The 49,819-nt window shown below is 50.5% G+C and carries 52 protein-coding genes, 2 tRNA genes and 1 pseudogene; 32 read left to right on the top strand and 23 right to left on the bottom strand.

Annotated elements, in window-relative coordinates; all coding sequences use genetic code 11:
- Positions 1–56 precede the first annotated feature (56 nt).
- The 3 genes from NNO02_RS08730 (at position 57) to NNO02_RS08740 (ending at position 2,704) form a co-directional block, all read left to right on the top strand.
- Complete coding sequence (locus tag NNO02_RS08730; protein WP_271454592.1) at positions 57–1,244, top strand: MFS transporter; 1,188 nt, start codon at positions 57–59, stop codon at positions 1,242–1,244.
- A 149-nt stretch (positions 1,245–1,393) separates the two neighbouring features.
- Positions 1,394–1,603, top strand: a complete 210-nt coding sequence (locus NNO02_RS08735) for a 4-oxalocrotonate tautomerase family protein (protein WP_271454593.1) — start codon at positions 1,394–1,396, stop codon at positions 1,601–1,603.
- Positions 1,604–1,678: 75 nt separating this feature from the next.
- The gene (locus NNO02_RS08740; protein WP_271454594.1) at positions 1,679–2,704 is read left to right on the top strand and encodes an AbrB family transcriptional regulator; all 1,026 of its coding nucleotides are present in this window, start codon (positions 1,679–1,681) and stop codon (positions 2,702–2,704) included.
- A 108-nt stretch (positions 2,705–2,812) separates the two neighbouring features.
- Here NNO02_RS08740 and NNO02_RS08745 read toward each other — a convergent pair.
- The 3 genes from NNO02_RS08745 to NNO02_RS23850 all read right to left on the bottom strand — a co-directional run bounded on the left by NNO02_RS08745 (position 2,813) and on the right by NNO02_RS23850 (position 4,629).
- Positions 2,813–2,888: transfer RNA gene (locus NNO02_RS08745), tRNA-Asn, on the bottom strand.
- A gap of 99 nt (positions 2,889–2,987) precedes the next feature.
- A complete protein-coding gene (locus NNO02_RS08750; protein ID WP_333908926.1) occupies positions 2,988–4,475 on the bottom strand; it encodes an EmmdR/YeeO family multidrug/toxin efflux MATE transporter in 1,488 nt (495 codons plus the stop codon).
- Positions 4,476–4,521: 46 nt separating this feature from the next.
- Positions 4,522–4,629 (bottom strand): DUF5951 family protein, encoded by a 108-nt coding sequence (locus tag NNO02_RS23850; protein WP_353655416.1) that lies wholly within the window; start codon positions 4,627–4,629, stop codon positions 4,522–4,524.
- 6 nt (positions 4,630–4,635) lie between these two features.
- On the opposite strand from NNO02_RS23850, the gene NNO02_RS08755 reads away from it, so the two are divergent.
- Positions 4,636–4,711, top strand: a tRNA-Asn gene (locus NNO02_RS08755).
- A 104-nt stretch (positions 4,712–4,815) separates the two neighbouring features.
- Here the strand turns inward: NNO02_RS08755 and fhuE are convergent.
- Positions 4,816–7,002, bottom strand: a complete 2,187-nt coding sequence (gene fhuE / locus NNO02_RS08760; RefSeq protein ID WP_271448927.1) for a ferric-rhodotorulic acid/ferric-coprogen receptor FhuE — start codon at positions 7,000–7,002, stop codon at positions 4,816–4,818.
- Between the two features lie 348 nt (positions 7,003–7,350).
- On the opposite strand from fhuE, the gene hinT reads away from it, so the two are divergent.
- The 8 genes from hinT to NNO02_RS08800 all read left to right on the top strand — a co-directional run bounded on the left by hinT (position 7,351) and on the right by NNO02_RS08800 (position 14,129).
- Positions 7,351–7,710 (top strand): purine nucleoside phosphoramidase, encoded by a 360-nt coding sequence (hinT, locus tag NNO02_RS08765; protein WP_005121105.1) that lies wholly within the window; start codon positions 7,351–7,353, stop codon positions 7,708–7,710.
- A gap of 2 nt (positions 7,711–7,712) precedes the next feature.
- A complete protein-coding gene (locus tag NNO02_RS08770) occupies positions 7,713–8,087 on the top strand; it encodes a YcfL family protein (RefSeq protein WP_137382959.1) in 375 nt (124 codons plus the stop codon).
- Between the two features lie 22 nt (positions 8,088–8,109).
- A complete protein-coding gene (gene lpoB / locus NNO02_RS08775; RefSeq protein ID WP_048212601.1) occupies positions 8,110–8,742 on the top strand; it encodes a penicillin-binding protein activator LpoB in 633 nt (210 codons plus the stop codon).
- A complete protein-coding gene (gene thiK / locus NNO02_RS08780) occupies positions 8,723–9,547 on the top strand; it encodes a thiamine kinase (protein ID WP_271454596.1) in 825 nt (274 codons plus the stop codon). Before lpoB ends, thiK begins: the two co-directional genes overlap by 20 nt.
- 10 nt (positions 9,548–9,557) lie before the next feature.
- On the top strand, positions 9,558–10,583 hold the full coding sequence (gene nagZ / locus NNO02_RS08785) for a beta-N-acetylhexosaminidase (RefSeq protein WP_271454597.1): 1,026 nt from the start codon (positions 9,558–9,560) through the stop codon (positions 10,581–10,583).
- A 21-nt stretch (positions 10,584–10,604) separates the two neighbouring features.
- Positions 10,605–11,147 carry an alpha/beta hydrolase YcfP gene (ycfP, locus tag NNO02_RS08790; protein WP_061067733.1) on the top strand — a complete coding sequence of 181 codons (543 nt, stop codon included), beginning with the start codon at positions 10,605–10,607 and terminating at the stop codon, positions 11,145–11,147.
- Positions 11,148–12,116: 969 nt separating this feature from the next.
- Entirely contained in the window at positions 12,117–13,421 is a 1,305-nt protein-coding gene (gene ndh / locus NNO02_RS08795; protein ID WP_271440880.1) for an NADH-quinone dehydrogenase, read from the top strand.
- A 168-nt stretch (positions 13,422–13,589) separates the two neighbouring features.
- On the top strand, positions 13,590–14,129 hold the full coding sequence (locus NNO02_RS08800; RefSeq protein ID WP_048211960.1) for a glycine zipper 2TM domain-containing protein: 540 nt from the start codon (positions 13,590–13,592) through the stop codon (positions 14,127–14,129).
- Positions 14,130–14,185: 56 nt separating this feature from the next.
- Here NNO02_RS08800 and NNO02_RS08805 read toward each other — a convergent pair whose 3' ends face one another.
- On the bottom strand, positions 14,186–16,366 hold the full coding sequence (locus NNO02_RS08805; RefSeq protein ID WP_271448925.1) for a TonB-dependent siderophore receptor: 2,181 nt from the start codon (positions 16,364–16,366) through the stop codon (positions 14,186–14,188).
- A gap of 254 nt (positions 16,367–16,620) precedes the next feature.
- On the bottom strand, positions 16,621–17,256 hold the full coding sequence (comR, locus tag NNO02_RS08810; RefSeq protein ID WP_271448924.1) for a TetR family copper-responsive transcriptional repressor ComR: 636 nt from the start codon (positions 17,254–17,256) through the stop codon (positions 16,621–16,623).
- Positions 17,257–17,499: 243 nt separating this feature from the next.
- On the opposite strand from comR, the gene bhsA reads away from it, so the two are divergent.
- On the top strand, positions 17,500–17,757 hold the full coding sequence (gene bhsA / locus NNO02_RS08815) for a multiple stress resistance protein BhsA (protein WP_040231961.1): 258 nt from the start codon (positions 17,500–17,502) through the stop codon (positions 17,755–17,757).
- An 84-nt stretch (positions 17,758–17,841) separates the two neighbouring features.
- Here bhsA and ldtC read toward each other — a convergent pair whose 3' ends face one another.
- From ldtC to NNO02_RS08830, 3 genes are all read right to left on the bottom strand, one after another.
- Positions 17,842–18,807 (bottom strand): L,D-transpeptidase LdtC, encoded by a 966-nt coding sequence (gene ldtC, locus NNO02_RS08820; protein WP_271440877.1) that lies wholly within the window; start codon positions 18,805–18,807, stop codon positions 17,842–17,844.
- Positions 18,808–18,955: 148 nt separating this feature from the next.
- On the bottom strand, positions 18,956–22,402 hold the full coding sequence (gene mfd, locus NNO02_RS08825) for a transcription-repair coupling factor (RefSeq protein WP_271454598.1): 3,447 nt from the start codon (positions 22,400–22,402) through the stop codon (positions 18,956–18,958).
- A gap of 119 nt (positions 22,403–22,521) precedes the next feature.
- Positions 22,522–23,586: an acyltransferase family protein gene (locus NNO02_RS08830; protein WP_271454612.1), complete on the bottom strand. Its 1,065-nt coding sequence runs from the start codon at positions 23,584–23,586 to the stop codon at positions 22,522–22,524.
- A gap of 260 nt (positions 23,587–23,846) precedes the next feature.
- Between NNO02_RS08830 and lolC the strand changes: the two genes are divergently transcribed.
- The 5 genes from lolC (at position 23,847) to cobB (ending at position 28,878) form a co-directional block, all read left to right on the top strand.
- A complete protein-coding gene (gene lolC / locus NNO02_RS08835) occupies positions 23,847–25,046 on the top strand; it encodes a lipoprotein-releasing ABC transporter permease subunit LolC (protein WP_137382949.1) in 1,200 nt (399 codons plus the stop codon).
- Complete coding sequence (lolD, locus tag NNO02_RS08840; RefSeq protein ID WP_003832278.1) at positions 25,039–25,740, top strand: lipoprotein-releasing ABC transporter ATP-binding protein LolD; 702 nt, start codon at positions 25,039–25,041, stop codon at positions 25,738–25,740. The genes lolC and lolD overlap by 8 nt, the downstream gene beginning before the upstream one ends.
- Positions 25,740–26,984, top strand: coding sequence for a lipoprotein-releasing ABC transporter permease subunit LolE (lolE, locus tag NNO02_RS08845; RefSeq protein WP_271454599.1), 1,245 nt, complete (start codon positions 25,740–25,742; stop codon positions 26,982–26,984). Before lolD ends, lolE begins: the two co-directional genes overlap by 1 nt.
- A 145-nt stretch (positions 26,985–27,129) precedes the next feature.
- The gene (gene nagK / locus NNO02_RS08850) at positions 27,130–28,041 is read left to right on the top strand and encodes an N-acetylglucosamine kinase (RefSeq protein WP_137382946.1); all 912 of its coding nucleotides are present in this window, start codon (positions 27,130–27,132) and stop codon (positions 28,039–28,041) included.
- Positions 28,042–28,056: 15 nt separating this feature from the next.
- A complete protein-coding gene (gene cobB / locus NNO02_RS08855) occupies positions 28,057–28,878 on the top strand; it encodes a Sir2 family NAD+-dependent deacetylase (RefSeq protein ID WP_040231971.1) in 822 nt (273 codons plus the stop codon).
- A 99-nt stretch (positions 28,879–28,977) separates the two neighbouring features.
- Here cobB and potD read toward each other — a convergent pair whose 3' ends face one another.
- Genes potD through potA form a run of 4 tightly spaced genes read right to left on the bottom strand, consistent with a single transcriptional unit; the run spans position 28,978 to position 32,802 of the window.
- Positions 28,978–30,024, bottom strand: coding sequence for a spermidine/putrescine ABC transporter substrate-binding protein PotD (gene potD, locus NNO02_RS08860; protein WP_005121082.1), 1,047 nt, complete (start codon positions 30,022–30,024; stop codon positions 28,978–28,980).
- Positions 30,025–30,048: 24 nt separating this feature from the next.
- Positions 30,049–30,828 (bottom strand): spermidine/putrescine ABC transporter permease PotC, encoded by a 780-nt coding sequence (potC, locus tag NNO02_RS08865; protein ID WP_003030794.1) that lies wholly within the window; start codon positions 30,826–30,828, stop codon positions 30,049–30,051.
- On the bottom strand, positions 30,825–31,682 hold the full coding sequence (gene potB / locus NNO02_RS08870) for a spermidine/putrescine ABC transporter permease PotB (protein WP_137382944.1): 858 nt from the start codon (positions 31,680–31,682) through the stop codon (positions 30,825–30,827). Before potB ends, potC begins: the two co-directional genes overlap by 4 nt.
- Positions 31,666–32,802: a spermidine/putrescine ABC transporter ATP-binding protein PotA gene (potA, locus tag NNO02_RS08875; protein ID WP_202038886.1), complete on the bottom strand. Its 1,137-nt coding sequence runs from the start codon at positions 32,800–32,802 to the stop codon at positions 31,666–31,668. Before potA ends, potB begins: the two co-directional genes overlap by 17 nt.
- Positions 32,803–33,051: 249 nt before the next feature.
- Between potA and pepT the strand changes: the two genes are divergently transcribed.
- Complete coding sequence (gene pepT / locus NNO02_RS08880; RefSeq protein ID WP_137382942.1) at positions 33,052–34,275, top strand: peptidase T; 1,224 nt, start codon at positions 33,052–33,054, stop codon at positions 34,273–34,275.
- A gap of 106 nt (positions 34,276–34,381) precedes the next feature.
- Here pepT and roxA read toward each other — a convergent pair whose 3' ends face one another.
- The 8 genes from roxA to NNO02_RS08920 all read right to left on the bottom strand — a co-directional run bounded on the left by roxA (position 34,382) and on the right by NNO02_RS08920 (position 42,073).
- The gene (roxA, locus tag NNO02_RS08885) at positions 34,382–35,503 is read right to left on the bottom strand and encodes a [50S ribosomal protein L16]-arginine 3-hydroxylase (protein ID WP_271454600.1); all 1,122 of its coding nucleotides are present in this window, start codon (positions 35,501–35,503) and stop codon (positions 34,382–34,384) included.
- A gap of 92 nt (positions 35,504–35,595) precedes the next feature.
- Positions 35,596–37,059 (bottom strand): two-component system sensor histidine kinase PhoQ, encoded by a 1,464-nt coding sequence (gene phoQ / locus NNO02_RS08890; RefSeq protein ID WP_271440871.1) that lies wholly within the window; start codon positions 37,057–37,059, stop codon positions 35,596–35,598.
- Positions 37,059–37,730, bottom strand: a complete 672-nt coding sequence (gene phoP, locus NNO02_RS08895; protein ID WP_137382962.1) for a two-component system response regulator PhoP — start codon at positions 37,728–37,730, stop codon at positions 37,059–37,061. Before phoP ends, phoQ begins: the two co-directional genes overlap by 1 nt.
- Positions 37,731–37,803: 73 nt before the next feature.
- A complete protein-coding gene (locus NNO02_RS08900; protein ID WP_271454613.1) occupies positions 37,804–39,090 on the bottom strand; it encodes a site-specific integrase in 1,287 nt (428 codons plus the stop codon).
- Positions 39,090–39,305 (bottom strand): excisionase family protein, encoded by a 216-nt coding sequence (gene xisR / locus NNO02_RS08905; RefSeq protein WP_003832298.1) that lies wholly within the window; start codon positions 39,303–39,305, stop codon positions 39,090–39,092. Before xisR ends, NNO02_RS08900 begins: the two co-directional genes overlap by 1 nt.
- Before the next feature lie 283 nt (positions 39,306–39,588).
- Positions 39,589–41,157, bottom strand: coding sequence for a hypothetical protein (locus NNO02_RS08910; RefSeq protein ID WP_271454601.1), 1,569 nt, complete (start codon positions 41,155–41,157; stop codon positions 39,589–39,591).
- Positions 41,158–41,700: 543 nt separating this feature from the next.
- Positions 41,701–41,886, bottom strand: coding sequence for a hypothetical protein (locus NNO02_RS08915; protein WP_271454602.1), 186 nt, complete (start codon positions 41,884–41,886; stop codon positions 41,701–41,703).
- Positions 41,879–42,073 (bottom strand): hypothetical protein, encoded by a 195-nt coding sequence (locus NNO02_RS08920; protein ID WP_271454603.1) that lies wholly within the window; start codon positions 42,071–42,073, stop codon positions 41,879–41,881. Before NNO02_RS08920 ends, NNO02_RS08915 begins: the two co-directional genes overlap by 8 nt.
- Positions 42,074–42,368: 295 nt before the next feature.
- Between NNO02_RS08920 and ymfI the strand changes: the two genes are divergently transcribed.
- Positions 42,369–42,710, top strand: a complete 342-nt coding sequence (gene ymfI, locus NNO02_RS08925) for a YmfI family phage protein (protein WP_087052788.1) — start codon at positions 42,369–42,371, stop codon at positions 42,708–42,710.
- Here ymfI and NNO02_RS08930 read toward each other — a convergent pair.
- Entirely contained in the window at positions 42,648–42,956 is a 309-nt protein-coding gene (locus NNO02_RS08930) for a hypothetical protein (protein WP_087052789.1), read from the bottom strand. The two genes, ymfI and NNO02_RS08930, sit on opposite strands and share 63 nt — an antisense overlap.
- A 275-nt stretch (positions 42,957–43,231) precedes the next feature.
- On the bottom strand, positions 43,232–43,648 hold the full coding sequence (locus NNO02_RS08935; RefSeq protein ID WP_181626029.1) for a helix-turn-helix domain-containing protein: 417 nt from the start codon (positions 43,646–43,648) through the stop codon (positions 43,232–43,234).
- Between the two features lie 78 nt (positions 43,649–43,726).
- On the opposite strand from NNO02_RS08935, the gene NNO02_RS08940 reads away from it, so the two are divergent.
- The 12 genes and pseudogenes from NNO02_RS08940 (at position 43,727) to NNO02_RS08995 (ending at position 49,728) form a co-directional block, all read left to right on the top strand.
- Complete coding sequence (locus NNO02_RS08940) at positions 43,727–43,951, top strand: Cro/CI family transcriptional regulator (RefSeq protein ID WP_182270006.1); 225 nt, start codon at positions 43,727–43,729, stop codon at positions 43,949–43,951.
- Positions 43,935–44,414, top strand: coding sequence for a toxin YdaT family protein (locus NNO02_RS08945; RefSeq protein ID WP_271454604.1), 480 nt, complete (start codon positions 43,935–43,937; stop codon positions 44,412–44,414). Before NNO02_RS08940 ends, NNO02_RS08945 begins: the two co-directional genes overlap by 17 nt.
- A gap of 12 nt (positions 44,415–44,426) precedes the next feature.
- A complete protein-coding gene (locus tag NNO02_RS08950; RefSeq protein ID WP_271454605.1) occupies positions 44,427–44,669 on the top strand; it encodes a DUF4222 domain-containing protein in 243 nt (80 codons plus the stop codon).
- 29 nt (positions 44,670–44,698) lie between these two features.
- Positions 44,699–45,673 (top strand): hypothetical protein, encoded by a 975-nt coding sequence (locus NNO02_RS08955; RefSeq protein WP_271454606.1) that lies wholly within the window; start codon positions 44,699–44,701, stop codon positions 45,671–45,673.
- 20 nt (positions 45,674–45,693) lie between these two features.
- Entirely contained in the window at positions 45,694–46,356 is a 663-nt protein-coding gene (locus NNO02_RS08960) for a DUF1627 domain-containing protein (protein WP_333908927.1), read from the top strand.
- Entirely contained in the window at positions 46,353–46,562 is a 210-nt protein-coding gene (locus tag NNO02_RS08965) for a hypothetical protein (RefSeq protein WP_271454607.1), read from the top strand. The genes NNO02_RS08960 and NNO02_RS08965 overlap by 4 nt, the downstream gene beginning before the upstream one ends.
- 11 nt (positions 46,563–46,573) lie before the next feature.
- Entirely contained in the window at positions 46,574–47,038 is a 465-nt protein-coding gene (locus NNO02_RS08970) for a hypothetical protein (protein WP_271454608.1), read from the top strand.
- Positions 47,035–47,550, top strand: a complete 516-nt coding sequence (locus tag NNO02_RS08975) for a DUF262 domain-containing protein (RefSeq protein WP_271454609.1) — start codon at positions 47,035–47,037, stop codon at positions 47,548–47,550. The genes NNO02_RS08970 and NNO02_RS08975 overlap by 4 nt, the downstream gene beginning before the upstream one ends.
- Positions 47,547–47,981, top strand: coding sequence for an ead/Ea22-like family protein (locus NNO02_RS08980; protein WP_271454610.1), 435 nt, complete (start codon positions 47,547–47,549; stop codon positions 47,979–47,981). Before NNO02_RS08975 ends, NNO02_RS08980 begins: the two co-directional genes overlap by 4 nt.
- Positions 47,974–48,711, top strand: coding sequence for a DNA cytosine methyltransferase (locus NNO02_RS08985; protein WP_271454611.1), 738 nt, complete (start codon positions 47,974–47,976; stop codon positions 48,709–48,711). The genes NNO02_RS08980 and NNO02_RS08985 overlap by 8 nt, the downstream gene beginning before the upstream one ends.
- A 171-nt stretch (positions 48,712–48,882) precedes the next feature.
- Positions 48,883–49,173: pseudogene (locus tag NNO02_RS08990) on the top strand (DUF550 domain-containing protein); the annotation flags it as partial.
- 168 nt (positions 49,174–49,341) lie between these two features.
- A complete protein-coding gene (locus tag NNO02_RS08995; protein ID WP_271440856.1) occupies positions 49,342–49,728 on the top strand; it encodes a hypothetical protein in 387 nt (128 codons plus the stop codon).
- Positions 49,729–49,819 lie beyond the last annotated feature (91 nt).

Genomic DNA, 49,819 nt, shown 5'->3' on the forward strand with positions numbered 1-49,819 from the left:
ATCATTTCCTTGTGTAAGATAACAATCAAACTTAATTCGTCTTTTGAGGCCAAAATATGGATCTCGATCACAGTGCTATTGGCCTCCGTCAGTTGCGTACTGCTGTATTTGGTATGATCGTCTTGACCTTAGGAATGGGCATTGGGCGCTTTTTATATACGCCTATGCTCCCGGTTATGCTTCATGAAGGACTGCTCACTTTTTCACAATTATCGATAATTGCCAGCGCCAACTACGCAGGTTACCTTGTTGGCAGCCTCCTTTTTTCTTTTGGTATTTTTAGCGCGGTCAATAAATTAAGAGTGTCGTTACTGGTCTCAGCACTACTTACCGTCATGCTGATTTTTTTGATGGCAAAAGTGACCCAGCCAGAAATTGTTTTGTTAATCAGGTTCCTCGCCGGTGTGGCAAGCGCGGGAATGATGATATTTGGTTCAATGCTGGTCCTGCAGCATACCCATAACCCTTTTGTTATCGCCTCTTTGTTTTCGGGCGTAGGAATGGGCATTTTTATCGGCAATGAATATGTCATTGCTGGCGTATCCTACGCCTTAAATTCACATGTGTTGTGGATTGGCGCAGCCATCATTTCAGCGATACTTTTCGTCATACTGACGATGCTTTTGCCGAAAGATAAACATATGATCCCCCCAGTAAAAGCTGCCGCAGGCGCGGAGTCGGATATCCAGTGGTGGAATTTAGCCTTACTGTATGGCCTGGCGGGGTTCGGTTATATCATTGTCGCCACGTATTTGCCGTTAATGGCCCGGGGTGTTGGCAACACTTTTTTAGCCGACCATATCTGGTCTATTGTCGGTCTTGCCGTTATTCCTGGCTGCTATGGCTGGCTATGGGCTGCTCGCAAATGGAATATATTATCCTGCCTGAGCGTTAACTTAAGTGTGCAAGCGATCTGCGTAGTCATGGCCATATTTATTAACTCGCCACTGCTGTTAACCATTAGCTGTATTGGATTTGGTGGCACATTTATGGGTACAAGCTCGTTAGTCATGCCGTTGGCTAGAAAAATAAGCGCACCCCAAAAGATTAATCTCCTCGGTCTTGTTACGCTGACATATGGAATAGGGCAAATCCTCGGCCCATTAGTCGTCAGTGTCTTTCAGGGTAATAAAAATGGAATGGCCTACTCCATATTGCTGGGGGCCGCCTCGTTATTTATCGCAGCAGCGATTAGTTATTTACAATACAACAAAGTTAAATATTCTGGTTATTTTGGAAAATAATGACAATAGTTATATTTTAGCTAGTGACCTTAATAGTTCTTCCGGCAGAACTCGTTTTCAAAAGCATTATGACTCTGTTCTGCTGTTTAACGTGTGTGCTGTTCTATCTGTGCGCATTTCCCATAATTATCTGGTTTGCAGGAGTTTTTATGCCCTACGTAAATATTAAGATCACCAAAGAAGGTGCTACCGATAAACAAAAGAAACAGCTGATGGAGGGTGTGACTCAGCTACTGGTAGATGTGCTACACAAAAATCCCAATACAACTATTGTGATTATTGAAGAAGTAGAAACTGATAACTGGGGGATTGGTGGCGTACCGGTGACCGAATTGCGTAAAAAAGCCTGCAAAGAGTGAATCTGATGGCGGGGAACGTGGGTTCCTCGCCTGATGTCAGCTTGTGATAGAACAATCGGCCAGGAGAGGGCGTCGATGAAAGTATTGGCAGGTATTATCCTCTGTTTTCTCGTCGGGCAGGGATTCACGTTCTGTAATGTTCCACTGGGTATGATGTTTGGTGCCCTCTTTACCGTGATTATACTTAAGCGGGTTGGGATCTTCGTAACCTCAATGCCGGGGAGTGTAACGGTTATCCAGCTTTCTCTCGGTATCTCAATCGGGATGATGTTTAGGGATTTTTCATATGGTGAACATCATCAGCTCAGTCTTTTTTTTGCTCTGTTATTACTCTGCTTATCTTTACAATTTACCTTGAGCTACTTCTGGTGTGTGCGGCGGTTGGGGTGGAGTAAGGAGGAGGCGCTTTTGGGGGCGGTGCCCGGAGCGATGGCGGCGGTACTGGCGCTAGCCTCCCATATTAAGACTCCGCCACAAAAGATTGTTATCTCGCATTCTCTGCGTCTCATTACCCTGACGTTTCTGGCCGGCTATTTCACCCGTGGCGCATCCACAGATGTTCTGGCATCGACTCCAGCCGTTTTTTTCTCCGGCCACAATCTGCTGTGGTTAGCGGGAATGGTAGTAGCAGGATATATAACGGGGAAATTCCTGGCGCGCTTACATTTTCCGGCGCCCTATATGATCACCTCGCTGATCTGCGCGGCGGCGTTGCACACTTTATCCTCGCAACCGCTCACTTTTCCCGATCTCTTTAACCAGCTTAGCATGGTGTTGATGGGGATCGTGCTGGGGCACCATTTTACGACGTTTTCTATGGCTGAATTTGGCCGTCATCTCTGGTCATCGGTTCAGCTTGTCTTGATAGGGGTAGGGGTGACGGTATTCATGGCATTTATCACCGCGCGTTTGCTGGACTATCCTTTCCCGGTGTTAATGCTCTCCTGGGTGCCTGGCAGCGTGGAATCGATGTCATTTGCAGCGCTGGCGTTAAAAGCAGACGCGAGTTTTGTTATGGCTAACCATATTATTCGTATGCTGCTGATTCATACCGTACCTGCAATGGTTCTATTTCGAAAAAGACAGATGAGAGTAGATTAACAATCTGCAGACGAAAGCCAGCCTGGCCTGATGCTTTAATATGCGCAATGAGCAGTGGCAGAAAAGCAAAAAACCCGCTTAAGTTTCCTTAAGCGGGCTTCTTAAATATGGCTCCTCTGACTGGACTCGAACCAGTGACATACGGATTAACAGTCCGCCGTTCTACCGACTGAACTACAGAGGAATCGTGTGAACGGGGCGAATATTAGCGATGCCTGTCTGCATTGTCAAAGCCTGAATAAATATTTGCGATCGTTTGCTGAAATATTCTTCATTTCGTCGCTTATTCAGACGCAGACGGTTGTTTTATACACTTTTCACGTTCAGGACGTGGGTATTTCCACAGCCAACGGCCTGTGACCATGCGCCAGTAAAATAACGCGGCCCGTACTGCCCAGTCGAAGAACATCCCCATCCAGACGCCTACGACACCCCATCCTAATACGATCCCGAGGGTGTAGCCGGCGACAACACGACAGCCCCACATCCCCAACATGGAGACCCACATAGCGAAACGGGCGTCACGTGCACCTTTAAATCCAGCAGGAAGAACCCATGATGCTGCCCATATCGGCATAAATGCCGCGTTCAGCCAAATCAGGATGACAATGACCTCTTTTACATCCTGATCGTGGGTATAAAACGAAGCCATCACGCCAGCAAACGGGGCGGTTAGCCAGGCGATGGCGGTTAATCCGATTGTGGAGAGCCAGAATACATGCCGCAGCTGGATTTCCGCTTGAGCAATCTGTCCATTTCCCAGACGTCTGCCAGTAATGATGGTAGACGCGGAACCTAAAGCGTTTCCCGGCAGGTTGATCAGTGCCGCTATCGAAAAGGCAATGAAGTTACCGGCAATGACGCTGGTACCCATACCTGAAACAAACATCTGCGTAAGTAACTTGCCACCGTTAAACAGGACGGACTCTATACTGGCAGGAATACCAATCCCCATGACCTCCCAGATGATGGCAAGATTCAGCGGTTTAAAATAGCTCTTCAGGGGAATGCGCAGCGCGGGGTTAAATCCAATCATCAGCACCCATACAATGGCGATGGCACCAATGTAACGTGAAATCGTCAACCCCAGACCTGCGCCGACGAATCCCAGCCCTTGCCAGGAAAAAATGCCGTAGATCAGGATGCTACTGATGATGATGTTCAGGATATTCATACCACCGTTAATCAATAACGGTATTTTGGTATTTCCGGCACCGCGCAGTGCGCCGCTGCCAATTAACGCAATTGCCGCAGCAGGGTAGCTAAGCACGGTTAATTCCAGATAGGTTAGCGCCAGCGCTTTTACATCAGGGGTGGCTTCTCCTGCAACGACATCAATAATCTGCTTACCGAAATAGTGAATCACCGCCGCCAGTACGACAGCAAATATCGTCATGATCACCAGTGATTGTCTGGCTGCGGCTCTGGCGCGTCGGCGATCGCGCTTTCCGAGACTAAAAGCAACCACCACCGTCGTGCCAAGGTCGATGGCGGCGAAAAATGCCATGATGACCATGTTGAAACTGTCGGCAAGCCCGACGCCTGCCATCGCTTCTTTACCCAACCAACTCACCAGGAAGGTGCTCAGTACTCCCATCAAGAGTACACAGGTGTTTTCCAGAAAAATGGGGACAGCAAGCGGGGTAATTTCGCGCCAAAAGAGAACTTTATAACGCTTGCGTTTGGCATACCAGGGCGTGCGGGATGCGACCTGGCGTAAGGCTGCGGAGACGTTCAAAGTGGACCTTAATGAAGAAAGTTGAAACCTCATTTCAAATGATGAGGGAGAATCAAAAAAGCTGCAAAGTTTTTTCCATTTAAAATGTCTGTAAATGCAACAAACTGTCGAGAGAAGCATCAATTGATCCCCAATGTAGGAATTGGGGTTTGACAAAAGTTTTTTCGCCGCTAAGATAAGCCTCCACAACGATTCCTCTGTAGTTCAGTCGGTAGAACGGCGGACTGTTAATCCGTATGTCACTGGTTCGAGTCCAGTCAGAGGAGCCATATTTAAGAAGCCTGCTTAAGGAAACTTGAGCGGGCTTTTTGCTTTTTAGCTTTTCGGTAAATCCACCTGACATGCAGGTGGATACTTTACAGACTGGGTATTATCAGAACTGGTAGCTGGCGGTGAGGCTGACGTTACGCGGCTCACCATAGACGATAGAGCCTTCGACATTGGTATCGTAGGTTTTATCGAACAGGTTGTTGATGTTGCCCTGGATGGCGAAGTTCTTCGTTACCTGGTAGCGAGTGAATAAATCCACCAGCGCGTAGCTTCCCTGTTCTGCACGGAACGTGCCGTATGGCGTCACGGTATCGCTATACACGCGATTCTGCCAGTTAACTCCACCCCCCACGGTCAGTGCCGGCAGGGCAGGCAGGTTATAACGGGTGAACAATTTTACCGTAGTACGCGGCAGGTTCGGATTGACGGCATTGCCTTCGTTGTCATCCGCAACGTACCGCGTTGCGCCGAAAGTCATCTGCCAGTTATCCGTGATCGCACCGTTTACTTCGAATTCAACGCCTTTGCTGACCGTTCCATCCATCGCTTTATAGGCGGTGTCGCCATTGCTACCGGCGATTGGTACGCCGGTTGATTGCGCCACGTTATCCTGCTCAATGCGGAATACAGCGAGGGTTGTGGTTAAACGGCTGTTCATCCAGTCTGATTTCAGACCAACCTCGTAGTTGTTGCCGGTAATCGGGGCGAGATATTTACCGGAACTGTCGCGTTTGTTTTGCGGCTGGAAGATAGAGGTATAGCTGGCGTAAGTGGACCAGTTATCATCGATGTCATAAACCAGACCCGCATAGGGCGTAGTGTGGTTTTGTTCCATGCTGTAGGTCAGGGTATCGATACGCCAGTTGGTATAGCGCGCGCCGACGATCAAATGCAATGGGTCGGCCAGCGAAATGCGTGTCGCGGCATACAGCGATTTCATGTGCGTGGTATCGTCCTGGGCCAGCGATTGTGGATTCCAGTTGGTTTCCGGGAAGTTACCGTCGTAGGTATAGAAGCTACCTATTTCGTTAGGGAATACATTTGCCCACGAGCTTTCATAACGGTTATTTTGCTTGCTGTAACTGCCGCCCAGCATCAGGTTATGCTGACGACCAAACAGGTCGTAGCCACCATCGGCAAAGAGATCGACGGCATCGACTTTACGTTTCCCGCTGTTCCAGCCTGTTCCACCAACGTAATCATAGCCCGGTCCATAGTTGCCATAGGGACCAATCAGTGTGCCGTCAGCTTTATTAACGTAAGCGTCGACGTACATCATCTTGCTGTCGAACTTGACCTCGGAGTGTGTGGCATTCAGGGTTGTTTGCCAGGTATCCGCGAAACGCTGTTTGAGTGTCACGAAGACTTTGTTGATGTCCTTGTCATTGTAGGTCCAGTCCGGCGAGGTACTGCGCGAGCGGTCGTAGTTGTTTTTGCTGCCATCGGTATTCCAGCGCGGCAAGCCGCCCCAGGTTGGACTGTTGATATCAATACGCTGGTATTCGTAACCTGCCGACAGGCTGGTGGTGTCGCCCAGATCGGCATCGACAATCCCCGAGAAAAACATTTTTTCATTGTTGTAGCGGTCAAGCCAGGAATCGTTATTTTGATAACCTGCCACGATGCGAGCGCGCACGTTGCCGTCTGCCGTCAATGGGCTTTGCAAATCCGTCACATAGCGTTGCTTATTCCAACTGCCGTATTCCGCGGAGACATTCCCCGTGAACTCGCGGCTGGTTGCATGTTTACGGATCATGTTAATCGATGCCGAAGGATTCCCCGTGCCGGTCATTAAGCCGTTTGCACCACGAACTACTTCTACACGTTCAAACAAGGCCGTGTCAGAAAGGGCATCGCCGAGGTTCCAACGGGATTCAAAATAGGTCGGGATCCCATCGACCATGTAGTTATCGATCTGGAATCCGCGAGAGAAATAGCTGCTGCGGTCAGAGTCCGCCTGGCTTTTGCTGATCCCCAGTGTGTTGTCCATCACATCGCCCAGTGTCTGGAGCTGCTGATCTTCCATACGCTGTTGGCTGACGATGCTGACGGATTGTGGGATATCGCGCTGTGTCATCTGCATTTTTGTGCCTGCGGATGTCGATTTAACGCTGTAATCTTGCTCATCACTGGATGTAGCGGAGGCTGAACCATCAACGATCACCGTCTCTTCTGCCGAGGCGGCGAGGCTGGTGCAAGGTAATAACGCCGCCGTAATACAGGCTGCCAGGAGGGATGGGACCATGGCAGAACGATGCTGTTCGTCCCTGTGGTGTGTTGTGAAAGACATCGGAAAGTCCTTGAATATTATTAATATTAAGTTCGAGTCATGTGACTGCGTAATGAACCCTTTGGCTGTTAATTATTTGTCCTGCATGAGAATGCAAATGCGAAATATACGCATTCATATTCAATATGTAAACAAATGCTACGCATAAATGAAATGTTGTTTCAGTACTATGTCTGAGCCATAGCGCCGGGAAATGGTTATAAGAACAGCACTGGCAGGGCTTTTTGCTTAAAAAATCGAGGGTTAAAGTTGAAAGAGCGTGAGTAACTCGCTCATACTCTATACTCGCAGAGTGACCCGGCGTAGCATGACACAACGCATGGGCTCTTAATGAAAAAGGAAAACGTCGTGGCAGAAGAAACTATATTCAGCAAAATTATTCGTCGTGAAATTCCGTCGGACATCGTATACCAGGATGAGCTGGTCACTGCGTTTCGTGATATTTCACCTCAGGCACCAACGCATATTCTGATCATCCCGAACGTTTTAATCCCAACCGTCAACGATGTGACGGCAGAGCATGAGCAGGCGCTGGGACGAATGATCACAGTGGCGGCGAAAATCGCTGAGCAGGAAGGCATTGCCGAAGATGGATACCGTTTGATTATGAATACCAACCGTCACGGCGGTCAGGAGGTGTATCACATTCATATGCATCTGCTGGGTGGACGTGCGCTTGGTCCAATGCTCGCGCATAAAGGTCTTTAATAATGACCAGAGGATGCATTGCGCTTACGTTGGGTCTGCTGTTGCTGGCTGGCTGCCGTTCACACCCGGAAATTCCGGTCAGTGATGAACAGTCTCTGGTGATGGAATCAACAATACTGGCGGCGGGTATCACCGCAGAGCCGCCTGAGTTAACAACGTCTGATATTCAGGCCTCTGCATCCTCACGACTCTATAACGAAAGACAAGAACCTGTCACCGTTCATTATCGGTTTTACTGGTATGACGCCAGAGGGCTGGAGATGCACCCTCTGGAAGCGCCACGCAGCATCACTATTCCGGCTCGTTCGTCGGTAACGCTGTACGGCAGCGCCAATTATCTGGGGGCGCACAAGGTTAGGCTTTATCTTTATTTGTAAGGGGTGAATCGTGAAGATCAAAATGAATCGCTACGCATTGATTGCCGCGCTGGCGATGTTTCTCTCTGGCTGTGTGGCTCAACGTGAGCCAGCGCCGGTAGAGGAAGTGAAGCCGGTGCCGGAACAACCCGTGCAACCGCAACAGCCAGTTCCGGTGGTACCAACGGTGCCAACCATACCGCAGCAGCCGGGTCCGATTGAACACGAGGACCAAACGGCGCAGCCAACCCCACGTCAGCGTCATTATGACTGGAACGGGGCAATGCAGCCGATGGTCGGCAAAATGCTGCAGGCTGAGGGTGTGAAAGCTGGGGGTGTACTGCTGGTTGATAGCGTAAATAACCGTACCAACGGCTCGTTAAACGCAGGTGAAGCCACCGAGACTTTGCGAAATGCACTGGCGAATAATGGTAAATTTACCCTGGTTTCTGCGCAGCAGTTGGCAGTAGCCAAGCAGCAGTTAGGTCTGTCGCCGAACGACAGCCTGGGAACACGCAGCAAAGCGATTGGTATTGCCCGTAACGTTGGCGCTCAGTATGTGCTCTATTCCAGCGCTTCTGGTAACGTCAATTCACCTGCTCTGCAAATGCAATTAATGCTGGTACAAACTGGCGAGATAATCTGGTCAGGTAAAGGTGCCGTTCAGCAACAATAACAGACTGACGCGCGATGAAGTTCTGTCGCGCTATTTCCCGCAGTATCATCCCGTCGTCTCCAGCCAAAGCGGTTTGAGCGGCGGGAGCTGCATCATCGAACATCAAGCCCACCGTTTAGTGCTGCGCTGTCATCACGATCCTTACGCGCCAGAATCGCATTTTCTACGTCAGTATTGCGCGTTAAAACATCTGCCTGAGAATCTTGCCCCCAGACCTCGTTTTTATACGCGGGGATGGATGGCAGTCGATTTTTTTCACGGTAAGGTAGAATCCAGATTACCGGAAGCCGACGAACTCGCAGGCTTGCTGTATTATTTGCATCAGCAACCCCGTCTGGGCTGGCGAATCAACCTGTTGCCACTGCTCGAACAGTACTGGCAGTGTAGCGATCCGGCGCGCCGAACGCCGCGCTGGTTGCAACTGCTAAAGCGACTAAGAACCAAAGGTGAGCCGCATCCCTTACGTTTGGGACCATTGCATATGGATGTTCACGGCGACAATATTGTACGCACGGCGTCGGGACTGCGGTTAATCGACTGGGAATACGCCGGAGACGGTGATATTGCTCTTGAACTCGCGGCAGTGTGGGCCGCGGATGAATCCCAGCACCGACAGTTGGTCGATGCCTATGCCAAACATGCGCATATTGAACCCGATGCCCTGTGGCGGCAGGTCAGACGTTGGCAGCTGTGGGTGATGATGCTGAAGGTGGGATGGTTTGAGTATCGCTGGCAACAAACCGGCGATCGGCAATTTATCAGGCTGGCCGATGAAACCTGGCGGCAGCTAACAATAAAAGGATAAGGAGAGCAGTGTGGGCCCAGTAATGTTGGATGTCGAAGGGTATGAGCTGGACGCTGAAGAGCGTGAGATTCTGGCGCATCCACTGGTAGGCGGGTTAATCCTCTTTACCCGAAATTATCATGACCCGGAACAGCTACGTGAACTGGTTCGCCAGATCCGTGCCGCGTCGCGCAATCATCTGGTAGTGGCAGTGGATCAGGAAGGAGGACGCGTCCAGCGCTTTCGTGAAGGTTTTACCCGTCTGCCTGCGGCGCAATCTTTTTCTGCACTGCATGGGCTGGAAGAGGGGGGCAAACTGGCTCAGGAAGCTGGATGGCTGATGGCCAGTGAAATGATCGCAATGGATATTGATATTAGCTTTGCGCCCGTTCTGGATGTGGGACATATCAGTGCTGCGATTGGTGAACGTTCTTATCATGCCGAACCCGCGAAAGCGTTGGCGATGGCAACCCGCTTTATTGATGGCATGCATGCGGCCGGTATGAAAACGACCGGTAAACACTTCCCCGGACATGGTGCAGTGACGGCGGATTCGCATAAAGAAACGCCAACCGATCCGCGTCCGGAAGCCGAGATCCGTGCGAAAGATATGTCGGTATTCCAGACGTTAATCACTGAAAACAAACTGGATGCAATTATGCCGGCGCACGTCATTTACAGTGATGTAGACCCGCGACCCGCGAGCGGCTCACCCCACTGGCTGAAAACAGTGCTTCGCCAGGAGCTCGGTTTCGATGGCGTGATTTTCTCCGACGATTTGTCGATGGAAGGCGCAGCAATTATGGGGAGCTACGCAGAGCGCGGGCAGGCATCACTGGATGCAGGTTGCGATATGATCCTGGTCTGCAATAATCGTAAGGGCGCGGTCAGTGTTTTAGATAATCTGTCGCCGATCAATGCAGAACGTGTTACACGTTTGTATCATAAAGGTTCATTTTCACGTCAGGAACTGATGGACTCGGCTCGCTGGAAGACAGTAAGCGCCCAGCTCAACCAGCTTCATGAGCGTTGGCAGGAAGAGAAAGCAGGTCATTAACGCAAGTTTGGCGAGGATGCGATGATTATCTATTTACACGGTTTTGACTCTAACAGTCCGGGCAACCACGAGAAAGTATTGCAACTGCAATTCATTGACCCGGATGTCAGGCTGATTAGCTACAGTACGCGGCATCCTAAACATGATATGCAGCATCTGCTGAAAGAAGTGGACAAAATGTTGCAGCTTAATGTGGATGATCGACCATTGATTTGCGGCGTTGGGTTGGGAGGGTATTGGGCTGAGCGGATTGGTTTCCTATGTGATATTCGTCAGGTGGTGTTTAACCCTAACCTGTTCCCGTATGAGAATATGGAAGGGAAAATCGACAGGCCGGAAGAGTATGCTGATATCGCCACAAAATGTGTGACTAACTTCCGTGAGAAAAATCGCGATCGCTGCCTGGTTATTCTGTCGCGCCATGATGAAGCCTTGAACAGCCAGCGTTCGTCGGAGGAACTGCATCATTACTATGAAATTGTATGGGATGAAGAACAAACCCATAAATTCAAAAATATCTCCCCACATTTGCAGCGAATCAAAGCGTTCAAGACGTTAGGTTAATCCTTATTGAGCGTTTAAAAAAACAGCCGCCAGGCTAATGCTCGTCAGTTACGAACGTATGGTGAACATGTGATTCTGGCTCAGGGTTCCGTTCACCTCAGTGGTGTCATTTCTCTGAAGCGCAGATACCTGTGAACGTGCAAGGGAGGCTCACCGCCGCCTCCCTTGCAACCCAGGCTCCCGGCGGGAAAATCGTCGCTGCGCGAGTTATTCGTCTTATGCCGTCTGCCTGTCGGGTCGGGGTCGAGCCTGCGTCCATGCAGGCCGTCCCCTCTGCCCGCATCCCTGCGGGCAGACCCGGTCAGCCGTCAACGTCTCATCGATTTTCAGCCGGACCGGGGCCATCGCTTCAACGCACTGACTTCCAGTTAAATCTTTTTTGCTGTTTAAACAAAAAACGCAGATGGTCAGGTGTGGGCTGGTCCGGCTGAAAATTGCCGACGTGTTTCCGTAAGGCCGGGAGAGCCAGCATGGATGCTGGCTCAGGGCGCGCTTTGCAAGGACGCTTCCTCGCGCCCGGCCCGGTAGCCTGGAGGAATAAGCGGAGGGTATTGCGCAGCAACAATTTTCCTGCCGGGAGCCGGGATTGTAAAGGGCGTGGCGGAGAACGCCCTTTACACGTTCACAGGAATCGGTGCTTAAGAGAAATGATGAGCATGAGGTGAACGGAACTCTTTCTCCGAGATAGCATGTTCTTTACCTCGGCCAGCACAGGTTGAAGCTTTCTGAAACTGAGGCGCTAACTGACTGGCATTACAGCCTTCGGGCTGGTTTTTTTGTCCTAAAAGTTTGCGTTGTCTATCTTTTCAGCATCAAAACTTGATACATATCAATTTTGGTATGACCAATGCACCGTTCGTGTTATTCTCAGTCTCGAAGAACATTTTCATTGTCGTAACTTGTTGTTAATTAAAGGCTATGCGTATAACTTTTAATTAACAATTGGTTAATAAATTTGAGGGGGTCACGTTGACTACACCATTGAAAAGGATCGTGATTGTCGGCGGCGGTGCTGGCGGACTGGAAATGGCGACGCAGTTGGGTAAAAAACTGGGTCGTAAGAAGAAGGCAAAAATCACGCTGGTAGACAGAAACCACAGCCACCTGTGGAAACCGTTGCTGCACGAAGTGGCAACAGGATCGCTGGATGAAGGTGTTGATGCGCTGAGCTATTTGGCGCATGCCCGTAACCACGGGTTCCAGTTCCAGTTGGGGTCGGTGATGGATATCGATCGTGAAGCGAAGACTATCACGATTGCTGAGCTGCGAGATGAGAAGGGCGATCTGCTGGTCCCCGAGCGTAAAGTGCCGTATGACACGCTGGTGATGGCGCTGGGCAGTACGTCCAACGATTTCAACACGCCAGGCGTCAAAGAAAACTGTATTTTTCTCGATAACCCGCACCAGGCGCGTCGCTTCCACCAGGAAATGCTGAATCTGTTCCTGAAGTATTCCGCAAACCTGGGCGCGAACGGCAAAGTGAACATCGCTATCGTCGGTGGTGGTGCAACGGGGGTAGAACTCTCCGCTGAGCTGCACAATGCGGTAAAACAGTTGCATAGCTATGGTTATAAAGGGCTGACCAACGAAGCGCTGAACGTCACACTGGTGGAAGCCGGTGAACGTATTCTGCCAGCGTTGCCGCCACGGATCTCCAGTGCTGCGCATAACGAATTAACCAAACTGGGCGTACGTGTACTGACTCAGACGATGGTAACCAGCGCTGACGAAGGTGGGTTGCATACCAAAGAGGGTGAGTACATCAAAGCCGATCTGATGGTGTGGGCAGCAGGTATCAAAGCGCCAGACTTTATGAAAGAAATTGGTGGTCTTGAAACCAACCGTATCAACCAGTTGGTGGTTGAACCGACCCTGCAGACGTCGCGTGATCCGGACATCTATGCGATTGGTGACTGTGCTTCCTGTGCGCGTCCGGAAGGGGGTTTTGTGCCGCCGCGTGCCCAGGCTGCGCACCAGATGGCATCCTGCGCGATGAACAACATTCTGGCACAGATGAACGGTAAACCGCTGAAAGCGTATCAGTATAAAGATCACGGTTCTCTGGTTTCTCTCTCCAACTTCTCTACCGTGGGTAGCCTGATGGGGAACCTGACGCGTGGCTCAATGATGGTGGAAGGGCGTATTGCGCGCTTTGTCTACATTTCACTGTACCGTATGCACCAGATTGCGCTGCATGGTTACTTCAAAACCGGCCTGATGATGTTGGTTGGCAGCATCAACCGTGTGATTCGTCCGCGTCTTAAACTGCACTAATACTGGCTTGTAATGCCGGATGGAAAGGTTCATCCGGCACTTTCTTTCAGAGTTCTCTGAATCATGCTGCTTTCCCCCCTATCCCCGCGATTTTCATCCGTAATCTGATTGGCATTATTTACCTTCTGTTGCAAAGTTGTTGCTAATAGCAAAAAAGGAGGAAGTCCCGTGAATAAATCAATGTTGGCGGGTATAGGGATTGGCGTAGCTGCTGCGCTGGGTGTGGCAGCGGTGGCCAGTCTAAACGTTTTTGAGCGTGGCCCACAGTTTGCACAAGTCGTCTCTGCAACACCGATTAAAGAAACGGTAAAAACACCGCGCCAGGAGTGTCGTAACGTGACGGTTACTCACCGTAAACCTGTACAGGATGAAAACCGTATTGCCGGTTCCGTGCTGGGCGCGGTTGCCGGGGGCGTAATTGGTCATCAGTTTGGTGGTGGACGCGGAAAAGACATTGCGACCGTTGCCGGTGCGTTAGGTGGCGGTTATGCAGGTAACCAGATTCAGGGTTCAATGCAGGAAAACGATACGTACACGACCACACAACAACGTTGTAAAACAGTGTATGACAAATCAGAAAAAATGCTGGGCTACGATGTCACGTATAAAATTGGCGATCAGCAGGGCAAAATCCGTATGGATAAAGATCCCGGTACGCAAATTCCGCTGGATAACAACGGCCAGTTGGTTCTGAATAACAAGGCGTAAAATAGCGTTATCCTGAACATTAGCCCCCCATCGCTCAGGCTGGGGGGCTTTTTTTATTAGAAGGTTAAGGCATAGTTCAAACCAAAGGTGCGACCCCGGCCTTTGTATTCATATAAGGATGGACTGCCATAAGTCGGGCTGTAGAGTAACGGTGCACGCTGTCCCCAGAGGGTGGTGTACTCTTCATTCAGCAGGTTCTCAACGCTAAAGGTCAGTTTACCCAGCGGGAGCTGATAGCTGCCGATAAAGTCCATCGTATTGTACCCATCCAGCTTGTTGCCGCTGGCGTCGCTTAGGTCAAATGTCTGCTGACTCTGTACACGCAGCGACCACGGTTCCGGTGCCCAGCCAACCCATGCGGTGGCTTTAGATGGCGAAGCCAGAGTGACATCCCATTTTTGCCATTTACCGTTTTTCTTCACTTCCGATTTAATGATGTTGAAGTTACTTCCCAGACTCCAGTCCGTATCAGCAATGAAATAATCCACCGCACCTTCAAGGCCATAAATACGGCGATCGTCGGGCTTTACGTTAATGGTCATATCGTCGCGGTTAACGACGATCGATTTATCAGACGTGGAATAGTAAGCGGCGAGCTGTGTACGCAGATTATCGCCGGTGTAGCGCCACCCCAGTTCGTAAGAGTTAACTTTAATGCCTTCCAGGCGTGAATCCGCTACGTTAACGCTGCGCTGGAGCTGATAATGATCGCCAACCAGCGAGTAGGTACCGTTGCCGTAGTATTTTCCGGGGTCGGGAAGTTCCACACCTTGAGAGAAGTTGAACCAGGTCTGCTGGCGGTCGGTCAGGTGTGCGAGGATGCCCGCGTTAAACAGGAAGTTATCATAATCTGCTTTGCCACCCGGAATACTATCTGCAGAGTTCGCCAGGCCCGTTGCGATGCCTTGTTGCTGCGTATAGCCGACAAAATCATCAACGCGGTTTTCAGTCCACTGGTAGCGGATACCGCCGCTGAGCGTAAAGATGTCATTAATGTCGTAGCTGTTTTGCAGAAAAGGCGCAAAGTTGGTGATGCTGTAACCGGGATAGCGCCCGGTGGTGTAGGCCGTTCGGTTATCCATACCGCCGGAGGGGAGGGAATAAGCCAGATCGAAGAATTCTTGATTGGAATCGAATGTTTCGTGATCGGCGTCGATCCCCCATGTCAGTTCCCAGTTTTCCATCAGCTGGCTGTTGAGGGTGATTTTGGCACCAAACTGGTCAGTATCCTGTTGTGATGCGGAGAAACTGGTGACCTTACCTTTGCTCAGCGTAGGGAAAGGATAGAATTTGAGTGATTCGTCACGGTAATAGATCTGGCTGACCAGATTCTGACCGAAGAAATTAGCATCGGAATATTGCAGGCTGATCAGATGCCGTTCCGTGCCAGGGATTCGGTCGGAATTGAGACCACTGCTGGTATTCGCGTTACCGGTTCCCGTCACGGCGGACATGTTCTTGCCGAGATCCAGTCCGTAGTCGTCATCGCCCTGGCTTTTGTAGTACTGCGTAACCAGCTGCAGCTGGCGGTCGTCATCAAGCTCAATCGTCCCGGTACCCATCAGGTCCAGGCGATCGGAATGCTGCAGCCCGGTTTGGGTATTATCGAGCATTAAGGCATCGTGGTTGGCATCATACCAACCACCAAATCGTTGATAAGCGACAGACATGCGTCCGGATGCGCGGTCGGTTCCTCCGCTAACTGCGGCGGCAACCCGTTCGTCATGATCGTTACTGTTGTTGAATCCGCTTTTGCTGCCCAGCTCGAGTTCAACTTCACGCTCAGGCTGACCTTTTTTGGTGACGATGTTGATCAAACCACCGGTACTTCCGCCGCCATACAGCGATGTTGCCCCGGAGATAACTTCAATGTGTGCAATATTAAACGGATCAATGGAGTCGAGCTGACGGCTGTCAGTGCGGGAAGAGTTGAGACGAACACCGTCAATAAGCACAACGATGGCGCGACCACGCATGTTCATCCCGTAGTTGGTCCGTCCCTGGCTGCTGACGTCGATTCCGGGGATCAACTGAGCAAGAACATCCTTAAACTCTTTCCCCCCCTGAACCTGCTGTTCAATCTCTCTACCTTCGATAACCCATGTAGTTTGTGCCATTTGAGACACGGTACGTTGACTACGGTTGGCGCTGACGATGAGATCTTCTTCTTCTGCTGCCATTGCCGGTAGGGTTAAAGACAGTAACAGAGGATTGAGCACCCAGAGATGCTTATTCATTTGTATTCCTTATAAAATTTGTTGGTCTGTTTTTATTTTTACGGCGATAGAAACCGATCGTTACATTATGAAATGGGCATTAAAACAAATGCGAATATTGCTGATAATGATTGACATTATCAATATTTTTTACAAAAGAAATGCATTAACCCAATGAAAACAATAAAGAATGTAGGGGTTAAGAAGTGCCGTTATCACCGGGAACGGCGTAAGATCCCGGTGATGACAGTAAGACGTGGGGAGTGTGGAGAAGGTTAATCTTTAATCAGTTCAGGCCACAATCGTAACGTGGTGTGCGCGATCTGCATCAGTTTTTCGAATGTGGCTCCTTCGCGGGCGCTGATCGACATACCCTGCAAAATACAGTTCAGATACTCAGCCAACTTTTGTACATCGCAGTGTGCCGGTATTTCACCATGTTCCTGTCGTTGATGCAGAAACTGAGCCAGCGTCTGCTCCTGCATGGCGTGACGGGATTTAACCGTGTGCGCAATGTCCCGGGAGGAGGCGGCCAGCGTAGCGGATGTGTTAATCATAAAACATCCCGCGGGCGTGTCTTTGCTGGTGAAGCAGGTCGCTATTGCGGTGAAATAGTCCTCAAGTGCGGATTCGAGGCTTTTTTCTTCACAAAACAGTTGGGCTTCGTGTTTTGCCGCGAAGCGACTGATATAGCGGTCCAGCACGGCACGAAACAGTCCTTCCTTATTGGTAAATTCTGCATACAGCGTAGGCGCTTTTGCCCCGGTTGCTTCTACGAGATCGGCGAGCGATGTCGCTTCATATCCGTGCTGCCAGAAGAGTGTCATGGCCTTATCAAGCGCGGCTTCCCTGTCGAACACTTTTGGTCGGCCACGGCTTTTTTTTGCACAACTTGTCGTTTCAGTTGTCATGGTGCCGTTGTACCTGGTTGGGTTTATTGAATAACCATTATAAAAATAATCACGCAGACACTCCAGTGCATTCACGATAAAAAAAATTTAATGCTATTGATATGAAAAATAAGGTCTTTATGTTTTAAATAACAATCGTTATAAAAAAATGTTGACGTGTGATCTGGATCACATCTATGATTTAACTATCGATCGTTAAGTTAATCGCTTACGGCATACATTCATCTGCTAAAGGTCACTATCATGAAAAACGTAAAAACTCTTTTTGTCGCTGCTGTCCTGAGCTCACTTTCATTTGCAAGCTTTGCCGCTGTTGAAGTTCAGGCTACACCTGCAGGCCAACAGAAAGTCGGTATTATCTCTGCCAACGCCGGGACTAACTTAGGTTCTCTGGAAGATCAACTGGCACAGAAAGCCGATGAAATGGGTGCGAAGTCATTCCGTATTACTTCTGTTACCGGTCCTAACACCCTTCACGGGACTGCAGTTATCTACAAATAAGTTGTAAACCCTCGCATGCCACTGCGAATTCAATAAAAAACCCCCGCGGGAACAAACCGGCGGGGGTTTTTTTATAACCTGAATTTACAGCGTTTGTGCGGGAACATCGTGGTGGCGTGTCACGTCTACCGGCATGCCTGAGCGTAGCTCCATTGCATGCTCCATTACAGCGGCGTCTGTCTGTGCCGCATTTTTAAAGCTCTGCATTGATGAATTCAACACGATTGGCAGTAACTGCGGGTCGTCATTAATCTTTTCTGACAGCGGTTGGTGTACTTCAACCAGGCGCATACCGTTAGGTTCAACGGAGGCTTTAATCGGCGTGTTGATGATGTTCACTTTGGTTCCCGGCGTAACCTGACGGAATAAGGTTTCAATATCACCGTCACGCAGGCGAATACACCCAGAACTGACACGCATACCGATGCCAAAATCCGCGTTGGTTCCATGCAGCAAATACACACCGCCGTAAGCCGCTAAGCGGATAGCATGATGCCCCATCGGGTTATCTGGCCCGGCAGGTACTACAGCAGGGAGGTCGATACCATTGGCTTTATACCGTGCGCGGATATTCGCCGTTGGTGTCCAGGTCGGGTTGGCACGCTTATCAGAGATGGTGGTGACCATTGTTGGGGTCAGGGTGTCGCCGCCTAACTGGCCAATGCCAATGGGATACACGGTCACCGATTTTGTCCCTGGTTGGTAATAGTAAAGACGCAGTTCGGCGAGGTTAATGACAATCCCTTCGCGTGGGGCATCCGGCAGCAGAGTTTGCAATGGGATGGTTAAAACACTGCCCGGGCGAGGTACGTATGGATCGACGCCGGGGTTAGCCTGCAGCAGCGCTAAAAAGCCGACGTTGTATTTTTTCGCAATGGCTTCCAGCGATCCGCCGTTGTTTTCGACAACGTGAGTGGCATTTTCACCCACCAGTTTACTGCCTGGCGGCGGGAGCGGCCAGGTATTCGCTTTAGCCGGAAGCGCTAACGCGACGGTCGCCGCGAGCGTAAAAAGCGTTAGCCAGCGAGAGAGTTGTTTATTGTTTAACATCACCATAAATCCATTGTTTTTACGTGGTTTTTATAATGTAAAAGTAAACAGGAATTATGGCGGTTTGCTGTGTCGGGAAGTGCAGGGAAGTGCAAAGAGTTTGTAAATTCATCGGCCGGGTAAGCACCGCGCTCACCCGGCCGGAACGCTACGCTATGGCGTTTTCTTCAAGTTGACGCATAAATTGACGTACCCAGTCGATACGGGTTTTACGCTCGCTCAAATCTTGCATGAACTTCAGCCGGGTTGGGCCATCCAGACGGAAGTGTTGGGGTTGCTTTTGTAGTAAGCCAATCAGCCACACCGGGTTGACGTGGTTCTTCTCGGCAAACTCAATCGTCCCGCCTTTTTCATTGCCTTCCAGCTTTCTGATACCCAGTTTTTGCGCTTGCTGGCGCAAACGGGCAATATCCAGCAGCGTACGGGCCGGGTCAGGCAACAAACCAAAACGGTCAATCAGTTCAACTTTAATCTCTTCCAGCTCGTTTTCGCCTTTCGCACTGGCAATACGCTTGTAGAACGACAGTCGCGTATTTACATCGGGAATGTAGTCATCTGGCAGTAGCGAAGGCATCCGCAGCTCGACTTCAGTTTGCTGGTTGGTGAGATCTTCGAGCGACGGTTCGCGTCCCTCTTTTAGCGCATCAACCGCATTTTCCAGCAGTTCCATGTACAGTGAGAAGCCGATGGTTTCCATCGAACCGCTCTGATCTTCACCCAAAAGTTCTCCCGCGCCGCGGATCTCGAGGTCGTGAGTGGCCAGCGCAAAACCTGCACCCAAATCTTCCAGTGAGGCAATTGCCTCAAGGCGTTTTTGTGCATCGGTGGTCATCGCTTTCGGATGCGGCGTCAACAGCCAGGCATAGGCCTGATGGTGTGAACGTCCCACGCGGCCGCGTAGCTGGTGCAATTGTGCCAACCCGAAATGGTCAGCGCGCTCGATAATAATGGTGTTAGCGGTTGGAATGTCGATCCCGGTTTCGATGATGGTGGTACACACCAGCACGTTGAAGCGCTGATGGTGGAAATCGTTCATCACACGTTCCAACTCGCGTTCGCGCATTTGCCCGTGTCCAATCCCGATACGTGCTTCCGGTACCAGCTCTGCCAGCCTGTCAGCGGTTTTCTGGATGTTTTCAACATCGTTGAACAGGTAGTAGACCTGCCCGCCGCGTAGCACTTCACGCAGGATAGCCTCGCGCACCACCAGATTGTCATACTCGCGCACAAAGGTTTTGACGGCTAAACGACGCGCTGGCGGTGTGGCGATAATTGACAGATCGCGCATGCCGCTCATCGCCATATTGAGCGTACGCGGGATAGGGGTTGCGGTCAGCGTCAGAATATCGACATCGGCGCGCATCGCTTTAATACGCTCTTTGTGACGGACACCGAAGCGGTGCTCTTCATCGACAATCAGCAGACCCAAATCTTTGAGTTTCACATCGCTTTGCAGCAGTTTGTGCGTGCCGATGAGAATATCGATTTTACCTTCGGCAACCTGCTCCAGAATCTGCGCTTGCTCTTTGGCGCTACGAAAACGGGACAGCATCTCAATGCGCACGGGCCAGTTGGCAAAGCGGTCACGGAAGTTGTCGAAATGCTGCTGAGCGAGCAGGGTAGTCGGCACTAAAACGGCCACCTGTTTGTGGTTCTCGACGGCGAGGAATGCGGCGCGCATCGCCACTTCGGTTTTGCCGAAGCCGACGTCACCACACACCAGACGGTCCATTGCCAGCGGTTGACACATATCGCTGAGTACCGCGTTGATAGCCTGCGCCTGATCGGGCGTGGTTTCAAACGGGAAGCTGTCACAAAACAGCTGATATTGCTCGCGGTCGTGCTTAAAGGCAAAACCTTCTTTTGCCGCACGCTGGGCGTAAATATCCAGCAACTCCGCCGCGACGTCACGCACCTTCTCGGCGGCTTTCTGCCGGGCGCGCGACCAGGCATCTCCGCCAAGTTTATGCAGCGGGGCATTCTCTTCCGCACCTCCGGCATAGCGGCTTATCAAATGCAACGATGACACCGGTACATACAATTTGGCGTCGTTGGCGTAGGTGAGCATCAGGTATTCGCCCGTAATGCCGCCTGCTTCCAGCGTGGTCATCCCGGCATAGCGACCCACGCCGTGCTCAAGATGCACGACGGGCTGCCCCGGATGCAGCTCAGCGAGGTTTCGGATCAATGTATCCGGGTTAATCGTGCGGCGGGAATCTTGGCGGCGGCGGGCCACGCGTTCCCCAAGCAGATCGCTTTCGCAAATCAGTGCCAGGTTGCGTTTGGTATCAATGAAACCATGTTCTGCCGCACCAATCATCAGATAACGACCGCTGTCGGCGGCTTCATCAAGGCGTAAAATACGTTTTGGCGCAACTTTGATGCGAGCCAGAAGTTCGCCGAGTGCTTCACGGCGGCCTTCACTCTCTACCGAGAAAATGACCGGACCGTTAAAGGTTTCCAGGAATTTACGCAGCGCATCCAGCGGCGATTTCTGTTGCGCTTGTACGGCGATGTCCGGCAGCTTCTGGAATCCCAGATTAGTGTTTGCCGCTTTGTTTGCCAGACTTTCGGTTTTGAGCTGGACGCGAGGCCAGCGTTTAAGTTCAGAAAAAAGCTCATCAACCCGTAGCCACAGCGATTCTGGCGGCAGCAGTGGGCGCATCGGATCGACACCCCGATTCTCAAAGCGTGACAGTGTATCTGCCTGGAAACGTTCTGCGCTGGTTTCAATATCACCGGTATTCACTAACAGCGTATTGGCAGGGAAGTAGCTGAACAGCGGTGGTAGCGGTTCACTGAAAAACAGCGGTTGCCAGTATTCAATCCCGGCAGGTAACGTGCCTTTACTGACCTGCTGGTAAATATGCTCGGCGTCACGTTTAACTTCAAAGGTATCGCGCCACTGGCTGCGGAACAGCTCAATGGCTGTTTTATCGGTAGGAAATTCGTGGGCAGGCAGCAAATTAATGGCGTCGACTTCTTCCAGCGTGCGTTGTGTATCGGTGTCAAACAGACGCAGGCTGTCGATTTCGTCATCAAAGAAATCAAGGCGATAAGGCAGTTCACTGCCCATTGGGAACAAGTCCAACAACGCACCGCGTGTGGCGTATTCACCGTGCTCCATAACCTGATCAACATGGCGATAACCGGCGCTGTCCAGTTGCTCACGCAGGGCATCACGCGACAGGCGCTGACCCTTTTTCATCACCAGTGCATGACCGTGTAGATAGCTGTGCGGGCAGACGCGCTGCATCAACGTGTTGACCGGTACGATCAGCACACCGCGTTGCATCGCAGGCAGTTGATACAACGTGGAGAGTCGCGAGGAGATAATTTCCTGATGCGGGGAAAAACTGTCATAGGGCAGTGTTTCCCAGTCAGCCAGATTCATCACCATCTGGTCGGTAAACTGACGAATTTCATCATGCAGACGCAAGGCATTTTGCATGTCTGGCGCGATAAGCACCACTGGTCCCGGATGGTGTTCGGCGATTTCTGCGACCAGCGTCGCGCAGGCGGCACCGGTAAGTTCACCCAACTGGCGCTGATCGGAAGCGCCGGCTGGAAGCGTGTAACGATGTTGTTCAGGCATTCGGTTGTCAGGATCTCGTTTGGATATACGTCTGATAAGCAATGTTTCTTTATTATCCGTGATCGTTTCTCATAAGCAAATTGATTCGCCCCCGGATGGGGGCAAAAAGCGCGTAAGGTTTAGCGGGAAATGATGGAGAAAGACGGCGGTGAGAAGAGCAGATCGGCAACGACTTTTTGTGAAATTTTTCGAACCATTAGTCCGACCAGCGTACACAACAGTAAGCAGACGAACGGGTACATCAGTAGCAGGGCCAGCTCTACGTTTGCGGACCAGACGGTATGATTGAGTTTGGGAAGCAGCGTTAAGCTAATCAGTTCCACCAGAATTCGGTGGGTGGTGTAGATGGCGATAGTATTGGAACCTATCACGCTTAATGGACTAGATGCACTCATGCCAAAACGTTGTTCAAATTGATAAAACAACTTCATGATGAGTACGATGGAAACCAGTGAGAGTAATAGCGAAATATTTGCCCGCCAGGCGATGACAGCCACCAGTGTACTCACCGCTACGATGACTGCGTGACGGCGCAGGGGAACGTCTTTGATCCACGTCATCAGCGTTGCGCCAAACCAGGCACCGAGACTGTACCAGGGCAAATTACGTATTACGCTGTTTAGCCCCCACCATGGGGTCGGGAAAAAGTTGATTGCCACACTCAGCAATGCAAACAGTCCCAGTAGCGGCAATGCCCAGCGGCTGAAGATCTTACACAAGACAAAATAGACAATCAGCGCATACAGATACCACAGACTGGTGCTGGCTGTGAGCATTCCCCGGGTAAAGTCTCCCAGTGAACCGGCATAGGCTGCATTGGCCGCATGGCCCAGGTCACGTTGCGGAGCCAGCCAGTTATTGAGCGTGGTCAACGCCAGCCATTGCACGATTCCCCACAGTATCAGCACCCAGGCAATACTCCAGATGCGTTTGTCTACACAGGTTGTCCATGGGACGTTTGCAATGTAGCGGCGGATCAGATAGCCCGAAATAAAGAAAAAGACGGGCATGCGGAACGGTGCCAGATACAGATTGAGGTAGATCCAGCATTTGGTTAGCACCTGTGAGAGTGGATGCTGAAAGGCGGTAAGATGGGGATAAAAGGTAATGACCGAGTGGTAAATGACCACCAGGCAGATACATAACCCTTTGATTTGATTAATCCATAGCTCTTTTTTATTCATTGCAGTGGCGTATCCATAGTGTGTGAGATAGCCTGCCATCCTGCAAAACCCTGCCTTTGCTGTAATGCGTAACCGTCTGCTTTTTATTTTTTTAAGATAAAGATCAGGAACAAAGGATGAGGGAAAAGTGGGAACTTTAGCGAATTGATTTGGTTATACTTTTCAGAACAATGCTGACGAACACTTACGGTTCAGTCATTTACCCGTCCCGCTTTCGCTTATATACTCGTGACTTTGCTAACAGCAACCAGACGGATTTCATGTACCAACCTGTCGCTCTATTCATTGGCCTGCGTTATATGCGTGGGCGTGCAGCAGATCGCTTCGGTCGTTTCGTTTCCTGGCTCTCTACCATTGGCATTACTCTTGGGGTAATGGCGCTGGTCACGGTATTGTCGGTGATGAACGGTTTCGAGCGCGAGCTGCAAAATAACATCCTTGGTCTGATGCCTCAGGCTATTCTCTCGGCTGAGCAAGGCTCTCTTAACCCGCAGCAGTTGCCGGAAAAAGCCGTGGTATTGAACGGCGTCAACCGTGTTGCGCCGCTAACAACGGGCGATGTGGTCCTGCAGAGTGCGCGTAGCGTGGCAGTCGGGGTGATGCTGGGCATCGACCCGGCGCAAAAAGATCCGTTAACGCCGTATCTGGTCAATGTGAAGCAAACAGATCTCGAACCGGGTAAGTATAATGTCATCCTCGGTGAGCAGCTTGCCGGACAGTTAGGTGTGAATCGCGGCGATCAAATTCGCGTGATGGTGCCTTCTGCCAGCCAGTTTACGCCAATGGGACGCTTGCCGAGCCAGCGTTTGTTTACGGTGATTGGTACCTTTGCCGCCAATAGTGAAGTCGATGGTTATCAGATGTTGACCAACATCCAGGATGCGTCACGTCTGATGCGTTATCCGGCAGGCAATATCACCGGCTGGCGTCTGTGGCTAAATGAACCGCTCAAGGTTGATACGCTGAGTCAACAAACGTTACCGCAAGGCACCAAATGGCAGGACTGGCGCGAGCGTAAAGGTGAGCTGTTCCAGGCGGTGCGAATGGAAAAAAACATGATGGGGCTGTTGCTGAGCCTGATCGTGGCGGTAGCGGCGTTTAATATTATTACCTCGCTGGGTCTGATGGTAATGGAGAAGCAAGGGGAAGTGGCGATTTTACAAACGCAGGGGCTCACGCCGCGGCAAATAATGATGGTGTTTATGGTTCAGGGGGCCAGTGCCGGGATTATCGGCGCGCTGCTGGGGGCCGTGCTGGGCGCGTTGCTTGCCAGCCAACTGAACAACCTGATGCCGATTATCGGCGTGCTGCTGGACGGCGCCGCGTTGCCTGTCGCTATTGAGCCGTTGCAGGTGATCGTTATTGCACTGGTGGCAATGGCCATCGCACTGCTGTCTACGCTTTATCCTTCCTGGCGCGCTGCCGCCACTCAACCCGCTGAGGCTTTACGTTATGAATAAGATCCTGTTGCAATGCGACAACCTGTGCAAACGCTATCAGGAAGGCACGGTGCAGACTGATGTTCTGCACGATGTCAGTTTTTGCGTCGGCGAGGGTGAGATGATGGCGATTGTCGGCAGCTCAGGCTCCGGCAAAAGTACATTGCTTCATCTGCTCGGCGGGCTGGATACGCCGACTTCCGGCGACGTCATTTTTAGCGGTCAACCGATGAGCAAACTCTCGTCAGCGGCGAAAGCGGAACTGCGTAATCAGAAGCTCGGATTTATTTACCAGTTCCACCATTTGTTGCCAGACTTTACCGCGCTGGAAAACGTGGCGATGCCGCTACTGATTGGCAAGAAGAAGCCGGCTGAAATTACCGAGCGCGCACGTGACATGCTGAAAGCGGTTGGGTTGGATCACCGTGCCAGCCACCGTCCGTCCGAACTCTCAGGCGGCGAGCGTCAACGTGTGGCGATTGCCCGTGCGCTGGTGAATAACCCGCGTCTGGTGTTGGCAGATGAGCCAACAGGTAACCTTGATGCGCGTAACGCGGACAGTATTTTTGAGCTTCTGGGTGAGTTGAACCGTTCTCAGGGCACAGCATTTCTGGTTGTGACGCACGATCTGCAACTGGCGAAGCGCATGAGCCGCCAGCTTGAAATGCGCGATGGTCGCCTGACGGCCGAACTGAGCCTGATGGGAGCAGAGTAATGGCTTCGCCTTTATCGTTATTGATTGGGTTACGTTTTAGCCGTGGTCGGCGGCGCGGCGGTATGGTTTCGCTGATTTCCGTCATCTCCACCATCGGTATTGCATTAGGTGTGGCGGTATTGATTGTCGGTTTGAGCGCCATGAACGGTTTTGAGCGCGAGCTGAACAACCGTATTCTGGCGGTTGTGCCGCACGGTGAGATAGAAGCGGTGAACCAGCCGTGGAATAACTGGCAGGAAGCGCTGGTCAACGTGCAGAAGGTACCGGGTATTGTCGCTGCAGCGCCGTATATCAATTTCACCGGGCTGGTGGAGAGTGGGGCGAACTTGCGTGCCGTACAGGTAAAAGGCGTGGATCCGCAGCAGGAGCAACGTTTAAGTGCGCTACCGTCATTTGTGCAAAACCATGCCTGGGATAATTTCAAAGCGGGTGAGCAGCAGGTCATTATTGGCAAGGGGATTGCTGACGCGCTGAAGGTGAAGCAGGGGGATTGGGTGTCGATTATGATCCCCAATGCCAGCGCCGATCACAAGCTACAGCAGCCTAAACGTGTGCGTTTGCACGTTACCGGTATTCTGCAACTGAGCGGTCAGCTCGATCACAGCTTTGCCATGATCCCAATGGAAGACGCGCAGCAGTATCTGGATATGGGCTCCAGCGTTTCCGGGATTGCCCTGAAGGTCAACGATGTCTTTAACGCCAATAAGTTGGTCAGAGACGCCGGTGAAGTGACCAACAACTATGTCTACATTAAGAGCTGGATCGGTACTTACGGCTATATGTATCGCGATATCCAGATGATTCGCGCCATTATGTATCTGGCCATGGTGTTGGTGATTGGCGTTGCCTGTTTCAATATCGTTTCAACGTTAGTGATGGCGGTAAAAGACAAGAGCGGTGATATTGCGGTATTAAGAACGCTGGGGGCGAAAGACGGGCTGATCCGCGCCATCTTCGTCTGGTATGGACTGCTGGCGGGTCTGTTCGGTAGCCTGATAGGGGTGGTTATTGGTGTTGTTGTTTCTCTGCAGCTCACACCGATCATCAATGGTATTGAGGCGCTTATCGGCCATCAGTTCCTTTCGGGCGATATTTATTTTATTGACTTCCTGCCATCTGAATTGCATTGGCTGGATGTGATTTATGTGTTGGTGACAGCATTGTTGCTGAGTCTTTTGGCAAGTTGGTATCCGGCGCGTCGCGCCAGCAATATTGACCCTGCGAGAGTACTTAGCGGCCAATAACAACAAGATATACACTAAGGCATTCATGCTGTCTCAAGGCGGCAAGCCCGAAAATCACCAGACGCATAAACAACGATGTGACGGGGTGTGAGGGTGCAGCCAACGCAGAGGCAGCCTGAAGGAAGACGTGTATCAAGGAGCGGTGATGTATTACGGGTTTGACATTGGCGGAACAAAAATTGCGTTAGGCGTCTTCGATAATCACCGTCGGTTGCAGTGGGAGAAACGTGTCCCTACGCCACGCGACAGCTATGACGCTTTCCTTGATGCGGTGTGCGCTCTGGTGACAGAGGCGGACCAGCGCTTTGGCGTTAAGGGGTCAGTAGGGATTGGTATTCCGGGCATGCCCGAGACCGAAGACGGCACGCTGTATGCGGCTAACGTTCCTGCCGCCAGTGGCAAACCGCTGCGGGCCGATCTCAGCGCACGACTGGATCGCGATGTGCGTCTGGATAATGATGCCAACTGTTTTGCACTCTCCGAAGCCTGGGACGATGAGTTCACCCAGTATCCGTTAGTCATGGGCTTAATCCTCGGCACTGGTGTCGGTGGTGGCCTGGTGCTTAACGGAAAGTCTATCACTGGACGTAGCTATATTACCGGCGAGTTCGGCCATATCCGTTTGCCTGTTGATGCGTTGACGTTGATGGGATTTGATTTCCCACTGCGTCGATGCGGATGTGGTCAACTGGGGTGCATCGAAAGCTATCTTTCCGGTGGCGGATTTGCATGGTTGTACCAGCATTACTACCATCAACCTCTGGATGCCCGTGAAATTATCGCCCTCTGGGAGCAAGGCGATGAGCATGCGCGTGCGCATGTAGAGCGTTATCTGGATTTGCTGGCCGTTTGCCTGGGGAATATCCTGACTATCGTCGATCCAGATTTAGTGGTGATTGGCGGTGGCTTGTCGAACTTTACCGCTATTACGACGCAACTGGCGGATCGACTGCCACGTCATTTGCTGCCCGTTGCCCGTGTGCCGCGTATTGAGCAGGCACGACACGGTGATGCGGGTGGGATGCGCGGAGCCGCTTTCCTACATCTTACCGATTAATACAAAGAGGTTGTTATGCTGTCGCGTCGGGGTCATCGATTAAGCCGTTTTCGTAAAAATAAACGCCATTTGCGCGATCGCCTGCGTCAACGGATCTTTTTCAGAGACAGAGTGGTGCCTGAGCTGGTGGAAAAACCAAGGGTGTTAGTCCTGACTGGTGCGGGGATTTCTGCTGAATCAGGGATTCGTACTTTCCGTGCTGCAGATGGTCTTTGGGAAGAACATCGGGTTGAGGATGTGGCAACGCCGGAAGGATTTAGCCGTAATCCTGGATTGGTTCAGTCATTTTATAACGCCCGTCGTCACCAGTTGCAGCAGCCCGAAATTCAGCCAAACGCGGCGCATATCGCGTTGGCAAAACTCGAAGCCGAGCTGGGTGATCGCTTTCTACTGGTAACGCAAAATATCGATAATCTGCACGAACGTGCGGGTAGCCAGAACGTTATCCATATGCACGGCGAGCTCCTTAAGGTTCGCTGTTCGCAAAGCGGGCAGATTTTAGACTGGACAGGGGACGTCACGCCGGAAGACAAATGCCATTGCTGCCAGTTCCCAGCGCCACTGCGACCGCACGTTGTCTGGTTTGGTGAAATGCCTCTGGGGATGGATGAAATTTATATGGCACTGGCGATGGCAGATGTTTTCATTGCCATTGGCACGTCAGGACATGTTTATCCGGCCGCGGGGTTTGTCCACGAAGCGCGTTTGCATGGGGCGCATACGGTGGAGTTAAATCTTGAGCCAAGCCAGGTGGGTAGCGAGTTTGAAGAGAAGTATTACGGCCCGGCAAGCCAGGTGGTGCCTGAGTTTGTTGAGAAGTTATTAAAAGGGCTGTGAGCACGGATGGCGTAGGCCCGATAAGCGTCACGCCATCGGGCAGTGACGATACGCCGGATGCGACGCTGGCGCGTCTTATCCGGCCTACGAGGAGGGCAATTAGCGTCCTGCTTTCAGCTTCTGATAATACTCTTCATAGATAGCGCTGGCGGAACCGACATCGTTCTGCCATTCCCCTTTGTTGATGGTCTCCGCATCCGGGTAGAGCGTTTTATCGTTCGCCACTTCCGGGCTTAACAGCTTACGTGCCGCCAGGTTTGGCGTCGGGTAACCAATGGTTTCCGCGACTTCTTTCGCCACATCCGGGCGCAACAGGAAGTTAATTAGCTTCAGCGCACCTTCTTTGTTTTTAGCATTTGCCGGAATAGACAGGCTGTCCATCCAGAAAATACCCCCTTCTTTCGGCCAGACGACTTCCAGCGGTGTACCCGCCTGACGGGCCACGAACGCAGAACCGTTCCACACCATCCCCAGATTAACTTCGCCTTCCATATACGGATTAGCCGGGTTATCGGAGTTGAAGGCTGCAACGTTAGGCATTAGCTTCTTGAGCTCGTTATACGCGGCTTCAATCTCTTTCGGGTCGGTGGTATTCCCGGAGTATCCCAGCTTGCGCAGCGCCATCTGGAATACTTCGCGGGCATCATCCGTTAACAGCAGGCTGCCTTTGTATTCCGGTTTCCACAGGTCAGCCCAGCTGGTCACGGTTTTGGGATCAATGGCATCACTGTTAATACCAATGGCTGTCGCACCCCAGATATACGGGATTGAGTAGTCGTTGTTCGGGTCAAACGGCTTATTGAGCATTTCCGGATCGAGGTTGTGGAAGTTGGTTAACTTCGACTTATCGATCTTTTGGATCATGCCTTCCTTGCGCATTTTGTCGACGTAATAGGTGGAAGGCACCACCAGATCGTACGCACCGTCTTTGTAGGTTTTGAGCTTGGCGTACATGGTCTCATTCGACTCGTAGGTCGAATAGATGACCTTGATCCCGGTCTCTTTAGTGAACTGTTCCAGTAGCCCAGGCGGAACGTACTCGGTCCAGTTATAGAAATACAGCGTGTTGTTATCATCAGCGTGAGCGGCGCTCATGCCCAGTGCCAGAGCACCCGCCGCGAGCAGGTGGCGTGACCATTTTTTCATTTAACGTCCCCTGAATGAAGGGCCTCAACGGCCCTTGGTTTTATCACGTGCAATAAGCTGGCTGGCGATCACCATAACCAGCGACAGAACCAACAAAATGGTTGCCAGTGCGTTCACTTCTGGTGATACGCCGACTTTAACCATTGAGTAGATTTTTAATGGCAAAATTTCATAGCCGGGTCCGGTGACGAAGGACGAAACCACGACATCATCCATCGACAGCGTAAAGCTCAGCAACCAACCCGCAGCTACCGCAGGCATGGCCAATGGCAGAATGATTTTGCGCAGAATAGTCACTTCACTGGCACCCAGGTCTTTTGCTGCCTCAAGCATACGTACGTCGAAGCCTTTCAAACGTGAGTAGACCGTCACCACCACAAAAGGCAGGCAGAAGGTAATATGCGAAAACAGCAACGACCAGAAGCCCAACTGAATGCCAATCAGCATAAACAGCACCAGCAGCGAAATTGCCATCACGATATCCGGCGACATCATCACCACAAACAACATGCCGCTGACAAATGGCTTGCCACGAAAACGGTAACGATACAGAGCGACCGCAGTCAGTGAACCGATCAGTGTGGCAAAGGTCGCGGAGAGCACGGCCATCGTCAGTGAGTGCTGTGCCGCCTGCAGCAAACTGTCGTTGTTCATCAGCAGGCCGTACCATTTGGTGGTAAAGCCTTGCCAGTTAATGCCAAAGCGCGAGCTGTTAAAGGAGTTCACAATCAAAATGATGATTGGAATGTACAGGTACGCGTAGATAGCGGTCATAAAACCGCCGCGAAGCAGTCGACCGATCATTCGAGTTCTACCTTCTTGTTCAGCAAGCGGGAAGCGCGCCAGTAGATCAGCAGCATCAGCCCCATGACGATGGTCAGGGTAATACTGGTGGCGGCCCCAAACGGCCAGTCGCGGATGTTCAGGAACTGCACTTTAATCACATTACCAATCAGCAGGTTTTTCGCGCCGCCCATCAGGTCGGATACGTAAAACAGCCCCATGGCTGGCAGCATAACCAGCAAACATCCGGCAATAATTCCCGGCATTGTCAGCGGGATAATAATGCGGGTGAAGGTCTGAAGTTTGCTGGCACCCAGATCGCGCGCAGCTTCGAGTAACGGTTTATCCAGTTTCTCAATGCTGGAGTAGAGCGGCATCACCATAAATGGCAGCAGGATATACACCAGGCCAATAATGACCGCGCTGGGGGTAAACATAATGCGAATGGGCGTATCAATCACGCCGAGCCAGAGTAGAAACTCGTTGAGATAGCCTTTGGTACTGAGGAAAATTTTGAGTCCGTAGATGCGAATAAGCGAGTTGGTCCAGAACGGAACAATCAGGAGGAAGAGCAGCAGTGGACGCACTTTCTCCGGCAGCTTTACCAAAAACCAGGCAAACGGATAGCCGAGTACCAGACAGGCGAGTGTGGCAATCAGCGCCATATTGAGGGAGTGAACCAGCACCTCAAAATAGAGCGGATCGAGCAGGCGAGCATAGTTTTCCAGCGTAAAGACCATTTTGACGAAATTAGCGTCGTCACGGGTCAAAAAGCTGGTGCCGATGATCATCAGGTTGGGCAGAAAGACAAACAACACAAGCCAACCGACAATGGTGACGATCACCACACTCTGGAATTTACTTGTGTTCTTCATCAGCCAGTACGACCTCCCAGCTTTCTACCCAGTTAATCGCCATTTTCTGGTCGAGCGAGTGGTCGAAGTCAGGATCGTCTTCGTTGAAGAATTCGCTGACCATTACCATCTTGCCATTTTCCAGTTCAACAACGGACTCCAGTGTCATGCCTTTATAGTTACGTTCACGCACGTAACCGATAAGTCCTTCAATATGATTATCGTCGTTGATCTCGTCAACACGCAGATCTTCCGGACGCAACAGTACGTGTAGCTTCTGTCCGGGGACTACCGCGAAGTTCACGTAAATATTACACTCGCGACCTTCAACGTTAGCACGGACACGCTGTTCGTCCAGACGTTCAATGACCGTCGCGTTAAACATATTGATTTCACCGATGAACCCGGCGACGAACAGATTCTTCGGTTCTTCGTAGATTTCTCGCGGTGTGCCATCTTGCTCAATTTTGCCATCACGCATGACCACAATACGATCTGACATTGTCAGTGCTTCTTCCTGATCGTGGGTGACAAAAACAAAAGTGATACCGAGTTTACGCTGTAACGCTTTCAGTTCGTTCTGCATCTGCTTACGCAGTTTATAGTCCAGCGCAGAGAGAGACTCATCCAGCAGAAGCAAACGCGGTTTATTGACCACCGCACGGGCAATCGCCACGCGCTGCTGTTGGCCACCGGAGAGTTGATGCGGTTTTCGCTGAGCGAACTCTTCCAGTTGCACCATGCGCAGAGCTTCGGTGACGCGCGGAGGAATATCGGCTGCGGGGGTTTTTTGCATGCGTAAACCAAAGGCCACATTTTCAAAAACGGTCATGTGGGGGAATAGGGCATAACTTTGGAATACGGTATTCACGTAGCGGTTTTCCGCAGGAACGTGAGTGATGTCCTGGTTGTCCAGCATAATATGACCGGAATCAACCGTTTCCAGACCGGCAATCAGGCGAAGAACGGTTGTTTTACCGCAGCCAGAGGGGCCAAGTAGCGTGAGAAATTCGCCATTATTGATGGTCAAATCCAGGTTGGAAATCACCTCTTTGCCATCGAAACTCTTGCGAATTCCCGCTAGTTGCACCAGTGGAGAAAGCGAACGCGGTTGTTTATTCAATTTTTTACTCTGTCCCATGTAAACGCAACGGATGGCTGACCGATGCGGGGTTTGTGGTTAACCACCTTGATGACTCTTAATGAGGGCCGTTATTCTACGGCAAAGCGTTGTAATCGCCAATCCTTGTTGCGAATTACTGACTTAGCTTTATATTCAGAAGGATGTCATGGCGAAATATTCTCACTTGCGGGGATAAAAGTGACCTGACGCAATATTTGTCTTTTGTTGCTTATTGATAATGTTGTCACAAAAAGTGAGGGTGACTGCATGGATAAACTACTTGAGCGTTTTTTACACTACGTGTCGCTGGACACCCAATCAAAATCGGGCGTGCGGCAGGTACCCAGCACTGAAGGACAGTGGAAGTTATTGCAGTTGCTCAAGCAGCAACTCGAAGAGATGGGGCTGGTCAATATTACCTTGAGCGACAAGGGGACGTTGATGGCAACGTTGCCCGCAAACGTTGCCGGCAATATTCCCGCTATCGGTTTTATTTCCCATGTGGATACCTCACCGGATTTCAGTGGCAAAAACGTCAATCCGCAAATCGTTGAAAATTACCGTGGCGGCGATATTGCGCTCGGTATTGGCGATGAGGTTCTGTCGCCGGTAATGTTCCCGGTGCTGCATCAACTTCTGGGTCAGACGTTGATCACCACAGACGGCAAAACGCTGCTGGGTGCGGATGATAAAGCCGGTATTGCGGAAATTATGACCGCACTGGCCGTGTTGATACAAAAAGATATTCCACACGGTGATATCCGCGTGGCCTTTACGCCAGATGAAGAGGTCGGTAAAGGCGCGAAACATTTCGACGTTGCAGCATTTGACGCGAAGTGGGCCTATACCGTCGACGGTGGCGGTGTGGGCGAACTGGAGTTTGAAAACTTCAACGCAGCGTCGGTCAATATCAAGATCGTCGGTAACAATGTGCATCCGGGTACGGCAAAAGGGGTGATGGTGAACGCACTGTCGCTGGCGGCTCGCATCCATGCCGAAGTTCCTGCCGATGAAAGCCCGGAAGCGACGGAAGGCTATGAAGGTTTTTACCATCTGGCAAGCATGAAAGGTACGGTTGATCGGGCTGATATGCATTACATTATCCGCGATTTTGACCGTAAGCAGTTTGAAGCGCGTAAACGCAAAATCATGGATATCGCCAAAAAGGTCGGTAAAGGGTTACATCCGGACTGCTATATCGAGCTGGTGATTGAAGACAGCTATTACAATATGCGCGAGAAAGTGATCGAGCATCCGCATGTGCTGGATATCGCCCAGCAGGCAATGCGTGATTGTGACATCGAGCCGGATCTTAAACCCATTCGTGGTGGCACCGACGGCGCGCAACTGTCGTTCATGGGATTACCTTGCCCGAATCTGTTCACCGGTGGCTATAACTATCATGGTAAGCATGAGTTTGTGACACTGGAAGGCATGGAAAAAGCCGTACAGGTGATTGTGCGTATTGCGGAATTGACGGCGAAACAGTAGCCGCTTTTGCCGGTAGAGGCCGGATGGCGCTTCGCTTATCCGGCCTACGGGATACGATATTTGTAGGCCGGATAAGCGAAGCGCCATCCGGCGCACTCTCAATAGTTTATCCTTCGAAGAACCAGTATCCGCTATTCACCAGTGCGGCAAGCATGGCGAGGAAAGACGGATCTTCCAGCGCATCCTCAAAGTTTTCCGCTGTCAGCGCAATATGGCTGGCGAGTGCGTCCAGCGCCGGACGGTGCGGTGAGTCAATTTTCTCACCATTTACATAAACGTCATCGCCAATGCGCAGTACGCGCAACCCACCCAGACGGACCAGGACATCGCCTTGTTTCAGGGCATCATAGATTTCATCAGGCTGATAAGGCGGCTCAGGCGGAGCAACGTCCAGTTCATGACGCGACTGAGAGATAAACTCGCCAAACCACTGTTTAAAATGCTCCGGCTGGTTAATGAGCCCCAGCATCATTTCGCGCAGCTTGTCCATTTCCTGTGGCAGCACGTCTGCCGGATGGTCGCGCGGTGGCAGATCGGGATCACTGTAGTACGTGCTACCCAGTTCGCGTTGCAGAACGTAATCAGCAAATCCGCTGATCAGCTCCCGGGTATTCGGTGCGCGGAAACCGACCGAGTAGTTCATCGCGTTTTCCAATGCGTAGCCTTCGTGCGGGAATCCAGGTGGAATATACAGAATATCGCCCGGCTCCAACTCTTCATCAATGATGGCTTCAAACGGATCGACCTGGAGCAGGTCTGGGTGCGGACAATGCTGCTTCAACTGCAGTTTTTCACCCACACGCCAGCGACGGCGACCGGTTCCCTGGATGATGAACACATCATATTGATCCAGATGCGGGCCAACGCCACCGCCGGGTACCGAAAATGAGATCATCAAATCGTCAATGCGCCAGTCCGGCAATTCACGGAATGGCCGCATCAGCGCTGCGGTAGGTTCGTGCCAGTGGTTTACGGCCTGGACCAGCAGTGACCAGTTGTTTTCCCCAAGATGGTCATAGCTCTCGAAAGGACCGTGGCTAACCTGCCATTTGCCATCCTGGTGGCTGACCAACCGACTGTCGACTTCGCTTTCCATTGCCAGCCCAGCCAGTTCGTCAGGGGAGAGTGGGTCAATAAAGTTATTAAAGCCGCGTTTTAAGACCACCGGGCGTTTTTGCCAGTGACGTTCAAGAAAATCGGGCCAGTTAAGAGTGAGTTGGTATTCCATAATGAGCATCCCGCAGGCTGGTATCTGCAACCGATTATAACGGATACTTAACCGCAAGCGTGAAGTCAGTACATATTTATTACATATAAAGATTACTCGTCTTTTTGTCCCGGATGTTGGCGGCCGAAAATAACTTCCATGCGCGCTCCGCCCAGCAGACTGTCGCCAGCGATAATCTGCCCGTCATATTGCTCGGTGATCTCACGTGCGACGGCCAGGCCCACACCTTGCCCGGGGCGTAAGGTATCCACACGCTGACCACGGTCGAACACCACTTCACGTTTACTGCGTGGAATACCGGGGCCGTCATCCTCTACCACAATGTGCAGATGATCTTCCGTTAATTGCGCTGAGATCTCGACAAATTCCAGACAATATTTACAGGCGTTATCCAGGACGTTGCCCAGTACTTCGACGAAATCGTTCTGTTCACCCACAAAGCTTGTCTCAGGCGAAATATCGAGATTAATGTTAACCCCTTTACGCTGGTACACCTTGTTTAATGCAGAGGTCAGTTTATCCAGCAACGGTGCAACCGGATGCAATTCCCGGCTGAGAAGGGCGCTACTACCGCGCATGCTGGCACGATGCAGATAATAGCCAATTTGCTGAGAAATACGGCTGATTTGCTCCAGCATGACGGGTTCAGCATCGCTCACGCTCATTTTCTCATTACGCATCGAACGTAGTGTGCTTTGCAACACGGCCAACGGTGTTTTCAGGCTGTGGGTGAGATCCGTTAACGTGGTGCGGTATTTATCGTAGCGCTCACGTTCGCTCTTTAATAAGCGGTTGAGGTTGCGCACCAGACTAGTGAGTTCACGCGTGGTGGCAGGATTAAGCATCTCGCGATGATGCTCTTCAAGCTCACGGACTTCGCGCGCCAGTGATTCGATTGGTCTCAGACTCCACCAGGCTGCGACCCACAGCAGCGGGATAACCAACAGCAAATTGGCAACCAGCACATAAATAAACCAGCTCCAGACCATATATGAGCGTTTGAGCTCAATAGGAATGGTATCAACAACCACAATGGTCAGTTGTGGCATTCTGGCGGTGGCAGGGTAGATGTTCACTGCCACGGAGTGGGTCATTTCTGCGTTATCGTCATCTTCTCTGACTTCTCTTAGCTTCTGTTGCGCCGAATGATCTTCGCGTAGCAATGTGCTGGTGGCGTCGACATTGGCTTCAATCTCATGAAAACCATTTGTCTTTAGCCAGTCTGGTTGAATACGTTGTACCAGCCAGGGAACGTCGCGTTGGGCCCAGAGCAGTTTGCCGTTTTCATTATAAATCAGCGACATTGTGGGGCTTTGCATATCGAGATTTTCAGGTAGCTCGACATTGATTTTGCCGTTTTCCCATTTGGCCAGTGTATAGAACAGATTACTTTCGCCACGCAGCAGACGAAATGTTGTTTTATCAAAGCTGACGCTGTAGCCAACCAAAGCCACCATGCCGTAAGCCAGCGAGAGGACCAGTACAACGCCTGCGGTTGCCAGCAAAAAGCGCACCCGCAGTGATAACGGGAAAAAATGACGCAGTAATTTATTCATCAGCGCAGTTCAAAAAGATAACCCTGTCCACGTACCGTGGTGATCACATCGTCCGGATATTGCGCCTGAATTTTTTTGCGCAGACGTCCCATTAAGACATCAATGGTGTGACTTTCTCGCAGTTCAGCATCCGGGTAGAGTTGTAACATAAGCGAATCTTTACTAACGACTTTGCCGCTATTACGGATCAGCGTTTCCATAATGGTGTATTCGAACGCCGTAAGTTTAATCACTTCATCGTTCACGGACAGTTCGCGGCGAGAAAGATCCACCTGAAATGGCGGCAGCGAGATAATCTGCGAGGCCAGACCACTATTGCGACGCATCAGTGCCTGCATTCTTGCAGCCACTTCTTCAATGTGAAACGGTTTTGTGACGTAATCGTCTGCACCGGCGCTGAGCACTTCCACTTTGTCCTGCCAGCCTTCACGGGCGGTTAATACCAGAATGGGCAATGAAACATCATTGCTGCGCCAGCGGCGGATCAGCGACAGTCCGTCTTCATCGGGGAGCCCTAAATCGACGATCGCAATATCCGGCAGGTGTTCATTAAGAAAATAGTCTGCTTCCTTTGCATCTTCTGCATCATCCACCTGGTGGCCTAAATCCTGTAGCTGAACCTTAAGGTGGTGGCGTAATAATGCATTATCCTCAACAACCAGCACGCGCATCATTGTTTCTCCCTAAATTCATGGTACGAATAGTTTAACGCTGATTATGTATATTGTAAGCAGCGCTATGAAATTAAATAACTTTTTTCATGCTCCCTCGCCCGTAGGGGCGTCCTGGGGGCAGTGCTGTTGGCATCTGATTGTTCAGCATGTTGACCTGATCCTGGTTCATGTCGCCAATCCACTTGGAGTAAACCTCGTACACCATTCGCGCATCTTCATGTCCCATCTGACTCGCTATGAATGATGGGTTCGCTCCGGCCATCAACGTCCAGCAGGCATAGGTATGCCGTGACTGATAAGGATTCCTTTCGCGGATATTGGCAAGTTTAGTACCTCGCTTCCAGCCATAGGCAATCGAGTTCTTGGAGAAGTAACTGCCTTTTTTTGACGAATATGCTGTCGGTGAAAAAACGAAGCGAAGAGATTGCTGCTCAGTTTTTCCGATCTCCCGATGGTGAAATCGAATTTCTTGCTTCGGATTAGCGCCGGTGACTTCGTATTGTTCCTTCAGTGCATCCAGAGCAGGTTTAAGCAACGTTATCGTCCTTATTCCGGCATCTGTCTTAGGGGGTACAAATACTCGCTTATTCGTCAAACTTCTGGATACGTGGATTTCACCTTTTACCAAATCAATGTCTTCCCATGCCAGGGCGCATATCTCGCCCGGCCTCATCCCCGTATGTACGGCAACAATGATGATTAATGCCTGGCTACGGGGAAGGGCGGCTATCAGTGCCTGGTATTCATGAAGTAAAAGTGGGTCGGGATCATTTTTAGATAACTTGAGTCGCGACACTCCTTCATAAGGAGCATGCAATATAAACTGGCTTCGGTTTGCGAGCTTAAGCATTTCTGATAAAACTGCCATCTGTTTATTGACTGTTGAGGGCGCGCGGCCCTGCCTGGCCAGATTTGGCATTGCCGGGTTAATAATTGTCCCGGTCAATAACTCCTTTCGGTAATGCAAAATGTCGGCATGCTCAATATCTACCAGACGGGTATTTTCTCCGATTACACGTAGTAACGTATTTACGACCGAAGTAAGCGATAGCAGTGTTGCACCAGATACTTCTAAGGCTTTGGTGTCTATAAAAAAATCACTCAGCTCTTTAAACGTGGTGATTTTTTTGGTTGTGATAAACCTCTTAAGTGCTTTGGATTCCGGGAAGCGTTCCGCATAGTCGAACTTACCGAGCTGTATTTCGCTTGCTATGAGCGCGCGAAGATTTCCAGCTTTTTTGATGTTGCTGCTGGTCACCGTCCAGCCCCGAAGGACTTCGCGGCAACGTTTGCCGCGATAGATAAATGTGATCCGTATTTTTCCATTATGCAGCTCAACACCAGTTGGAAAGTCCATCATGCTTCCTGTACTAATTGGTTAATCTTTGGATAGTTGTACCAAAGCAGACCTTTAGAATTGTCAGTTTCTCCGAGAGCTGTCAGATGTTTGAAATGCACGCCTTCGATCCACAAATTCAACCGATAACTTTTAATTTGTCTTTCAGACAAGCCGGTCTTTTCTGTTAGTCGCGCTTCAACCATCCACTCTTCGCTGAAAATGAGTTGCGACATACATAACTCCGATGCCGCCAGCCACTACAGTACATGCTGCAGCTGGCGAATGTTGATAATCAAAAATCAGTAGTTGGTTTTGCCTTTTGTTTTCGGCACCGTTTTTTCTTGGGTCTTATGCTATTCGCTATAGCGCGCGGACGAACTGGCGCTCGCGTGAAAACATGTTCGCTTATGCGCCGCCGTTCTCCCATTCGCCATACATGCCAGGCCGTCCAGTCACATCCATCATCACAGACGTGCAGAGAGCGGATCAGGGCTTCATCGCCGGTTAAATTCACTGTCACAGCTCCGCCTCCGCACTTATAACCCCAGCGGCCAACACTGCGGCCATGTGAGGAAATTCGTCAAAATCGCCGCGGTATGCCGGGTTAGCACACATCCCCTGCAGAGCTGCGAGCGTTAGTTGCTGGCGGTAGGTGAGGGTCATCGGTTCAGGTTTTGGCGCAGATACAGTTTCTGGTTCCTTTTTCGGCTTAACGGTAACCACGGGAGGATCCATCACCACCGGTTTCGGTGGTTCCGGGCGACGATATTCCACGATCGCATCGAGGGCGATTTTCTGACGAACGGACACATCATCAGACCAGCCATCAAGAATTGTCGTTGCGACATCGTGAACTTCTTCATCGCTGAAATTGGGCGACAGACAAAATTCAGTGGTGGCGATATCGATGATCAACAGAGGAAGAACGTCAGCGATAATATGACCGGTGCATGCCACAACGCCTTCCGCTTCTTCTTTACCCATAATGTCAGTACGCCCGGAAAGCAGGTCGTTCAGCGCGTGGGAAATTTCAATTTCATGATCATCCAGAAGTGGCCGGTCGTCTTCCTGTTCGGTTACTTCCGTTTTTTCACCTTCATTTGAGGCGCTATTGGCAAATGCTACATCCAGTTCCCTGTCGAGTTCTGCAGCGCGAAACGGGCAGACTGCTGGTGGTAAATTTTCGTCCTGTAACGTCTGTTCGGTTTTACCATCAGATTTTGCTCCATCATTTTTTTGTGGCAGCGGGGCAGACGTACGGCCGCAGGCAATATCAATGACCAGTTGTGGTGGATTAACGCAGTCAAAACCCTCAATGCAGCTATCGATGTATTGGCGCAGTTCGCCAGGGTAAATATGAAGTTTTTCATCAGCGGTTTTGATGATGGCCACGATGGACGCCGGGTGATAATCATGAATACCCGGCGTACGTGAAAATGGCGCACACCAGTCATCAATCTCGACATCTTTACCGCACTGCATGGTATTGATGCGCATTTCAATGCCAACTGGAGGACTGCACACGTCGAAATCCATGGATCGGGATAATTTCCCCATGGCTGTGTGATAGCGAAGCCTGGTAGCAAGTTCGCTCATGCTCGGTTTTTTCTCATCGCGCTTTGCTGGCTCGCGTTTATCAGGAGGTGTATCAGCCCATTGGGTAAACAGGTTCTTATAGTCTGGCCATTTAGCATTGTCGCGCGCCCTCTGACGCACCCAGGCCAGGCATTCGGTCTGTTTTTCAGGAAGCATGGCAAGAATGCGGGGTTCTTTGGCAAGACCCTCTGCCTGTTCGCGTAAAGGGCTAAATTCATCATCATTCAGCATGTCGATTAACTGGCCATACTGAGAAGGGGTGATTTCATCAATGACACCAAACACCGCGAGGCAGTATGAGCGGGCCAGCACGTCCAGTTCTTTCACCGGTTTCATTTTTTCTTCTGTCGCGTCAGCATTAAGTTGTTCATTACCGTCAGCTAGCTCTGGTTCAACCATAACGCGCTCTGGTTCGCCTTTTTCAGCATTCCAGATAATGTCACCGGTGAAGAGGTCGGTATAGAACTGCCCTTCAACAGTACAGAACATTCCTTCCTCTGTTTCCCATACCTTGGGAGCAAAATAATCATCAGCATAATCTGGTGCGAACTGTATAAAATCCGCATGTAGTAATGTTTTTGCTATTGTTTTATTCTTAGCTTGTTTAAAAGCAACATAAACCGGAAGCGTACTGTCTTTTTCAAGCGCACTTTTTTTCGGTTCGAATCTCCCGCCAAAGTTCTTTAATCCAGTTGTCATAATAACCTCAATAATGTTTGTGTGAATGGCGCGCATTACTTCTGTTTAAATTGCAGCGCCGCGGTTCATGAATTTGTTTGTAGGAGATAGCATGCTCAAGGCTACAGAAATAAGCAGTCACTACTCTCTTATGCATTCTTTTTGTTGATTTATACATGGAGTCAGTAGAGCCCCATTTTTTGCAATACGGACAACACTCAAGTGTCACTTATCCTCCCTGCATTGCTGGCTATGGCATGACCATCATTAATGGATATAGTTAGCCCTGCCAGTTAAGGCATAAATAAAAACTCTTTTAATTGTTAGAAGTTATCGAAGGGGGTAAATAAAATGTCAGCGTAAAAACTCGCTAATATTAACCCTCTGGTCGTTAACTATTTGGATCATTACTTTGATGAAGCAAATATCCAGCACTGCCTCATCTTTATATTTTTGAACCCCAGTTATATCAGCCACAGCTTTTTTATATTCAGCTTCAGTTGTGCGCTGGGCAATATCTTCTCTGGTAAATTTAACCATTGGCACGCACCATCCTGAGTAGATGTTCAGTGTGATCGAGAGTAGATTTCTGTTGTTCGTACATCGCTTCGAGTTCAGCTGTCAGGCAGTCGCGAAGCGCAGGAGCGCTTAACTGATGAATAAAATTACTTACTGAGCTTTCCACATCAGGATCCCCGTTCGGTATTACTGGCAGTGAATTTCTCATAAATCCTCCGGTAAAAAAGGTGCCCATCGTGGGAGATGGGCAAATACCACGCGGCACACACAGCAATTAATCACATCTGCAAGCGCACTCCGCCTGTTTCATACCTGTCACCCAACTGGTAAGTGAAGGAGTGCGCTTGCATGTTGTTCCCTGAAAAAGCTGGCGGTGGCCGGATACATACGGGAAAACACCGGGCCGCCAGAACGGGTTCTACTTGTTATTGCTTTGGCCTGCTTTTAACCACATCAGGCGCGGTGGTATGCTGGAGTTCTCACACCGCCAGCAAGGAAACCTAATGAACAAGTTTTATGTTCACGTTCGTCTGTTTGAACCTACAGCAGAACAGACCAAAAAATTTGAAGAATTTATGCTTAACTTTCTGTACCAGAAAACAATCAAAGAGTCTGACGATAGCTGCTGTAGACTGATTCCAGAGGGATATATCCTTAAAAGCACAATGAACTGCCAACAAATCCTTGATCAAACATTTTCAATTGCTAACAGCGTCGGTGTTGACGCAAATATATTTGTCTGTAAATTTGAGCAAAGCGCATGCTTACTTCCGTCTGCTTCCTTAGTTGGCAACGATTTCGTTCATCACGATCTTACGCCTAAGCCCATCAAGCTCGATTCTTAAAGCTTTAACCATTGTGTCGTGATAAACACGGCTCACCCTCTCTCCATTGCATGGCAGAGGGGTGATCGTGTCAGCCATGAAATTCATGAACTTGGTTCGATCAGGGGTTTGCGCTACGCAATTATTTAATGCCTGTTTTGCTAACAAAATACGGGCCTCAGTGCCTGCATTTGGCTCGATCTGCTGCAAGCGTTTAGTGTCTTCCAGCAATGATGCGATCACATGTTTCAAATCCTGTTCATTCATCTTTTCCATCTCCTTTGAAATCATCTGCTAGCGAATCATCCCGGTTTTCATACGCCCCTGGCGGCTACTTCGTGGGCATCCTGCCTGTTCGCTGTTAAACCCATTAACGCCGGGTAGGCGGAACATTTTGATTCTGAGTAATCACTGCGTGTGGTTACTTGATGGGATGAACTTAGATTAACTTAAGCTTTCGATCAAGGTTTATTTTGTAGAAAAACCTAAGTTTTGAGGTGTCAAAACATAACTCATTGATTTTATGAGTTGAATTTTTTCGTTTATTTTACTCGGGCTTTTCTTTTTCTCTTCTCTGCCTCTAGCAGTTCTTGAAGGCGGATGCTGTTGTTTTCGTTACGGGCGCGTAACTCATTGAGGAAGCCAATCTGATCTGACTCGGGAAGTGAATCGAAGAGATCTAATAACTCTAATTGAATCTCAGTTAACTCTCTTTGCTCTTCTAATGGTACCGGCGCACCGGGAATTTGGGCTTCATCACCAAAGAGAAGCCATGCTGGTGCGCACTGCAGGCCTTTGCTAAGGGCAAACAGCCTCTTTCCCGCCGGTTGAGTTTCATCGCGTTCCCACTGAGAAATCGTGACGTGCGCAACCTTTACCAGTTTGCCCAAGGCAGCCTGGGAAAGGTTTAACTCTTTGCGTCGCCTTAAAAGACGAGTACCGAAGGTTTCTTTGTCCATATTAGGTAATTCTAAATTCTCTTGACTTAAATTTCTCTACGATCTACTTTCCTTAGGAAAACCTAAGGAGGAGTGATCGTGTTTAAAAAAGATGCAGTTAATTTTTTTGGAAGCAAATCAAAACTGGCAAAAGCTGCTGGTGTTGCTGCTTCATCGGTTTCTGTATGGGGCGAACTCGTACCAGAGAAAAATGCGATGAGACTGCAAATCGCTTCTGGTGGTGCCCTGCGATATGACCCTCAAGTCTATGACAAACATGCTAAAGCAAAACGGTCAGGGGAATTGAATGATGAAAATCAATGAGATCAAATTGCTGGCTATCGAGCTGGAAGAGTGGGCGATGAAGGATGGCAGGAAAGGGGGCTGGAAAAAGATAGTCCCGCTGATTACAGCGCATCACTACGGTGATTTGCTGGACAGCCTGGCAGATATCGTGGACCCGTCAGAGTATGCGCGCCGCCTGCATAACAACACGCAGATCATCCAACGGGCATTTCGAAATGACACGCCGAACTATCGTGGTCAGGCAGCTGCACTGGCGCCAGCAATCAGGGCTGCGATGGATGCAGAGCTGGCTGGTCAGCATGACTTACATAACCTGGTGGCCATTGCGAACCGCGAGTGCATCGAGGCGACCAGCGCGGTGCTGACTGGTAAGCCAATGCAGGTAATCCGCAAAGAAACGGCAGAGGCAATTCAGGCGCTGGCCGATCTCATTCCCGGCGTCAGCATCCAGTTCAATCAACTTGGTCCGCGCGCGGCGTAATAGGAGGCTCCCATGCTTGCCCAGGAATTTGTAGACCGCATGAAAAATGCGATGAAGCACAGAGTACCGGCGGAGACAGTCGATCGCAGCGCTGAACTGATTCCGGGGATGAAATACCGCAACGAACGCGGACGCATGGTGACGGTAATGAGAGTTTCTCATCTTCGGGTTATGTACCGATACGAAGGTTATCAGGACATCTGCGAGACAGGCCGGAGAGAGTTTGAACTCAAGTTCATGAAGGTGCAGTCATGACAGAGCGCACAGCAGGTACGGAGTTATGTGTGAGTAGAATTTTTGAGATTGTCCAGTCGATGTCCGGTCAGGGGAACAGCATCACGATCCCTTGTCCTTACCTGGATTTTTTCGCCGGTGACCGCCAGCAGCATTTACTCGCGGCGATTCTGAATCAACTGGTGTTCTGGTCTGGTAAATCCCACCTGGAAAATGGCTGGTTTTACAAAGAGCATGCGGTAATTGCCGCGGAAGTTCGTGCGTCCAGCGAGGACGTGATCCGCAAGGCGATAAGCAAAATAATCAGCCAGTATTTGCCCGGTGTTATCGAAGAGAAGAAACGCAAGGTAAACGGTACGCCGAAGATGCATTATCGCATCAATGAAGAGGCATTAATTGCCCTGATATTCCCGCCAGTTCTGGATTCGGCTCTTAAGTCGAATGGAAACGGCTCTCAAGCCGAAACCAAACGGCTCTTAAGCCGAATGGAAACGGCTCATAAGCCGAATCCTGGAAACGGCTCTCAAGCCGAATCTATTCTCTATACAGATCTTAAAACAGATAAATACATACAGATCTCTTCTTGTCCGGGAACTGCGTCCCCGGAAGCCGATTTATCCACAGGCGAAGAAAAAAAATCATCTTCTGAACATCAAAAAGGCAAATGGGGCACACCAGAGGATCACCAGTGCGCTGAGTGGATTTTTTCCCGCATCAAAAAACTCTACGAGAAGGCCGCCGAGACTGACGGCGAACTGTCACGCCCAAAAGATCCTAACTGGAATGCCTGGGCAAACGAAATACGCCTGATGCGCTGCATAGACGGGCGTACCCATCGCCAGATTTGCGATTTATTCAAACGCGTACAACGCGATCCGTTCTGGTGTCGCAACGTCCTGAGCCCTTCAAAGCTACGGGAAAAGTGGGATGAATTAATTATCCGCCTTGGCGGTAACACACAACCACGGGATGTTAACGCCATTTCAGTCCCGGACAACAGTATCCCTGAAGGTTTCAGGGGCTAAAAAATAACCTGGAGAATTTTATGGAAACCATTTTAGACGTACTGAAAGCGATGGAAAAAGCGACAGCCCGTGAAATTGCGGCGCGCATGAAAATTGAGCCGGCGGCGGTGATCGGGATGCTGCGTGAGCACGAAGAGCGTAACGAGGTTGTTCAGGCTAACGGGTACTGGAAAGTTGTCACCGAGGAAGTTAAATCACAGCCTAAAGAGATCAGTTCTGTCTGCAAAACACCGGCAAGCGTATCAGTCAGTGACGTCATCACATTACTGGCGGAACATGGACCACAGACATCCCTTGAGTTGGCAACACTGGCAGGTATTGAGTCCAAACGCGTGGCGCCAATGCTGACTCACCACATGACAAAAGGGCGGATTATCCGCGAAAAAGTGGGCAGCAAGTTTGTTTATTCGCTACCGGCCGCTGCTCCAGTGAAAAACAAAAGCTCAGCACCACAGCAACTGGAGACATCAACTCCACCGGTACCAGAAAAATCTGTCACTGAAATTGTCGAGGAAATTCCCGCTTTCGTCAGCCGTCCTGATGATCTGCTGATCCCAACGGTACGCGGTATCTCAAGTGAAATTCGCCGTACGAAAGCGAAGCTGGCCAACCTGGAAAAACTTCGTGAAGCCGTTCGCAGCATTCGCAAACACGGCGCGCTGATGCAGGAGCTGGTGCAATGAAACAGTCTGAGTTACCACGCTGTCCGACCTGCGGAAATATGCCCGAATACGCGCTAAAGCCTAACTATATGGGTTGGGTATGGGGTGGATTGAAATGCCCGTATGACCATTATCGCGTGAATTTGAATGGTCCAGCCGATAGCCGCGCACAGGCAGAGAAAAAGCTGGCGCCACAGTGGATTGAACTTGTCGAAAAAATAAACTAGGGAAAAACAGCATGAAACCAACCTACGAGGAACTAGAGAAAAAATGTGAATTGCAGCAATCAAAACTGGCTGCGATTAACGAGTTGATGAGTGTCGTGGAAAAGGCCAGTGATATTGCAAAAGCTGGTATCGAAGAGCTGCAATCACAAAACGCAGACATGGCAGTACAACTCGCTAACTCCGAGAGCAAGTGCAGGGCGCTGGCGGCTGAATTAAGCGCTGTAGATAAAATTCACAACGAAGCGGTATTCATCACAGACGACCATTACGAACAATGCCCATCAGAAGTGCAGAAGATGATTCGCTCACTGGCTGTATTGCAGATACCTGCTTACGACGCTTTCCTGGCTGAAGTGCGGGCGCAGGGTGTAGAGATGTTTGCTGCCAGCCTGAAGGTTGTCGGTGGTCATGAGCATCCATATTCAGCGGTGGCCAACGAGTTCGCCGCCCAACTTCGCAAAGGAGCCGTGCTATGAGCAACCGAATTCGCAATGCTCAAGTATTCGACGCTCGCACCGCGGAGTATCCGGTTGATATGTACATTCGCTGGATCATTGGTGGTGAACTTGATTTTGATGCCAATTATCAGCGCGGGTATGTATGGGGGCACGAAGAGCAGCAGGAATTCTTAAACGTAGTGATTTCTGGTTTTCCTATCGGTTCAGTGGCGCTGGCAAAGGCGCCTGACTGGTGTTCGCGTGAGCTTCCTTACATAGAAGTCGTTGACGGTAAGCAGCGCCTCACAACTCTGAAAAAATTCATCACCAATGAGATTCCAATCATCCTGGATGATGGTCCGCTTTACTGGCGAGACATGACTCGCGCGGAGCAACTGGCATTTGGTCGTCGCTCACTCCCCGCAATTGTGCTGGATGAAGTGATGTACAAGGACCGTCTCGCTTATTTCATGGCGGTGAACTTTACAGGCGTCCCTCAAAGCGAAGAACACAAGCGGTACGTAATACAACTTATGGAGGCAGCCCAATGACAGCACTCAACAAACAGGCGCTGCGCAGCAAATCGCGGGCAGCAAGTGCCGGAGAATGGATTAAAGAGTCTGGTGATGGCTGGGAGGCTATTTGCAGTTCTGACGACCAGGCCAACGGCAACTTCATCATCGCGCACTTTGAAGGTCCGGATGCGGAAGCAAACCGTGAGTTTTCGCAGGCTGCTAACCCTGACACCGTTCTGGCATTGCTGGATGCGCTGGAAGCCGCAGAGACGTGCATAGCAGAACTGTCTGCGAGCCACAGTAAATTGCGCGACACAATGGCGGGCATCCACAACACAATCCGAATAGATGGCGGATATACACCACTGGCAGCAATCCTTAACGCTGCTAAACGCGCACATGAAGAGTCAGCAATCGCCGTTGGCATTGGCGTGAAGGGGGAACGCCTGGGAGGAGCATGTGAATGAGTTGGCTCTTTTCGCAGGCGCTGGCGGGGGAATACTCGGCGGCTACCTCCTTGGCTGGAGAACAGTTTGCGCAGTTGAACGTGATGCCTACGCCGCACAAGTTCTCGCGCAACGACAAAATGATGGAATCCTCCGACCTTTCCCGATTTGGTCTGACGTGTGCAGTTTTGACGGGAAACCGTGGCGTGGAATTGTTGATGTCGTTTCTGGCGGGTTTCCATGCCAGGACATTAGCGCAAATGGTCATGGTGCCGGCATTGATGGACACCGTTCCGGACTGTGGTCAGAAATGGCTAGAATCGTCAGTGAAGTACGACCTGCATTTGTCTGCGTGGAAAACTCTCCACGACTCAGAGGAAAAGGTCTTGCCGTGGTCATTGGTGACCTTGCCGAAATGGGGTATGGCTGCAAGTGGTTCCGTCTTTCAGCATCGAACTGCGGAGCGCCCCATGAAAGAGACAGGATGTGGATTGTGGCCTACAGCGAAGGCAACGATCCGCGGAGACTGTCCAAGCGAGCGTCTGCGCAGAACTCCGGACTTGCCGAGTGCGATAAAGATGCGCCCATTACCAAATGGGTCACTGCCACGCCAGGATGGACAACTGAACCCGGAATGGGTCGAGTGGTTCATGGGATGGCCCATCGGGTGGACAGAATTAAAGCCCTTGGAAATGGACAAGTTCCGCGAGTGGCAGCTGCAGCATTCAGCGTGCTGCGTAGAAATAAATAATCAGGAGTATGCAGCATGACAACTAACAACCACCCGGCGCACGGTCCTGTATCACTCGATCGCCTGCACCATATACGCGAAATACTCAGCAAAGCATCAGCACAAAGCGACGGCGGTAATCTCGGCTACGCAATGGCTGATGCTGTGAAGGTGATTGCTGTAGTGATTGCCCGCGAACAGGTACGTCGTGAGCATGCAGTATGGTCAAAGGCTACTTTCGGCGATGTCGGTCCAGTTGGTCCGCTGAAGCACCTTTCCAAAGAAGCGCTCGAGGCGGCTGCTGAACCCGGCGATCTGAGCGAATGGGCTGACATGCAATTCCTGTTATGGGATGCGCAACGTCGTGCCGGTATCAGTGATGAGCAGATTACCAAGGCGATGGTAGAAAAGCTGGCAGTTAACAAACAACGTCAATGGCCTGAACCGAAAGACGGGGAGCAGCGCCTTCATATTAAAACTGAACAGCATCAGGGATAGAAGTGATGGAACCTCAACTGGAATATGCTACAAAGCGCATCGCCGAACTGGAAATCTTGCTGTTGGTGGATAGCAAAGACGTTGCTAGCATGCTTCAATAGACGAGATGTGGGGTGATGGTTATTAAAATGACTTATTTTGGCTGGTTAGTGGGTGAAAATGAATATTAAGACGCTCTTAATTAAGGCTTTATGTGGCACGTTAATCACATTGCTGGTACTTGCGGGTATCTTGAGTGTCTACATTTACGGTAAGGGTGCTGATGCTATTATCATCTGCATTGCGTTTTATGCCGTATTGATTGATTGGGCAAAAACAAGAGGGTGCTGGGAAAGAACTCGACTATTAAAATATTACGTGGTTCTTCTCTCACTGGCTGCAATAAATGCCTGGCAAGTTTTGAGCCACTTAGATGTGACTGGGGCGTATAACATAAAACTGGCTCTTCTCATCACGTTAGGTGTGGTTATAAAAATGACGTTTTTTTCTTTACTTCTTCTGCCGTGGAGAAATGAAAAGGCTGTGGTTCGGGTGATATAGAAGAGTTTCATAGAACTTTAGGGTTACATCATAGTAATCAATTTCTCTATTTAAACCCGCTACGGCGGGTTTTTCACTCTCTATTATATAT

The organism is Citrobacter sp. Awk 2 (assembly GCF_028069815.1).
In the GTDB taxonomy this organism is placed as follows: domain Bacteria; phylum Pseudomonadota; class Gammaproteobacteria; order Enterobacterales; family Enterobacteriaceae; genus Citrobacter.

What these genes read in the sequence shown, in the direction of transcription:
- NNO02_RS08805 (WP_271448925.1), bottom strand. Translation starts at nt 16,366, where the DNA reads ATGAATAAGCATCTCTGGGTGCTCAATCCTCTGTTACTGTCTTTAACC.
- potC (WP_003030794.1), bottom strand. Translation starts at nt 30,828, where the DNA reads ATGATCGGTCGACTGCTTCGCGGCGGTTTTATGACCGCTATCTACGCG.
- fhuE (WP_271448927.1), bottom strand. Translation starts at nt 7,002, where the DNA reads ATGTCTTTCACAACACACCACAGGGACGAACAGCATCGTTCTGCCATG.
- nagK (WP_137382946.1), top strand. Translation starts at nt 27,130, where the DNA reads ATGTATTACGGGTTTGACATTGGCGGAACAAAAATTGCGTTAGGCGTC.
- potD (WP_005121082.1), bottom strand. Translation starts at nt 30,024, where the DNA reads ATGAAAAAATGGTCACGCCACCTGCTCGCGGCGGGTGCTCTGGCACTG.
- NNO02_RS08730 (WP_271454592.1), top strand. Translation starts at nt 57, where the DNA reads ATGGATCTCGATCACAGTGCTATTGGCCTCCGTCAGTTGCGTACTGCT.
- bhsA (WP_040231961.1), top strand. Translation starts at nt 17,500, where the DNA reads ATGAAAAACGTAAAAACTCTTTTTGTCGCTGCTGTCCTGAGCTCACTT.
- ldtC (WP_271440877.1), bottom strand. Translation starts at nt 18,807, where the DNA reads ATGTTAAACAATAAACAACTCTCTCGCTGGCTAACGCTTTTTACGCTC.
- comR (WP_271448924.1), bottom strand. Translation starts at nt 17,256, where the DNA reads ATGACAACTGAAACGACAAGTTGTGCAAAAAAAAGCCGTGGCCGACCA.
- NNO02_RS08910 (WP_271454601.1), bottom strand. Translation starts at nt 41,157, where the DNA reads ATGTTCTGTACTGTTGAAGGGCAGTTCTATACCGACCTCTTCACCGGT.
- lpoB (WP_048212601.1), top strand. Translation starts at nt 8,110, where the DNA reads ATGAATCGCTACGCATTGATTGCCGCGCTGGCGATGTTTCTCTCTGGC.
- xisR (WP_003832298.1), bottom strand. Translation starts at nt 39,305, where the DNA reads ATGTCGCAACTCATTTTCAGCGAAGAGTGGATGGTTGAAGCGCGACTA.
- mfd (WP_271454598.1), bottom strand. Translation starts at nt 22,402, where the DNA reads ATGCCTGAACAACATCGTTACACGCTTCCAGCCGGCGCTTCCGATCAG.
- lolC (WP_137382949.1), top strand. Translation starts at nt 23,847, where the DNA reads ATGTACCAACCTGTCGCTCTATTCATTGGCCTGCGTTATATGCGTGGG.
- NNO02_RS08975 (WP_271454609.1), top strand. Translation starts at nt 47,035, where the DNA reads ATGAGCAACCGAATTCGCAATGCTCAAGTATTCGACGCTCGCACCGCG.
- NNO02_RS08945 (WP_271454604.1), top strand. Translation starts at nt 43,935, where the DNA reads ATGATGAAAATCAATGAGATCAAATTGCTGGCTATCGAGCTGGAAGAG.
- NNO02_RS08950 (WP_271454605.1), top strand. Translation starts at nt 44,427, where the DNA reads ATGCTTGCCCAGGAATTTGTAGACCGCATGAAAAATGCGATGAAGCAC.
- NNO02_RS08750 (WP_333908926.1), bottom strand. Translation starts at nt 4,475, where the DNA reads ATGAGGTTTCAACTTTCTTCATTAAGGTCCACTTTGAACGTCTCCGCA.
- NNO02_RS08935 (WP_181626029.1), bottom strand. Translation starts at nt 43,648, where the DNA reads ATGGACAAAGAAACCTTCGGTACTCGTCTTTTAAGGCGACGCAAAGAG.
- potA (WP_202038886.1), bottom strand. Translation starts at nt 32,802, where the DNA reads ATGGGACAGAGTAAAAAATTGAATAAACAACCGCGTTCGCTTTCTCCA.
- lolE (WP_271454599.1), top strand. Translation starts at nt 25,740, where the DNA reads ATGGCTTCGCCTTTATCGTTATTGATTGGGTTACGTTTTAGCCGTGGT.
- phoP (WP_137382962.1), bottom strand. Translation starts at nt 37,730, where the DNA reads ATGCGCGTGCTGGTTGTTGAGGATAATGCATTATTACGCCACCACCTT.
- NNO02_RS08970 (WP_271454608.1), top strand. Translation starts at nt 46,574, where the DNA reads ATGAAACCAACCTACGAGGAACTAGAGAAAAAATGTGAATTGCAGCAA.
- NNO02_RS08960 (WP_333908927.1), top strand. Translation starts at nt 45,694, where the DNA reads ATGGAAACCATTTTAGACGTACTGAAAGCGATGGAAAAAGCGACAGCC.
- potB (WP_137382944.1), bottom strand. Translation starts at nt 31,682, where the DNA reads ATGAAGAACACAAGTAAATTCCAGAGTGTGGTGATCGTCACCATTGTC.
- NNO02_RS08930 (WP_087052789.1), bottom strand. Translation starts at nt 42,956, where the DNA reads ATGAATGAACAGGATTTGAAACATGTGATCGCATCATTGCTGGAAGAC.
- NNO02_RS08920 (WP_271454603.1), bottom strand. Translation starts at nt 42,073, where the DNA reads ATGAGAAATTCACTGCCAGTAATACCGAACGGGGATCCTGATGTGGAA.
- NNO02_RS08830 (WP_271454612.1), bottom strand. Translation starts at nt 23,586, where the DNA reads ATGAATAAAAAAGAGCTATGGATTAATCAAATCAAAGGGTTATGTATC.
- NNO02_RS08900 (WP_271454613.1), bottom strand. Translation starts at nt 39,090, where the DNA reads ATGGACTTTCCAACTGGTGTTGAGCTGCATAATGGAAAAATACGGATC.
- cobB (WP_040231971.1), top strand. Translation starts at nt 28,057, where the DNA reads ATGCTGTCGCGTCGGGGTCATCGATTAAGCCGTTTTCGTAAAAATAAA.
- ycfP (WP_061067733.1), top strand. Translation starts at nt 10,605, where the DNA reads ATGATTATCTATTTACACGGTTTTGACTCTAACAGTCCGGGCAACCAC.
- pepT (WP_137382942.1), top strand. Translation starts at nt 33,052, where the DNA reads ATGGATAAACTACTTGAGCGTTTTTTACACTACGTGTCGCTGGACACC.
- NNO02_RS08740 (WP_271454594.1), top strand. Translation starts at nt 1,679, where the DNA reads ATGAAAGTATTGGCAGGTATTATCCTCTGTTTTCTCGTCGGGCAGGGA.
- NNO02_RS08735 (WP_271454593.1), top strand. Translation starts at nt 1,394, where the DNA reads ATGCCCTACGTAAATATTAAGATCACCAAAGAAGGTGCTACCGATAAA.
- phoQ (WP_271440871.1), bottom strand. Translation starts at nt 37,059, where the DNA reads ATGAATAAATTACTGCGTCATTTTTTCCCGTTATCACTGCGGGTGCGC.
- lolD (WP_003832278.1), top strand. Translation starts at nt 25,039, where the DNA reads ATGAATAAGATCCTGTTGCAATGCGACAACCTGTGCAAACGCTATCAG.
- NNO02_RS08980 (WP_271454610.1), top strand. Translation starts at nt 47,547, where the DNA reads ATGACAGCACTCAACAAACAGGCGCTGCGCAGCAAATCGCGGGCAGCA.
- ymfI (WP_087052788.1), top strand. Translation starts at nt 42,369, where the DNA reads ATGAACAAGTTTTATGTTCACGTTCGTCTGTTTGAACCTACAGCAGAA.
- roxA (WP_271454600.1), bottom strand. Translation starts at nt 35,503, where the DNA reads ATGGAATACCAACTCACTCTTAACTGGCCCGATTTTCTTGAACGTCAC.
- NNO02_RS08915 (WP_271454602.1), bottom strand. Translation starts at nt 41,886, where the DNA reads ATGGTTAAATTTACCAGAGAAGATATTGCCCAGCGCACAACTGAAGCT.
- NNO02_RS08965 (WP_271454607.1), top strand. Translation starts at nt 46,353, where the DNA reads ATGAAACAGTCTGAGTTACCACGCTGTCCGACCTGCGGAAATATGCCC.
- NNO02_RS08770 (WP_137382959.1), top strand. Translation starts at nt 7,713, where the DNA reads ATGACCAGAGGATGCATTGCGCTTACGTTGGGTCTGCTGTTGCTGGCT.